Here is a 57671-nt window from a genome sequence, read left to right as displayed (position 1 = left end):
AGGTTCCGGATGATTTCCCAGAAAATATTTATATCACCTTTGATGTGGACGGTCTTGACCCGTCCGTAATCGCCGCGACAGGGACACCTGTGCCGGGAGGGTTAGGGTTTTATCAATCTCTGGATTTGGTGGAAAGCACCCTAAGAGGACGGCGCTGTGTCGGCATTGATATCACCGAACTTGCGCCAGTTGAAGGACAAACATCGAATGATTTTACGGCGGCGCTTATTTGCTACACCATTATGGCGATGGCCGCTAAAACGACACTCAAATCAACTTAATATTTTTTGGTCAGCCCATAACCTGCGCCGCGCACAGTGCGTATCATATCCGGCCTATCCGGACCGCCATCCGACCTTTTATTTAAGGCGCGACGCAGACGGCTCATATGCACATCGACCGTGCGTTCCTCGACATAAACCCCATGCCCCCAGACCAAATCAAGTAGCTGGTCACGACTAAACACCCTTTCCGGACGTTCAATTAGTATGCTCAGAAGCTTAAATTCACGTGCTCCAAGATGAATATTATCGCCGTTTCTCGTTACCCGCATGGTTTCAGGGTTCAATTCCAAGCCCTGAAACTCCAGCTTATCCTGCAACAATGTCGGGCGTGAACGTCTCAACAAAGCTTTGATACGCGATACCATTTCTCGTGGAGAAAATGGCTTAGTGATGTAATCATCAGCACCCGAGTCCAGCCCCAGCGCACGGTCACCTTCCTCACCACGCGCGCTGATCATAAGAATCGGCAACAGGCGCGTCTCTGGGCGACTGCGTAACTCACGGCAAACATCAATGCCAGAAGCTTCAGGTATCATCCAGTCAAGAATGATTAAATCCGGGTTGACTTCCTCAATAATGAGGAGGGCATCTTTACCATTATCCGCAAGCAAAGTGTCATAGCCTGCTTTTTCGATATTATATCTCAATAATTGCTGCTGTGCTGGCTCATCATCAACTATAAGGATTTTGGCTGGCATCTCTCTACCTAACTCAATACAATTGTACTCGATTTATCGGCTTTAGGCCGGTCCTGATCTGGCATTTCTCCGTGATGTAAAAAGTAAATTTGTTCTGCGATACCCGTAATATGATCACCGATGCGTTCAATATTTTTAGCAACAAAGAGCAGATGTGGGCCAATCTTCAACTGTTCCTGATCATCCGACATTTCTTCAATAAGACTTTGAAAGACAACCGTGTTGAGCTTATCCACCTCAACATCATACTCCATGACTTCTAGCGCTGTGACCGGGTCAACATCAACATAAGCATCCAGCGTCTTATTGAGCATTTTCAGAACCATAGATGTCATGGCTCTGATAGAAGGCAACATTTGCGTTTTTAGCGTGGTTTCCAATATCACCTTATTTCTTTTGGCTATGTTTTTAGCCAAATCACCAATACGCTCCAGTGTTGAAGCCACTTTCAAGGCGACAATCACATGCCGCAAATCTGCAGCACGCGGAGCACGCAACGCAATAATCTCAATGACTTTATCATTCAGCACTGCCTCGAGATTATCGAGTTCCTTATCACGTTTGATGATATCATCAAGACTCGACGGGTTTCGGGCAATAAGTGCTTCAGTAGAGGCAAAAAGTTGAGTCTCGGCCAAAGCCCCCATTCTGGCCATCATGTCGTTCAATGTCGCCAAATCCTCATCAAATGCCGTCACGATATGTTGTTTTTCTACCATTTAATAACTATCCAATCCGCCCTGATATATAAGCTTCTGTCTGCTCATTTTGTGGGCGCGTAAAAATCTCCTGTGTTTCACCATATTCGATGATATTCCCAAGATGAAAATACCCTGTCTTTTGCGATACGCGTGCCGCCTGTTGCATGGAGTGAGTCACGATAACAATCGTAAAGCGCCCCCTTAATTCATCAATAAGTTCTTCGATAATAGATGTCGCAATCGGATCGAGTGCTGAGCACGGTTCATCCATCAAAAGAATATCAGGATTAACCGCAATCGCTCTAGCAATACAAAGTCGCTGCTGCTGCCCACCTGAAAGCCCCAACGCTTTGTCATCTAAACGCTCTTTCACCTCACCCCATAGGCCGGCACGCTTTAGGCTTTTTTTGACAATCTGATCCATATCATCTTTGTTTTCCGTCAAACCATGGATACGCGGCCCATAGGCTACATTATCGTAAATTGATTTTGGAAAAGGGTTAGGCTTCTGAAAAACCATACCCACCCGCGCACGGAGTTCCACAACATCAATCTTAGGATCGTACACATCCATATTGTCAATCATCAACCGCCCACTCACGGTGCAATTATCAATGACGTCATTCATACGGTTGATACAGCGCAGAAATGTTGATTTTCCACAACCCGAGGGGCCAATCAGTGCGGTGACTTCATTCGGATAGATATCTAAATCAATGCCATGCAAGGCGCGCTTACCGTCATAATCAACGATGATGCCTGATGATTTGATTTTGGGAATTGAACTCGTCATATCACCATCTCTTTTCATATTTTTTTCTCAAATATATCGCTAAGGCATTCATAAACAGAAGAAATACCATCAGGCAAATAATACCGGCGGCTGTTTTAGCCTGAAAGGCACGTTCGGGGTTATTGGCCCACATATAAATCTGTGCCGGCAAAACCGTCGCCTTATCATCAATCCACATTGGTGTATCAACAATAAATGCCATCATACCAATCATCAAAAGCGGTGCCGTTTCACCTGCAGCCTGCGCCAGACCGATAATTGTTCCCGTCAAAATTCCTGGCATGGCAAGTGGCAACACATGATGAAAAATCACCTGTATAGGCGAAGCGCCAACCCCCAAAGCGGCCTCTCTAATAGAGGGTGGCACAGCAGCAAGCGCGGCACGTGTTGCAATGATAATGGTCGGAAGCGTCATGAGAGCCAGCACCATCCCCCCGACGAGTGGCGCTGAACGTGGGAGATGAAAGAAGTTAATAAACACCGCAAGGCCCAGCAAGCCGAACACAATGGATGGCACAGCAGCCAAATTATTGATATTCACCTCAATCAAATCCGTGAGGCGATTTTTTGTTGCGATTTCTTCCAGATAAATTGCCGCCATCACACCTAATGGAAAACTGAAAAGGAGTGTCACCAGCATGGTCAAAAGCGTACCGACAAAAGCGCTGCGTAAGCCCGCCATCTCAGCTTCCCTGCTATCACCCGATGTAAACAAGAACCAGGCAATGCGTCTATCAATCCGGCCGGCAGCCTCCAAATGGTCGATAAAAGACAATTCGCGGTCAGATATCACCCTATTTTCTTCGGGTTGAGATCTGTCAATCAGCCCCTTCAATAATAAATCAACATCATCAGATAACGGCAGAGCTACCGATACGGTCGAACCGATAATAGAAGGTTCATTGACTACCTTATCACGCAACGCATCACCAGCCCCGCCAGATAACAGATTCCCGATAGCGCGCTTGCCACGTCGGTCAGTCACATCCGGGAATTCGTTTCTGAGCGTTTTACGCACTATCCCGCGCCAATTCACTTTGCGTATGGCAGCGGCGTCTGCTATTTGGTTTGCGCTCAAGGTCGTTTCAGGAATGGTAATATCGAGCGTGACGTAATGATGCGTAAAGGCTGGAACAGACATATGTGTCAATCCACCAAGCAATATAAGCAATATACCAGCTGCAGAACAAATAGCTGCAAGCCCAAAAAATTTAAATCTTTTTTCAGCTTGATAGCGTTTTTTCAAACGCTTTGATTGTGCTGTTTGTGTCACCTGATCAGTCATATTGCTCCTTATATTTGCGAACAATATAGAGCGCCAAAACATTGAGCATCAGCGTTACAAAAAATAATACAAGCCCAAGCGCGAAAGCAGCAAGTGTTTTGGCGCTGTCAAATTCTTGGTCGCCCACCAACAACATCACAATCTGAACCGTTACCGTTGTAACCGACTCGAACGGATTGGCGGTTAAATTCGCTGCCACACCTGCGGCCATAACAACAATCATGGTCTCGCCAATGGCACGGGATATTGCAAGCAAGATAGCGCTCACAATGCCAGGCAAAGCGGCAGGGAGAATAACCTGTGTAATTGTCTCTGCTTGTGTCGCACCCAGCGCAGACGCGCCGTCGCGCAGACTTTGCGGTACGGAATTAATCACATCATCTGAGAGTGACGAGATAAAAGGAATAATCATAATTCCCATCACCAACCCGGCAGCCAGCGCCGACTCGGAAGATAAATCCAGCCCAAGGACACTCCCATTATTCCGTAAAAAAGGCGCGACAAACAAAGCGGCAAAAAAACCATAAACAACAGTTGGAATACCGGCGAGTAATTCAATCGCAGGTTTGGCAAAATTCCGTAAACGCTTCGACGCATATTCCGACAGATAAACCGCTGACATCAAGCCAATAGGGACAGCCAGCAACATGGCAATAAAAGTAATCATCAATGTGCCGGCAAAAAGCGGTATGGCACCGAAAGCCCCCGAGCCTCCGGCCTGGCCTTCACGAATAGCAATCTGCGGACTCCAATGCGTACCGAATAAAAAATCGCTAATCGGTATGGTATCAAAAAATCGGCTAGCCTCAAAAGCCAACGATAAAATAATGCCAATCGTGGTTAAAATCGCAACACCTGAAGCCAATTGCATCAGGCGTTTGATGATGACCTCAACCTTATCCCGCGCCGCAAACCGGGGAGAGATATATCGGGCTGAAAAGACAAAACCTGCAAGCGCCGTTGCGATTGTAACAACATAAAGAAATATATCAGCTCGGATTATTAACGCGCTATAATAGTCCAGCGCCTGTCGCACTTCCGGCTCAACAAATTCTGCTTGAAGCACACCGTCATAGAGGGCCTCCAGCTTAGAAATAAGAATACTGAGCATACGGGGATCTGTCTCACCGGTCAGTCTGGTAATTTCTGACACCAATAAGGAGGAGACAATCATTGGCGAAAAAACCAGCCAAGACAAGAGAATCACCAAGACTGGCAAAAGCACACTCATGGACATAAAGAGGCCGTGAAAAGAGGTGAGGGAGTGTTGTTTAACACTCCCTTCGGTTTGCCTTTGCGCGGACACAAGCATTAGCCCACGTATGCGCCGTCGACCATAAAAATTGGCAATCAGTGGTAACAGGAATATTAAAGCAAGAAATGCCCACCCAATAAGTTCCAAAATTATTACCTCTATTAAAACCCTGAATAGTGATACCCTTTTGAAAATCTCAATTCAGGACGATTTAACGCGATGAAGAAGTTTACAAATCCAGTTTTTTCAAGGTAAGGGCTTGCATCCGTATGGTTTCCCGCTCTCCTTCAAAGAGAGGTATGAGACCTTTATCAACGAGATAACCTTCCTCACCAAATGAGGCTTCACTCGTAAATTCCTCTACAAACTCTTGTATGCCTGGAACCGTGCCAATATGGGCAAGTTTCACATAAAAATAGAGGGAACGGGAAATATTATACTTGCCCTCGGCAATATTATCGAAAGTTGGCGCGACAGCGTCAATATTAGCGCCTTTAAGCTTATCTGCATTTTGCTCAAGGAAACTATAGCCAAAAACACCTACTGCATCAGGATTAGCGATTAATTTGTTAACCATCAAATTATCGTTTTCACCCGAGTCAATCCATGAGCCGTCTTCACGCACGGTATGAACAATGCGCTTCCATTGACTCTTATTTGATTTTTTAAGCGCATTGAGGGTCGGGAATGCTTTTGAACCACCTTGCATTGCCAGTTCCTGAAACGCATCACGTGTACCGGATGTCGGTGGTGGGCCGAGAATTTCGATTTTCTTGGCAGGCAGGGACTTATCAATGTCACTCCACATTTTATAAGGGTTATCCACCAGCGCACAATCGGTCTCACAACCCGGTGCAGGGACTTTAGCGGCGGTCGCCATAAAAATGTGCTTCAAACTCAGATTGAGTTTTGGGGCAGATTTGACATTTGCCACAACAATGCCGTCATAGCCGATAACCACCTCAGTCATATCAATACCTTTGGACTGGCAATTATCAAATTCACTTTTCTTGATGCGACGAGAAGCATTTGTCACATCCGGGTGTTCCAAACCGATACCGGCACAAAAAAGCTTTAAGCCGCCACCGGATCCAGTTGACTCGACGATAGGAGTTTTAAATTCTGTATTGCGGCCAAATTGCTCAGCAACCGTGGTTGAAAAAGGGAAGACTGTCGAAGAGCCGACAACAACAATTTGATCGCGCGCTGATGCAATAATCGTTGTTACGGAGAGGATGAATAATGAAAGAAAACTCTTGAGAATTATTTTTTTTAAATGTGGTTGAAACACTTTTACTTTGGGCATGTTTGCCTCCAATAGATTTGAGCATGAGAGTAGCAGTAATTTGCAACTAACCCCATTCATATTACAGAAATGTGACAAATTCACAAAAAGCATCGACGCATTACATATAACTGCAAAAATAGAGCAAAATCATGTGGATGCCCCCCCGATATACAGTCGTTTTAGTTCTTTTGATTTTTAAACTGATATGTCAGAAATCTACGCCCCTATAATCGGGAAATAAACTGTGAATACAGTCTCACCACCCCTTTCACTTGTGATTTGTAAACGGCCTCTATGACGGTTCACAATATGCTTCACAATTGCAAGCCCGAGTCCTGTACCACCCAGCTTACGAGTGCGGGCTTTATCTACACGGTAAAATCTTTCTGTTAGACGGGGCAGATGAATCTCATCAATACCCTCACCTGAATTAACGACACTTATCTGCACCATTTTTTTAGGCTCGTCAGTTTCAAGGATAAATTTAACCGTTGAGTTCTGATAACCATATTTAATTGCATTCTCCAGAAGATTATGGAGCACCTCACTCAACTCATCTTTCTTGCCCAAAACAATAGGATTAAGTTTTTGCGGCAAATTATTTATAAGCTCTATACGCATCCCGCATTGCGCTGCGCGATGCGTCATCAAATCGTAAACTTCCTTCACCACATCCGTCATCTGCACATCGTCATTGGGATGTAAATGCTCTTGCGACTCTACGCGGGACAAAGACAACAAACTATCAACTAGCCGCTGCATGCGTCCTGCTTCCTCTCGCATAATAGCAAGAAATTCAATACGGGCTTTAGGATCATCCGCAGCAGTTGTCTGTAGGGTTTCGATAAATCCGGTAAGAGTTGTGAGGGGGGAACGTAATTCATGGCTCACATTTGCGACAAATTCCGATCTGATTTTATCAAAACTGATACGCGCTGTGACATCATTCATGCGAACCAGACAATGATCATCTGGAAAAGGAGCAAATTTCACAACATATTCGTGCTGGACATCATCATAACGAAGGTAGGTAAGTGGACTCGTCTCACCAAATTCTTTAATATTATCAATCGCTTGATTTATATCGGGGTGGCGTAAATAATATTCAAGCGGCTGATTTATGATGCGTTCGCCCAGAGTGGAAAGTGACGATTGATTTGCCCGAACAACCTCTCCATTTGGGTCCACAAGAATGAGCCCGTCATCGATCAACAAATCAAAATTATCGAACAATGTGTGAGGGTCTGATTTCATTATCTAACCGGATGCCTATATTTGGTGCGTATTGATTACATAGTAACCATCTTACCATAAAGCGACAGGAAACTTTCAGTAAGACCAAAATAATCGACCAAATCAATCTTCATACCATTTTTTTGGTGGAGATTTACGTGTGGTTTTAGGCGGGCGCGGCGGTGTACGCCGTCCGGCATTCAACTCTTTGGTAGAGACAGAGGCTTGCTTTTTAGTTGCTGGTTTCTTTCTGGGAACCGGTGCTTTTTTTGGCGTCTCCACGCGTTCTGCAACATCACTCTTAAAGGGAATTTTCTCGCCGATAGATTTTATGATATCCGGATTAAAGAGCGTTTTATTGAGTGTCTCACGAACTGACGAAAGTGAGGCATTTACTGAAGCTGATATTTTTTTGGTTACCGGAACAGCTCTTACTTTTGGCTCTTCAGCATTTTGTCGAGCATCAACTTTTGTCGCTTTCGTTGCAATTTCTTCTGTCTTTAGTTCTTCGATAGGCGGCTCTTTCATTAATTTTTGGGGGGGCTGAGCCTCCTGCGCGGCGGCGCTGTTCGCCGCATTGATTTCACCAGCACCATCGGCCTGTGTCGGCTTATCAAGCGACGGTGTGACCAGGGCTGTGGCTTCAACATCGTTAATTGTCCGGGCTGCATTCTTGCGAATATTGCGTCGGATTTCGACAAATGTCATATGCACACCTCGGCTTAACACCAAAATCAGAATGCGCAAGCTATCCGCCAGCATGCCGATAATATCGAGTACCGTCTCAACAACAAAACGGAACAAATAGACCAATGCACGCGTCACATAAATAAAGCCATCGCCTGTTCGTGCGGCTATCTCTATAAGGCTTTGCCCAAAAGCCTTGAGCAAACTTGAGAACCGCAGGAACATCATGACAATCACTTTACCCGACCGGCTACGGCGTTGGGCTCTGATTTGTCTGTCTTCAGATAATACGAATGAAATAAACGCCAGAAATGTCCCCATTGTGGCGACAATAAGCGCTGTGGATCCAAACCAGAGTGTCGAAACAAATTTTACTTTTTCTTCAGGCAAATCTGCAACATCAAAACCTCGCGCCCGCGCGCGCGTAAAACTCTCGCTTCCAGTCGGTAGAAGCGAACTATCTTTAAAACACCATTCTTCCAGCGTGCCACAGACAATGGCAGTAAGCTGATAAACTTGAACTTTCTCAACTTTTTCGCGGTAAGCCTTACGAAGCTCATTGCTTTTTATAACCAGCTCGCTCTTTTTTTCCTGTAAAGCCGGTATCAACAGTGCCTGCGAGCCAGAGGTTTCGAGTGATGCCTGTTTTTGAACATTGATTTCGCCAATTTGTTTGTCAATTTGTGCATTAATTGCATCCAGCCTTTCGGCATAATCAGCTTTTGAGTTTGCAATCAAACGTTGAACTGTTTCGATTTGAGTGTTGCGCACCTGTGAAAGCCGTTCAGATTGGGATGCAATAATTTTACGTAAGCGATCCTGCTCTGTTGATAAACTCCGTTGTCTTGTTTCATAACCGGAAATAGCAACGCGTAGTTCTTCATCGCGTTGACTTTCAAGCTTGGCTATCGAAGCACTTAAATCGTCAATCTGACTGTTACTAGCAGTGTTAATCTCACGCACAATCTGTGACCGACCAAAAAAGAAGTCATCCGTGCTATCAATTTGCTCGCGCCTGTCCTCATTAATGCCTTCGATTTGAGCTTTAATTTCATCAATTTGCTGCTTGTAGCGGCTATTAATATTACTAACGGCATTTTGTCTAAGGCGCGTCACATCTTGAATGGCAGTACTCAATCGAGAAATTTCTTCTCTTAGAACCTCCCCAGCATTGCTCACATTTTGGGCCTGCAAGCTGTCAAGCCTTGCAGTTAATGTTGTAAGTGTTTCATCATGGTCGCGCGCGGCAGTATCTATTCGTCTCTTACGATCTGCTTCAAGATTTTCAATTGGTCCAGAAAATTGCTGACGGATTTGTTGAGGGGTCGCTGATGAGAAGCGATTAATATCACGATCAATGGTTTCTATGGCATCAAGAACTTCGTATCTTTCATTAACAAGCTGGCGGGTTTGCTGTGTGATATTTGTATTTTGCTGAATTAAGGCATTGAACATTGTTTCAAATGTTACAAAAGTCAGAGCTGTGAGACCGACAAGAAAGGCCAAAGTCATACCTAGCCGATTTGCAATACGTGAATGATAAAGACCAGATGCGAGATAAATTTTGGTCGGCTCGAGAATTGCAATCAAGACAAACGGTAATGCACCCAAAATTGCACGCGTGTGAGCCCCAAAATCTCTCTCCGCTTCAGGGATATTTACAAATTCGGAAATACCTATAGAGAAGGCTATGAAAAGTCCGATAATCGCAGCTACGATTTCAACAATCCACGCGGTGATATAAACCGTCCTACCAAGACTATAGGTAGAATTAATGTTTGGTGAAAACCCTAACTTATTTTCTCCAGGGCTTACTGAAGCCTCAGTTGGTTTTTTGTCGTTAGTGGACTTACGCGTGGCCATCGCAAAACTCCAAGTATATTTCTCAACGCAAAGAGCATTACATGGTTTAAATTACATAACAACAATATTTGAAATGAAATTTTCTTAACTTTTGATAAGTAAAAATAAAAAAACGTATAAACTTAATTTTACAAAATCTAACCTATGGGCAAAAAATGTCTGAAAAATTTGGATACTATAAACCTAGAAATATAACTTTTATATTAGAGTTTTTAAGAAAACTCGGCATAAGCAGAGGTACTATAAGACGTCAAATTCAAAAAATATGGGAACGTCTAGGTTATGAAGTTGTTGATGCGACAATCCATGGCATCAAATACCGTTTGAACATTAGCGAAAACACAACTGACGCAAAAATTCTAACAACCTCAAAATTTTATGATTTGAAAGAAATTGATGCTCTCGAATGTGAGGGCCATAAATCACAAAAAGATAAAGTTTTTATAGATATAGGCGCTAATACAGGGCATTACTCCTTGAGTCTGGCCAAACGCGGTTTCACTAAAATTATTGCTATTGAACCAAATCCGCCGACATTGGAACTCTTGAATTTCAATGTTTCAATTAATGATTTGGACGAAATAATCACCATCGTACCACTATGTATCGGTCAAGGAGATAAAGTGCCTTTTTATTGTGGTAGCGGACTGGGAACAGCAAGCGTAATTAGGGAGAACTCGGATAATACCCCGCCTATTTATGTAGAAACTGAAACTCTAATCAATATTTTAAACAATCAAAATATTATTAAAATAGACTCTATGAAAATTGATATCGAAGGCTTCGAAGATCAGGCTCTTTTTCCATTTTTTTGATGAAGCACCAGAGAAATTATGGCCTAGATGTATTGTTATCGAGCCAAACAGTAAGTCATGGAAAAGAGATATCTTAAAACATCTGGAAACTCTTGGTTATCAAAGAACAGGTAAAACAAGAGGTAATATTATTCTGACATTGAAGACTTAAGAGTTAAACTTTTGTAAAAGCTAAAAATCTCTTCGGCTGCAGATATTTCTTTCGCGTTACCGCCTAAAATTTCTCCAAAATTCATAAATTTTGATGGCACCACGTGACCGGAACCTTCCAATCGATATAGTGATACATCCCTTTGCCCAGAAAAAGAGATCTTAGAAACTTTAGTTTCGGGATTACCATCTATTTCAGGAAAATTTGTAATCGTTGGCTCTTGAAGGGACACATCAGCTAAACTTGCCCAGTAATTAAGCGTTTTTTGCGAAGACAAAACCTCGCCTCTACTTTTATTCCCCAAAACCTCTACTAGGCCACCCTCATAGGGATTAATGAGGTCCTCTGTGCCATTAAAAATAGTTATGTGCACAGGTAGTTCCGATTTAACGCAATCTAAATTTTCATCTACCGGCATATTTGCGGCAATTGGTGCAGCAATAAAAATACTTTCTGGCGCTTCCATTGCTAATCTGTAGACCATGTGTCCACCATTTGAAAAACCGGAAGCAATAACTTTTTGAGGATCAATATTAAAATCTGACTGAAGTTGACTGATTAACGCTTTAACAAAGCCAACGTCGTCAATATTTTCTAAATTGGCAGAATATGATGCACTTCGTCTGCAGTCATTCCAATGATTTTCATAACCGTCAGGATATGCAACTACAAACCCATACTCGTTAGCTAAGTAATCAAAGTCGAAACCAGACAGATTACGCATGTTTTCTCCGGTTCCTAATGAACCGTGAAAATAAATCACTAATGGTGGATTTTTGTTAATCTTACTTGGTTTATAAACGAGATATTTTCTATTAATGCCCTCATGCATTAAGCTTTTTTTAATAATCTCACCATCTTTTGGTGGGTCTCTCAAAGCATGAAAGTTTACTTGTCTGTAAGATAAATAAAGAAAAGTTAATAAAATTACTAAAGATGTAAAAATAACAATGAGGATATATTTTTTATAATTTTTCATTTTTAAAATTTCAGGATTTTCATCAGTTTCAAAACCAATATTCTGTCATTGTGTCTGATTAATCTACATCCCCATCAATATCAAAATCTTTGAAATCAGACTAGACACTCTATCATTACCCTCGCCGGTATTGATTTTACTTATGCCCTCATAATCAACGACTATGTCGTCATCGAAAGTTAAATTAAAAAATATATTATCAATTCTGTAATAAAGATTATGGCGCACCGGGGAAGATTCGAACTCCCGACCCCTTGATTCGTAGTCAAGTACTCTATCCAGCTGAGCTACCGGTGCTTTTTAGACCTACACAAGATCAAATTAATGATCTGTGTTTAAATGCTTACCAACAGCTTGGCAAGACATGAATAAACTTGGGGTCTTTATTTACCCCTCAATTGGGTTAAAGTATAATGTGAATTATCTGGTTAATTAAAATTTCTATGAATAAATCAATCAGCAAATTATCTTACTCACCACTTTTATGCCTTTTGGGTTTATTTTTAGCCTTAACTAGAACACATGCATATGCAGATAATATCGAACAGCCTGAACCTAAAAATTTTATCGTAGCAGCAGCACACCCACTTGCAGCAAAAGCAGGAATAGAAATTCTCAGTAATGGCGGCAGTGCAACTGATGCAGCAATTGCTATTCAAGCAGTTTTAGGACTTGTCGAGCCACAATCATCTGGCATTGCTGGCGGCGGGTTTATTCTTCATTACGATGCGTTAGCTGATGAATTAACCAGTTGGGACGGAAGAGAAACTGCGCCATCAGCCATAACACCAGAAATTTTTTCTAACCGCGCCGGGACACTTGAGGGTTTTGTAAAGGCTATGACCAGCACTGACGCAGTAGGAGTGCCTGGTATACCTGCATTATTGGAAACAGTTCATAAAAAGTATGGACGACTAAATTGGGCCAGCCTCTTTTTGCCTGCCATCAAACTGGCAACTGATGGTTTTAAAATTACTCCGAGGCTTCATTATCTGTTAAGTGCCGACCCATTCATACAAAACAGCCCCTCCGCGCGTTCAATTTATTTCATCCAGCCAGGTAACACAGATAAAATTTCATCTGATAACTTTACGAAACTGAAAGCCAAACCTATTGGCACACTTTTAAAGAACCCAGAATATGCTGAAACACTTATTAAGTTGGCTGAGAACGGTGCTAAAAGTTTTTATGCTGGTGAAAATAGCAAAAAAATCATTTCTGATTTGGCAGACTTAAACCCGAAGCAAAAACTTAGACAAAAGGACTTTTCTAACTATCAAGCTAAACAACGAGAAAATTTATGTTTACCTTATCGAGCTTACAAGGTCTGCAGTATGGGCCCACCAAGTTCCGGTGGTATAGCATTATTACAAATTCTTGGAGTGATTTCTCACTTCGATTTGTCAACACATGACATAGACGATGCAAGAGTAATACATCTCATTACCGAGTCTACACGCCTAGCTTTTGCAGATAGAGAAAAATATATCGGAGACCCAGATTTCATAAATGTACCTGTTACATCATTATTGGAGGCCTCTTATATAAAAAGTCGAAGCGAGCTTATTAATCCCGACAAATCACTTGAAAATATTACTCCTGGAGTGATTAAAAATTCTTCTTTTTTGACACCTTCCTTTAGTCCTGAACAACAATCAACAACACATTTTGTTGTTCGTGACGCGGAGGGTAATGTGGTTTCCATGACCTCATCCGTTGAGGCAGCTTTTGGATCACGCATTATGTCGGGGGGGATGTTCCTGAATAATCAATTAACAGATTTCTCATTTTCGCCAAAGAAAGATGGTATCGCGGTTGCAAATTCAGTCGCTCCTGGTAAACGCCCGCGATCATCAATGACACCAGTGATAATTTTTAATCAAGACGGGTCATTCTTTGCCGCCATTGGCTCACCGGGCGGTCCAAAAATTATTTCATATGTTGCCCAGACAGTTATTGCACTATTGGACTATGACCTATCAATGCAAGAAGCAATTAATTTACCGCGCCATGTGACCACAGGAAAAACCTTAGAACTAGAGGCGGATACAAGGGTTTCAGAATTAAAACCAAAAATGGAAGCCATGGGCCATAGGGTGATACTGAAAAGACAACATAGCGGCTTGCATGGTATCCGACTGCTCAGAGATAATTCTATAGAGATTTTAGATGGCGGGGCTGATCCACGAAGAGAAGGTAGAGTTTTATTACAATAAAATATCTATCCTTAGAGAGACTGTGTCTAACCAAAAAAGCTTAAAAATCTCACTAACCTTCTTGTGGCTTTTCCATGCAAAATTGGTGAATAAAATGAACCTGCGGCACGCTTCGATGCTTCACTTCTCGTTGGGTATGCAGAAATTAAACTGGCCATAGAGGATATGTTTAACTCTTCCTGCATGGCAAGTGTCCAAGGAGTAATCAAATCTCCTGCATTTTTCCCGGCTATGCCAGCGCCTAAAATCTTACCACGTCGAGAGACAATGATTTTCACAAGCCCTTCAATTTCGCGTTCGGCACGCGCCCTGTCATTATCATCGAAACTCCATTTAAGAGACCGTACACCCGTATAAATTTGACTGGCCTCAGATTCGGTGAGACCAACCTCAGCGATTTCAGGATTTGTATAAACCGCACGCGGCATAACGGATAAGTCGGCTTTCGCCGGAAGCCTGAAGAGTGTATTTCGGATAACGATACCCGCATGATAACCGGCAGCATGAGTTTGCTGCGTACCGCCAATCACATCGCCAATCGCAAACACTTTTTTATTTGTTGTCCGCAACCGACGGTCGACCTCAATGCCGTTTTCAGAAAATAAAACTCCAGCCTTATCCAAATCCAGGTCATCGAAATTCGGGCGCCGCCCTGTCGCAACTAGAACATGGGTGGCATCAATATCGCGAACACTCTTCCCATCAGCGATATGAATAACGGCACCGCCACGCCGCTGACTGATTTGAATAATATTTGTTTCTTCAACAACTCGGATGCCTTCTTTGCGGAGTTGCCCCGATACGACTTCGGCAAGTTCGTGATCGCTTTTTGGGAGAAGGCGTTTGGCCTCCAAAATTGTGACCTCGCTCCCCAATCTTCTGAGAGCTTGTGCCATTTCGACACCAAGGGGTCCACCTCCAATAATCACAATGTGGCGGGGCGCACGGGTAAGATCAAAAACAGTTTCATTGGTCAGATAATCAATATCTGCAAGTCCCGGAATATCCGGGAGAGCTGTGCTAGAACCGGTGGCAATAACCGTATAACGCGGCATGATTATTTTAGACCCGGCACGCACGCGCCGCGCATCCATAAATTTAGCTTTTGACTTAATGACAGTAACGCCTAACCCTTCAAACCGTTCGACGGAGTCATGCGGGGCAATGCCTTCAATCACATCATGTACATGGTTATGAACAGATCTAAAATTTATATCGAGACCATTCTGTTTAATCCCAAACTCTTTCCCGTCTTGCATGTTATTGGCTTTATGTGCAGCAGAAAGCAGAGCTTTAGATGGTACACAGCCATAATTAAGGCAATCCCCACCCATTTTTCCTTTTTCCACAAGCACAACACGCGCCCCCATTTGTGCCGCTCCCGCGGCAACCGATAAGCCGCCCGAACCTGCACCAATGACACATAAATCAAATTTCGATATGGCTTTCATAATCCGGCCTAACTGACTAACCCTTTACTTTATTCCACATAACTGGAAGTAAACTCAAAAACCCCAAACCACACAATGGCAAAAAAACCAACGGGCTAAAAATCACGGATGTATTCAGCGGTTCATCCGCGGATAAAACATAAGAAATACCATTCCCTAAACCGGCATAAACAAATGTCCCTGGCGCAATACCAATCAGTGTTGTCAAAGCATAAGTTCTGAATTTAACACCAATCAAGGCGGGGAGAAAATTGACCAAAAAGAACGGAAAGATTGGAATAAGCCTCATCGCCAGCAAATAGCTGGTCGAATGGCGGTTAAAACCTGCCTCAAATTGCTGTAAACGCGCACCGGCACGCGCAACCATCACCTCACGAAGCGCATAACGCGTCGCCAAGAAAAGAGTGCTGGCTCCGATTGTGGCCCCTATAATTGTCAGACTACCGCCAATCCAGATACCAAATAACCAGCCACCAGATATTGTCATAATTGCTCCGAAAGGCAGAGAAAACGCGGTGGAAAGTGCATAAAGCGCCAAAAAAACCAGTGCGGCCCGAACAGGCATATCAGCGATAAAACCCTTCACAATGTCTTGATGTGTTTGCAGAAACCGGTAATCAACATATCTGCCGAGATCAAAATAAATTGCGGCGATAAGTCCAAAAAGAAGCAAAAGCAGCGGAGACAATTTCTTTATTTTTTCCAAACCTGGAGATCCTCATGGTTTTTTTCACAAATATCAAGATGAAACACCTGCCTGTCCAGCTTTAAAACCCGTCTCACAAATAATTGATAAAACGAGAGACCCGCGTGAATTTAAATCTAAGCGAATTAAAACCGCTCAAAAGCAAGCCATTTATTGACTTTATTGAATATTTTGGTATATCCACGCTCTAATTCAGGTTTTTCTTGTAAGAAAACCCTTATATGCATTTTTCAGGAGACTGTGTCGTGAAAAGGACATTCCAACCATCCAATCTCGTGCGTAAACGCCGTCACGGTTTTCGCTCCAGAATGGCCACAAAAAATGGCAGGCTCGTCTTAAACCGCCGCCGTGCTAAAGGCAGAAAAGTTCTGTCGGCCTAGCTGGTCGTTCACATCTTGTCTCATGACTCAGTTGGAACGCTTGCGGATAAGGCCAGACTTTCTTGCCGCCGCTAAAGGTGAAAAAAAACCTATGCCCGGTCTGGTTTTGCAAGCACGAGACAATGCCAATCATAATCATATTCGATATGGGTTAACCGCCAGCAAAAAAGTCGGTAACGCTGTTGCGCGCAACCGTGTTCGTCGACGTTTGCGGGTCGCGGCAGAACAAATTTTACCCAATGCAGGTCGTCGTGGGTTTGATTATGTGCTAATTGGTCGTCAGGCAACGTTAGTCCGGTCATTTCGGGATTTGCTAAAAGACCTTGAAACCGCCCTCAAGCGCATCCATGATGCGCCGCAAGGTAATATTTCGTCAAAAAGTGATTAAAAAATAGGAGTAAGGTGTGGATCAGAAAAACGGTAATTTTTTATCAGCCATTTTTTTGTGCATGATTGTTCTCCTCGGGTGGCAATATTTTGTTGTTGAACCCAAACTCGCTGCCGAACGGGCAAGACAGGCAGAGTTACAAAAATTACAGGGCGGGGCAGATGGCTTTGAGTTACGCAAAGATGCTGACGTGGTTGCACCGGATGCAAATGGCTTGGGTGTTGGTACACTCAATGCACAACAAGGCGTAGCTTCAATCGACAAAGAATTTGCCGATAGCCCACGGTTGAGTATCCAAACACCTGAACTCTCAGGTAGCATAGCATTGATGGGGGCTCGGTTTGATGATATTGAACTGAATAATTTCCCGACATCTCTCGCGGAAAACGCACCCTCAATAAGATTGCTGGAACATGCAACTCTTGAAGATAATAATACCTGGCAGGCCAGCTATGGCTGGAACAGCGCTGACGGTAATCCGAACAATATGCCAAACAGCACAACATTATGGACTATTGAAAGCGGTACGATTTTAACGCCAGAGTCACCCGTTACGCTCAAATATGAAGCACCGAATGGACTGATATTCAGACAGCATATTTCCGTAGACGCGCATTACATGTTTACAGTCAAGCAATCAGTTGAAAATACCAGTGAGACAGCTTTTACCCTTTTTCCTTTCGGACGTATAACACGTCTTGGCGCGGTACCAGATGCACCAATTTTCGTCTTACATGAAGGTGGGATTGGCGTCTTTGGTGCAGAACACGGCTCGGAAGAGATTAGCTATGGCGACCTGAGAGAAGACCCTGCCTTTGACATGACAACAACAGGCGGCTGGCTTGGCCTAACAGACAAATACTGGGCCACGGCTCTCATCCCACCGCAGGATGAAGTTTTCAGAGGGCGATTAACCGGCAAGCAAAGCGCCAAGGGTGACGCCTATAATGCTCTTTATTCACTCGCCCCTAAACAGCTTGTATCAGGTGGGCAAATCGAAACAACGGGTCGCCTCTTCGCAGGAGCAAAACAGGTTAAGCTCATAGATAATTACAATGATCAGGACATTCTGAAGTTTGACCTGATGATTGATTGGGGGTGGTTCTACTTCCTGACCAAACCGATGTTTAAGTTACTTGCTTTATTTTATGATATTTTTGGTAATTACGGCGTCTCCATTTTAATTGTGACGATTCTGATTAAGCTGGTGTTTTTCCCGCTTGCCAATAAGTCCTATGTCACAATGGCAAAAATGAAAAAGCTTCAACCTGAAATGATGCGTATCCGCGATGTCTATGCAGATGATAAAATGCAACAACAACAGGAAATGATGAAACTCTATCGGGAAGAGAAACTAAACCCACTGGCGGGCTGTTTACCGATTTTGATACAAATTCCGGTCTTTTTCTCAATTTACAAGGTCTTGTTTGTCACCATTGATATGCGACATCAGCCTTTCTTTGGCTGGATTAAAGACCTTTCTGCGCCTGATCCAACCTCCCTGTTTAATCTTTTCGGGGTGATACCTTGGGATCCGCCTCAATTACTAATGATTGGTATCTGGCCAATTATTATGGGTCTGACCATGTTCATTCAGATGCAAATGAATCCGCCTGCACCCGACCCCATACAACGCCGTGTGTTTCAACTCATGCCAATTATGTTCACCTTTCTGCTGGCAAGTTTCCCGGCAGGTCTTGTCATTTATTGGGCATGGAACAATTTCCTCTCACTCCTTCAACAAGGTGTGATTATGAGCAGGCACGGCGCTAGCATCGAGTTGTTGCCAAATTTAGGTTTTGGCAAGAACAAAAAAAGCGAGGGCGATGATGCCGGATCAGGAACTCAATCCGGCTGAAGCCGATAGACTGGCTGCGGGTCGGTGGTTGTTTGCCCAACCGTGTAACTTCAAATTCGGCGTTGTTGACGTCAATGGTCTGCCGAATGATGATCTGACAGAAATAGCGTTTGCCGGACGTTCCAATGTCGGTAAATCCAGCCTGATAAATGCATTAACCGGACACAAGGCCCTGGCCCGCACCTCCTCCACGCCGGGACGTACGCAAGAGCTAAACTTCTTTGCGCTCGCCGAACGTAACGAAACGACCCAGGCACTATGGATGGTGGACATGCCCGGCTATGGTTATGCCAAGGAGTCAAAATCCAAAATCGCGGCATGGAATAAACTCCTTAGAAATTATTTGCGCGGACGGATGAATTTAAGGCGCGTCTTTGTTTTGATCGATGCACGTCACGGTATCAAATCAAACGATATGGATATTTTGAATTTACTGGACGAGGCAGCCGTGTCTTATCAGATTGTGTTAACCAAAGCAGATAAACCTAAAGAAGCAGCACTGGCTGCAACAATTGAGACAATGCAAAACGCGCTGGTCAAAAGGCCCGCCGCACATCCCGAGATGATTGCCACCTCTGCGGTCAAAGGCCATGGCATAAATTTGCTTCAAGCTGAGATTGCTGGGCTGGTTGATTTGTCCGCAATAGGGTATAAAGCCTAATCAATCAGGAAACGACGACATGGCACCCAGAAAGTCCACACAGAGCAAGACGACGCAGCGCAAGACGACGCAGCGCAAATCCACACCCTCAAAATCGGGAAAGCATGCTGCTTGGCTGGAGAAAGCGCATGTGCTGACAGAAGCCCTGCCATTTATGCAGCTCTATGATAAAAAAACCGTGGTCATTAAATATGGCGGACATGCCATGGGTGACCCTGAACTTTCCGCCGCTTTTGCCCGCGATGTTGTTCTGCTGAAACAGGCCGGTATTAACCCAGTCGTGGTGCATGGTGGTGGGCCTCAAATCGCTGAAATGCTGCAAAGGCTGGGCATGAAAAGTAAATTTGCCGGCGGCTTGAGAGTGACGGACGGAAAAACCATGGAAGTTGTCGAGATGGTGCTTGCAGGTTCTATTAATAAACAAATTGTCACGGCACTAAATCAGGCTGGCGGCAGAGCTATCGGCCTGTCAGGCAAAGATGGTAATTTGTTGGTCGCTAAAAAAACAAAAGCCAGAACCCGCGACCCGGACAGTAATATTGAAAAAGTGATTGATATTGGCTTTGCCGGAGAGCCTGAAAAGGTGAACCCTGAAGTCCTGCATGACCTCGCCAGATCTGATGCGATACCGGTGATTGCACCGGTTGCAACATCGCGGAATGGTCAGACCTTTAATGTTAACGCCGATACAGCCGCCGGGGCTATTGCCGCCGCCATTAAAGCAGAAAGATTGCTGATGTTGACCGATGTGGCCGGCGTGCTGGACAAAAAGGGGGCGTTGATTGAACACCTCAATTTACGCCAGGCCAATGCGCTTATCAAAAACGGTACCGCTATTGGTGGCATGATACCAAAGCTGGGCACGGCGATTACAGCACGGAAAAACGGCGTGGAAGCTGTTGCAATTCTTGATGGGCGGATTCCGCATGCCATTCTTCTGGAACTTTTCACTGCCCTTGGGGCCGGCACTCTTATTTCTTGAAGGCATAGCTGGGATGGTTTTCAGTGTAAAAAAACGTGGCCTGTGGCGCAGTTTAATTTTGACCAGTCGGGCACTCTTTGGTTGCTTGCTGGTAAATCTCTTGAGCTTAAATACAGCATCGGCAGAGACCGTCAAATTGTGCAACTACACCAGCTATGTGCTTGAAGCAGCCACTGCCGTGCAAGACGGCAATGCAAGCCAAAGCAAGGGTTGGGTAAGAATGTTCCCCGGCAAATGTGAAGCTGCACCACAAGCGCCTGCAAGCGGCACTGAATTATTTGTCTATGCAAGGTCTTTGAAAGTGCATGCAGGGGATGTTCAAAACTTCACTGGTGCTGAACGTTTTTGTATTCGCAATGATACAAATTTTGACATAAATGGCAGGCGTGAATGCCGAATGCGCGGCTATGTAGCTGCGGATTTCTCTCCGGCAGAATATTCAAGTAAGAAGAACAAGATTTTCTTTTCTGAGTCCTATAATTTTAACCGAAAACAGGCGCAAGTTGCGGGCGCGCAAAGATTACTATCCGATATTGGTTATGAAATTGGTGTAATTGACGGATTTGCCGGACGTCGCACACGGGACTCGCTAAAAGATTTTCAAAATAAGAATGACCTTAACCAGAGCAAAACAATCTCACAAAACCTTCTCGCCAAATTATTCGAAGCGGCAGAAGAAAAAAGCAAGACGCGTGGTCTCCAGCTTTGCAATGACACGCCTCATCTTGTCTGGTCGGCAATTGGGTTTGTCAGTAAAGATAATTTCACCACTCAGGGCTGGCTTAAAATCCCATCGGGTGAGTGTATTCGCGCCATTAATAAATCTCTTCTGGATCGATATTATTTTGTTTATGCGGAAGCAGTCGATATAAAAGGAAAGCCTTTATTACAAGCTGGCAAACCACTTATCTGGGGTGGAACGTTTAACCTATGTACCAAGCCGACACGCTTCACGATTGAGGGGCGGAACGAATGTGCCGAGAAAGGTTTCGACAAGACCGGGTTTATGAAGATTGACACCGGTAAAGAACAGAAATGGATCATGCGTTTTGAGTAATAAGTCTTCCCCTATGCCAGTTATAGGACCACAAACGGTCTATCTGTTTGACCTCGACAACACGCTCTACCCGCCTGAAAAAAATTTATTCGCTCATGTGGATGTGCGCATGACTGCATTTATTGAGGAAAAATTGGGGCTGACGCATGATGAGGCTTTTTTTATCCAGAAGAAATACTGGAGGGAATATGGCACAACTCTATCTGGCCTGATGCAATTCCACGGACTAGAACCGGACGAGTTTCTCGATTTTGTGCATGATATTGATGTCTCACCGCTTACGCCAGACCCTGAACTCTCCACCGCGCTCGCCAATCTCCCGGGGAAAAAATATATTTTCACCAATGGCACACAAAAACATGCCGAAAGAGTAAGCGACCGACTCGGGGTATTGCACCATTTTGATGATATTTTTGATATTCGTGCGGCTGACTATGTTCCAAAGCCCGACAAAAATGTCTACCACAAATTAATCGCCAATTATGACATCAACCCCGATAAAACCATTTTTTTCGAAGATATGGCGCGGAATTTATTACCGGCATATGAGCTTGGCATGACGACCGTATGGTTAAAACCAAAACTATCCGAGGATGCTCCACAACATGCCAAAATCGGGCATGAAGGCGCTGACGGCGGGCACATAAATTATGAGATTGATAATCTGGTGGATTTTCTGTCACTCATGAACGGAAAGTGATAAAACGTCACATGAATGGTAGCACGCTTGACTGAACCGAGAGGATGACTAGGTTCATTTTAAGTTTTTCAATATGAGATGGCGAATGGAGATGGCTATGGCTGAAGCTTACGAAGAAATCGAAAAAATTATCAATTCAGCTTTTGAGAACCCTGATGATATCTCACCCGACATGACGGGCGAGAAACGCGATGCAATTGAAGCGGCTATGTCTTTCCTAGATAATGGCACACTGCGCGTTGCCGAAAAGAATGAGGACGAATGGCACGTTAATCAATGGCTTAAAAAGGCTGTCTTGTTGTCATTTCGTCTAAATAATATGACAACCATTGCACATGGCCCCGGCACGGCAAGTTGGTGGGATAAAGTCCCGTCAAAATTTGATGGCTGGGGAGAAGAAGATTTTTCATCGGCAGGTTTCCGAGCCGTACCAAATTGTGTGGTCAGGCGCGGCGCTTATATTGCTCCAAATGTTGTTTTGATGCCCAGCTTTGTGAATCTTGGTGCCTATGTTGATGAAGGCACCATGGTTGATACATGGGCGACGGTTGGTTCTTGCGCTCAAATTGGTAAGAATGTCCATATCTCTGGTGGCGCAGGCATTGGTGGTGTACTGGAACCCTTACAAGCCAACCCGACAATTATTGAAGATAATTGCTTTATCGGGGCGCGCTCCGAAGTTGCGGAAGGCGTGATTGTCCGTGAGGGCGCGGTGCTGTCTATGGGTGTGTTTCTATCGGCATCAACTAAAATCGTTGACCGCGCCAGTGGTGACATTTCCTTTGGTGAAGTCCCCCCTTTCTCTGTGGTTGTCCCGGGCATGTTACCTGACGCTTCCGGTACGCCTGGCAAACCCGGTCTCGCTTGTGCCGTGATTGTGAAAACCGTGGATGCAGGTACGCGTGCAAAAACATCTATTAATGAATTGCTGAGGGACTGATGCAAATTGATCCGGTAAATTTTGCTGCCGAGTTGATACGCTGTCCGTCCGTAACGCCTGCAGATGCAGGGGCCTTAGATTTGCTTGAAAAAGTACTAACGGAAATCGGCTTCACTTGTACGCGCCTTCCATTTCAGGAACCTAATACCGCACGTGTGGATAATCTATATGCACGTCTTGGCGATGCGGCGCCTCATATCTGCTTTGCAGGCCATACAGATGTTGTGCCGGTTGGCGCAGCGGATAACTGGCAGAAAGATCCTTTTTCCGGTGAGATTTCCGATGACAAGTTATGGGGGCGCGGGGCGGCTGATATGAAAGGTGCAATAGCGGCTTTCGTTGCCGCCACGGCAGATTATCTTTCGCAAAATGGCAAACCTATAGGTTCTATAAGTTTGCTGATTACCGGCGATGAAGAAGGCCCTTCGGTCAATGGCACAATCAAAATGCTAGATTGGTTAAGCACCCAGCAAGAAGTCATTGATGATTGCATTGTCGGTGAGCCGACCAACCCCGAAACATTGGGCGAAATGATTAAAATCGGGCGTCGCGGCAGCGTGAACACAACTGTTACCATTGAAGGTATTCAAGGTCACGTCGCCTATCCGCATCGCGCGGCGAACCCTGTTCCGCATCTTGTCCAATTATTGGAGCGGTTAATCACGGCAAAACTTGATGACGGCACACCACATTTCCAGCCAAGCAATCTGGAACTGACGGGTTTTGATGTCGGCAATGCTGTAACCAATGTCATTCCCGCACTGGCACAAGCACGTTTTAATATCCGTTATAATGATATATGGAGCCGTGACACCATCACCGACTGGATTAACGAAAACCTCAACGCGGCTCATGACGCTTTAAATAATGCCATTGATGGTGAGAATAAATTTTCTTTGACTGTTGATATTAACCATTCCGGCGAGGCTTTTTTGACCCCGACCGGCACCTTGAGTGAGCTTGCTGTCAGTGCGGTAGAAAAAACGCTAGGCATGACACCCAAATTATCTACAAGTGGTGGCACATCTGATGCACGGTTTATTAAAGATCACGCGCGTGTGATTGAGTTTGGGCTTGTCGGCAAAACCATGCACAAGGTGGATGAGCACGTCAGAGTCAATGACATTCAATCTCTAACAAAAATTTATCAAGAAATTCTGTCCGGTTATTTTTCATAATCCACAGACATAAAATACAAACCATGCGCCGGTGCAACGGGCGCACAGGCTGCACGATCTTTGGCTTCTAGTGCAGCGGATAAATTATCTGCTGACCACTTGCCTTCCCCCACAAGCTTCAAAGAACCGACCATGGAGCGCACCTGATTGTGCAGAAAACTTCGCGCGACCGCCCGAATTCTAATCTCACCATCCTCTGCCACCACATCGAGACGGTCAAGCGAGCGCTCAGGCGAAGCAGCCTGACACTGAACCGAGCGGAAAGTTGTGAAATCATGTCGCCCGGTGAGCCGCCCTGACGCCTCCTGCATTGCCGCAACGTCCAATTCAACAGGTACCCACCACACCCTATCCACCAGGAGTGTCGGACGCACCCGTCGCGATAAGATGCGGTATTCATAATGGCGCCGAATGGCTGAAAAACGCGCATCAAACTCACTATCCACCAACTGGGCAGAAAGCACAGCCACCGGATGCGGTTTAAGATGAAAATTTAATGCCTTAAGGAGAGTTGATGCATCGGTGGATTTCTCTATATCCAAATGCGCAACCTGCCCCCGCGCATGAACGCCTGTATCTGTGCGGCCTGCACCGTTGACATTCACCTCTTCGCCGCAGAATTTAAAAACCGCCTCCGATAAAGCATCCTGCACTGCACCACCCCCGCGCTGGGTTTGCCACCCGCAAAACTTGGTTCCTTCATATTCAATTATGAGTTTAAATCTTTGCGTCATGACAAAAGCGTTCCAGGCTTCAAACTTTTGCCACGCTGAAATTCTTCACCTGTCATCGCTGATTTACCGGAACGTTGGAGGCGCACCAATTCCAGCGCACCACGACCACAGGCAATAATTGGTTTCCCGTTGCCGGAGTCCAAAACCTCTCCGCATTTGTATTTTGCTTCTGATGAACTCTCTATCGGGCGAACTGCAAGCACCTTGATACGGTCACCATCAGCGTCAAACCAAGCACCGGGAAAAGGTGATAACCCACGAATAAAACAATCAAGTTGACTTGCACTCTGCGACCAATTTATTCGGCTTTCCTGTTTGTTGATTTTCTGGGCATATGTTACACCCGCCGCGCTTTGTTGAATGGGCTGAAGGTTTTCATGTGCGCTGATTGCTTCAACTATAGCATCTGCCCCCAACCACATGAGCCGGTCATGCAAATCCGCTGCAGTGTCTGTATCATTAATGTCAAGTTCCTGCCGCAGCAAAACCGGGCCAGTATCAAGGCCAGCTTCCATTTGCATGATGCAGATTCCCGTTTTCATATCTCCAGCCATTATCGCCCTTTGTATCGGCGCGGCCCCGCGCCAGCGTGGCAGTAAGGACGCATGGATATTCCAACATCCTTTAACAGGTGCAGAAAGAACGCTTTCCGGCAAAATCAGACCATAAGCCACCACCACTGCCAAATCTGCTTGATGCGACGCAAACATGCTCACTGTTTCGGGTGTCTTAAAATTTTCAGGAGTAAAAACTGTCAACCCCAAAGCTTCAGCACATTCATGTACTGGCGTTAATTGCGCGCTCATGCCACGTCCTTTTTTGGCGGGCGGACGGGTATAGACGGCACAAATATCATGACCGGCCTCATGCAGGGCATTCAGGGATGGCACAGAAAAGTCTGGTGTTCCCATAAAAATCAAACGCATGACAGAACCTCCGCAAGTCTATGACAACTGCTTTTATAGGGGCTCAACAACATTAGTATCTTTAGACTGCTTACGAAGTTTTTTGACAATCATATCGCGTTTTAAACGTGATAAATGATCCAGAAAAACAACGCCGTTAAGATGATCCATTTCATGCTGGATACACGTCGCCAGCAAGCCGTCGCAATCAAGCTCCTGCGGTTGGCCTTGATAGTCGAGATAAGTAACTTTACAGGCTTTCGGACGTTCAACATCATCAAAAAAGCCTGGAACGGACAGACATCCCTCTTGATAATTATTCATCTCCTCAGACGTCCAGACAATCTCAGGATTCACAAAATATCTTATGGTTTCATCTTTGAGTTCTGAGAGGTCGTAACGGTCCGAGCTCTCGCCATCATCACCGGGATCACTGGGCGATAAATCCATCACAATGACACGCTTATTAACGCCGATCTGAATGGCAGCCAATCCAATGCCTTTGGCATCATGCATAGTTTCTACCATGTCATCCATGAGCAGCCGCAACGCGTCAGTTACAGCTTCAACAGGCTCGGATACTTGTTTCAGTCTAGGGTCCGGCACAGCTATTATAGGTCTTATTGTCATATATTTGAGATACGATGTGAGTCCACCGTCGTCAAGTCATGCTGAATGAAGCCAGGCTGTAAATCAACGAATCTGATAAAAAGTTCTCATGAGTATTATGTCAGTTACAATCTGTATTCTAGTAGTTTTTGCCGCCCTTTTGGGGGTGAGTATTGGCCTATTGATCAAACGCAAGGACAATACACCCGACCATCTTGACGCAATGCTGGCCGACATTAACCGCCAACAATCTGAAATGACCGGACGGCTAAACAGTTTTGCCGAAATGCAAGAGGCCGCCAAAGGGGAAATTAACCGAACGCTATCGGAACGGCTTGAGAGTGTATCAAAAAATGTCACCCACACATTACAAGAAAGCCGCGAGAAAACCTCCAAAACACTCGGTGAACTTGGTGAAAGGCTGTCTCTCATAGATCAGGCACAACAGCAGATAACGGCACTTTCAGGGCAGGTCGTTGAACTTCAGCATATTCTTGATAACAAGCAAGCACGCGGCGCGTTTGGCGAAGCTCAACTGGCCGATATTGTGATTGATGGTCTGCCGGAAAGCACCTATCTGTTTCAACACACACTTTCCAATGGCAAACGAGCTGACTGTCTCATTAACCTTCCGAACCCGCCCGGGCCTGTCGTGGTGGATAGTAAGTTCCCGCTTGAGGCTTATCAAAAATTTAAGCAAGCCGCCGACGAGGTTGAACAAAAAGCCGCGTTGCAACAATTTGGGCAGGATACGCTCAAACACGCTGAAGCGATACGAGATAAATATATTATCACTGGTGAGACCGCCGATGCCGCGCTGATGTTCCTGCCCTCAGAAAGTATTTTCTCCGAATTACATCTGCGCCGTGCCGATATCGTCGATAAATGCCGTTCCATGCGGGTTTATCCTGTTTCCCCTAATACAATGTCGCTCACACTCAACACGGTTCGCGCCATTATGCGTGATGTAAAAATGCGGGAACAAGCCAGCATTATTCAAAAAGAAGTGCAGGTCATGATTGAGGATGTTGTGCGCCTGAATGACCGTATTGCCAAATTGCGCAGTCATTTTGATCAAGCCAATAAAGATATCGAAATGATAGAAACCTCCGGCACAAAAATCTCACGACGGGGCGAGAAAATCACTGCACTGGAAGTTGAAGACTCAAAAACAGATAAAGAAAAAATCAGTGACACAACAAACGACTTGCTGTCATCACAACCAGACTAATCCTAAAATTCGGTTCTGGACTTCATGGCCTCCGCAAGTGTGCCGTCATCCAAATAATCCAGCTCCCCGCCAACAGGCACGCCATGAGCAAGACGCGAAACAGTAACGTCACTGCCTTTAAGCATATCCATAATATAATGCGCAGTGGATTGCCCCTCAACAGTTGCATTGGTCGCCAAAATAACTTCTTTTACCAAGCCCGTGTTGCAACGGGTTTTTAGACCAGCAAGGCTCAAATCTTCAGGCCCTACGCCATCCAATGCTGATAGAACGCCGCCCAGCACATGATATCTCCCCTTTGTCGCTTTGGCACGCTCCAGCGCCCAAAGGTCACCAACATCCTCGACAACACAAATAACGCTGTCATCTCGGCGCGGATCAGCACATATAGTACAAGGGTCTGTCGTATCTATCGCGCCGCATGTGCTGCACGTAACGATACTTTCTCTGGCAGTCTGAAGGGCATCCGCCAAAGGTAAAAGCAGACTTTCACGCTTACGCACTAAATGTAAAACCGCTCTACGAGCCGACCTTGGGCCAAGCCCGGGCATGCGTGACAACAAATTTATCAGGGTTTCAATTTCAGGACCAATCATTACCAATCAAGACCAAACGCTTAAGTCTTATCCTCATCATTAGGGAATTCATGACCTTCATGGTCGCCCTCTATATCTTGCGAAAGGGGCCCCGAAAGCTCATCCATATTGGTAACACTGACAATTTCAGCACCGGGAAATATTTCAAGCGCGGCTTGAACCAGCGGATTATCAGCCGCATTGTCTCTGCGTCGCGCGGCATCATCATGCGCTTCCTTATAAAGGGTTTCCGCACCCATATCTTGCGAGAGGCTGACTACCCATTGCAAGCCGGTCCATTCTTTCAACGCTCGTGAAAGTGGGCGGGAGATATCCTCTGCCCCCTCAGCAAGACGATATTCAATCACACCGGCTTTATGCTCGGAGGCGGGCTCAAAGCGCACAAGATGAACGCCCGTTTCCAAAACTGTTTTAAGTTTTATTTCACGCATTTGCCCGACCAGCGCGACCAGTTTTTTAAACGTATCAGGGCATGGCATGACCTGATGGGCATGAGGAGATTGGGCGGGATTAATTTGTGTTTCTGCTTGCGTCTCGGTTTGAGGTAAGCGCTCCGTCATGGGGCCACCGGATGCCTGCTGAGAAAGTTGAGCACCTGATACTGCAGTCGTATCAGCTTTATTTTGTGGCACGCTGGGCGGCTCAGTGGTTGTGGGTGTCACATTAGGTGACGGGGTTTCATTCTTGGCAGGCGTTGATTTTTGTATCTGCTTTAATAATTCTTCCGGCGTAGGTAAATCAGACATATGCGCAAGACGAATTAAAACCATTTCAGCTGCCGCCATCGGATCTGGTGCAGTCATAGCCTCTTTATGTCCTTTTAACAGAACTTGCCAACAACGCGACAAAACCTGAGTGGAAAGCGCGTCAGCAGTTTCCTTACTGCGATGGCGCAACGCTTCTGCCATAGTAATGTCATCTATTGCAGAGGGAACAAACTTCATGCGTGTCAACCGATAGGTGAGTTCCGCCAGGTCGGCAAGGATTACAATCGGGTCAGCACCCAGATTATATTGCATTTCGAACTCGCCAAGCGCCTCAGGCAATTTGCCCTGCATGACTAAATCAAACAAATCAAAAACTCTGCCGCGATCCGCAAGCCCGAGCATTTGTCGCATTGTATCTGCATCCGGCCCGTTCTCAGCATCACCTTCCGTACCATGAGCAAGCGCCCGATCCAGCAGCGATAACGCATCACGCGCCGATCCTTCCGCCGCACGCGCAATCAAAGCAAGGCTTTCATCCTGAAATGATGTCCCTTCTGCCGCGCAAACCTTATTGAGGAGTTGCAGTGTTTCCTCAATTGTCAAACGTCGCAGATCAAAACGCTGACAGCGTGACAAAACAGTAACCGGAACTTTTCGGATTTCGGTAGTCGCAAAAACAAATTTGACATGAGCAGGTGGCTCTTCCAGGGTCTTTAACAGGCCATTAAAAGCCTGAGTCGACAGCATATGCACCTCGTCAATGATAAAAACCTTATACCGCGCTGCGCTTGGGCGGTATCTGACATTCTCAATGATTTCGCGAATATCATCTATGCCCGTTGCAGAAGCTGCATCCATCTCAATCACATCGACATGACTGCCAGCCATAATATCCACACAATGAAACCCAGGTTCGGGCATGTCTACATTGGGAGCGTTTTCTTGTGCGGTTTTATAATTCAGTGCCCGCGCCAAAATACGCGCCGTGGTTGTTTTACCCACCCCGCGCACACCCGTCAGCATGAAGGCATGCGCAATCCGCCCAGTTTCAAAAGCATTGCGAAGCGTTTGCACCATCGCTTCCTGGCCGATCATATCGTCAAATATGCGCGGGCGATATTTGCGCGCCAAGACCTCATAGGCTTCTGATTTTAACGATACATTATTTTCTTCATCAGCTTCAGCAATCAGGCCGAAACCTGGCTCGGTATCAGGATCGGGTGCCATCGGCGTAATGTCTTCTTCTTGGTTTTGGTCGCTCATATCCGATAGCTTTTCTGTGATGGCTTTGATGAAAACTAAATAGAAGTTCTAAACTTAATAGGATTCACTTTTGGCATTACTTAAATTTTCACCCAGATATTTGCCAGAAGTTAAAGTGAGAGGCTGGACAGGCAACCCGCACCGGGCTCGTTAGGGCTGCTTCCTTCCGGACCTGACCCGGTTGGCGAGGGATGCGTCTGCCGCCAACCTCTCACAAATAACATATCATTTTTTCAAAACAGAGGACAAGGCTTGCCATGTGATAAGAGTGTTTTTAACCTGTCTAATCGTCGTAATTGTGGATAAGGTGTTTAAAGTTAATGATTAACCACACCCTCATATAGCCGTTCGTTAAGGCCTTCTCATTCAGGATTTTTGGAGTTCTCAATGCCCCTCACGCAAAGATTGAATATGTTTGCTAATAACCCGCTTGATCGTGCGGGTCATTTAAGAACAGATGAGGCATGGCTGGCCTCACAAATAGCTGCAAATGATGCCCTGTTTGTTCCTCTTTGGCGCGGAGATACCCTGGTATTGCCTGAAGCCGCCGCAGGACAGGGGCGAGATGTAGCCTGGCTCCCAAAAGCTGCAATTTCAGCTTTTCTCAATAATGACGTTATTTTTCTTGGACTGAACAGAAATAACGCGCCCCGCTTTGCTGTTGATATCAGCCTGCTCGAAGCTCCAGAGCAAACGGCTCCATTTGATGCGCTGTGCCGTGCGGGTGGTGTTTTTGAAAATTTGCGTACCCTAGCCATGGTCGGCGACATGCCTGCAACAGAACTGGCCATACTTGCGCAAGGCAAAGGGCTACTGGAGTGGCATGCCACGCATGGCTTTTGTTCCAAATGCGGTGCCAAAAGTGTCATCGCTGAAGGCGGCTATAAACGCACTTGTATCTCCTGTGAAGCAGACCATTTTCCAAGAACCGATCCGGTTGTCATCATGTTGCCTTATCTTGGCGATAAATGTCTGCTCGGAAGACAGGCTGGATGGCCGGAAAATCTGTTTTCCGCTTTAGCGGGCTTTATGGAACCCGGCGAAACAATTGAGGAAGCTGTCGCTCGTGAAACTATGGAAGAAGCCGGTGTCGCAATTAGTTCAGTGCACTATCATTCAACCCAGCCTTGGCCATTTCCAAGCTCGCTGATGATTGGTTGTTTAGCTGAAGCTGAAAACGAAACGATTTCAGTGGACGAGAAAGAACTGGCAGAAGCGCGTTGGTTTAGCGTTACAGAAATAAAAAACGCTTTCAACGGCACGGCAGAATTTGATATTCCACCTTCTCTGGCAATCGCCCATCACCTCATCAAAGCATTTGTGGAGATGAAGGGCTAAAAGCAATGTCACATTGTTTTGCGAAACTCAGCCGCCGGATAGACACCCAGAATATTAAGCTCCGAGCAAAAATAATTTAATTCGTCCAAAGCAAGCCTGACAGCTTCATCATCGGGATGGCCTTCAATATCCGCATAGAACTGGGTTGCCATGAAACTACCTTCAATTTGATAACTTTCCAGCTTAGTTATATTGACCCCATTTGTCGCAAAGCCCCCCAGCGCCTTGTAAAGCGCAGCAGGAACATTGCGGCATCGGAAGATGAAACTTGTAATAACATCACCGGAATTGGGTTCGGCATCATCTGGCTCGGGTGCCATGACCAAAAACCGTGTGGTATTATGCTTGGCATCCTCAATATTTTCTTTGAAAATTTGAAGCCCGTTGATCTCGGCTGCAAGCGGACTGGCAATAGCCGCCAGAGCAGGGTCATTCAGCTCGGCAATTTCACGCGCTGATCCAGCCGTATCTGCACTAACCACGGGCTCCAGATCTAATTCATTGATAATATGCCTGCATTGTCCCAATGCCATTTCATGGCTACGTACATGCGTCAGCCCGTCAACTGACGCGCCCGAAAGCCCCAAAAGGCAGTGACGTATGCGCATGAAATATTCTCCGATAATATAAAGATTATAACCCGGCAAAAGTCGGTGAATATCCGCAACACGTCCGGCAACAGTATTTTCAACAGGCAAGACAGCCAACGCAGCCAACCCGTTTTCCACAGCCTTAAATGCACCTTCAAAAGTCGTACAGGGTAATACATCTCTATCAGGGAAAATATCATTACAAGCGATATGGGAATTGGCACCCATTTCACCTTGAAAAGCGATTGGTTTATCTTTTTGTGTCATCATACACCTTTACGAGTAAACATTTCAGCGCAGTCACCACTGTTTAAATCATTGCTGAAATTATGCTTGTAGAATTTTACGGGCTTTCTCCAAATCCTCATGAGTATCAACACCCAAAGGAATAGTGTCAACGCAGGCCAGACGAATTGTCATACCGTCTTCAAGCGCCCTTAGTTGCTCTAGTTTTTCTCTCTTTTCCAGAGTTGATGGTGGTAAATTCACGAATTTCTCCAGCGCATCGCGTTGATAGCCGTAAATCCCGATATGATGATAATATGGGCCATCCCCTGACGGAGCCGCCGCACGGGTAAAATAAAGCCCCCGCCCAACTTTTTCTTGCTCAGTTGACGCTTCATCCCAACTCACAACAGCCTTAACAACATTCGGATTATCAATTTCTCTCGGGTCTTTGATTTCGGCCACAAGGCTGGCCATGTCCGAGCCATCCTGCAAAAGATCAGCGGTTTTTTTAACAAGTTCAGGTGCCAATGTCGGTAAATCGCCCTGCACATTAATAATATGCTCAAGCGTTATACCGTCTTGTTTCTCAATTTCTTGTATTGCCCTGAAAACGCGGTCGGAACCTGAGGGTAAATCAGGGTCAGTCAACACAACCCGTCCACCGACAGACTGCATCACATCAACAATCTCGGCATCACCTGCAGCGACAATGACTTGATCACCAGACCCGATAGCCGCCACAACACGTTCCCAAACATGCACAATCATCGGACGACCATGGATATCTGCCAGAGGTTTATTAGGTAATCGTGTTGCCGCCAATCTGGCGGGTATTGTGACGATTAACTTTTTATTTATTTCAGTCATCTGATAAATCCTCGGTGAGATCTTGCACTTCACTACATTGTGCGACGCTTCGCCGCAAGTTTTTAGCGCGGTAAAGAGGTATTAAATTTACATACTCTGGTCGGGAATTAAAGGTCTACAGAACGTCATGGATAGCTTCGAACTCAACAAAATTGCTGGCGCCGTTTTCTTCACACTATTGGTCTATCTTGGTGTGCAAAATTTGGGCGACATTCTGTTTCATGTCGAGACTGCCGATGCCAACGCCTACATTGTTGAAGGCTTAGAAGTAGATGCGGTTTCGTCATCAACAGCAACTGCCGAACCAGAAGTTGATATTCTGGCGCTGCTTCAAACTGCTTCAGTCGAGAAGGGCGCGAAGGTCGCTAAGAAATGTGTTTCTTGCCATGCCTTTGAAAAGGGTGGCGCAAACAAAATTGGCCCTGCACTTTGGGGCATTGTAGATCGTGACATAGCCAGTGTTGGTGGATTTGTCTATTCCGGTACACTCGACGAGATGGAGGGAAACTGGGATTATAACGCTCTGAACGGCTTCCTCGAAAACCCGAAAAAATATGCGGCTGGAACAAAAATGGCTTTTGCGGGTCTGAGAAAACCCCAAGACCGGGCAGCCATAATTGCCTATCTAAACGCTCAGAGCGACACGCCGACAGATTTTACAGCCGGATACACACCGCCTACTGCCGAGCCAGAAGTTACCCCAGTTGAAGAACCTGCCGCAGAAACTCAAATTGAAGCAATCCCCGAAGATGAAGATGAGTCCCAAATCGAGCCTATTGCTGATGCAACTGAGGATATGTTTTCAGATTTGGTCACGGAATCGCAAACAGAATAAATCTCTATACCTCTCTTGCTGATGGCTCTTTTTGGTCTTAGCTTGTTCTGATGTTTCTTTCTTCAAAAAAATTTCTTTTCGCCTTCAGCTTGCTCGTCATTGTCTTTCAGGCTGTCATGTTTCCTGCTTATGCTGACTCACCGCGTCACGCGCTTTCTCTTTTCGGCGACCCAAAATATAAACCGGATTTTGCTCATTTTGATTATGTTAATCCAAATGCACCCAAGCGAGGCGAAGTGCGCGAAGCAGCCTATGGCAGTTTTGACAGTTTTAACCCTTATATTCTCAAAGGCACCCCAGCACAGGGGCTTGGCCTAATATACGATACGCTGACAGCCTCCAGTTTAGATGAGCCCGGCACGCAATACGCCTTGCTCGCAAAATCAATATCGCATCCCGATGATTACGCCTCTGTGACATTCACTCTTGATGAGCGTGCGCGTTTTCATGACGGTGTCCCCGTCAAGGCAGCCGATGTTGTTTGGAGCTTCGAGACGCTGACTACCAACCACCCATTCTACCGTGCTTATTATGCCGATGTAGAGAGCGTTGAGGCCATCTCAGAAAACATCGTTAAATTTACTTTCCGAAAATCAGGCAATCGGGAATTACCACAAATCGTTGGGCAACTCGTTGTCTTGCCCAAGCATTATTGGACGGGTGAAGGTAAAGATATTCAAAAAACAACATTGGAACCGCCTATAGGCAGTGGGCCATATATTATCGACACATTCGAGACAGGCCGCTACGTCACATATCGCCGTAACCCCGATTACTGGGCAAAAAACTTAAACGTTTCTGTCGGCAAGTATAATTTCGCCCGCGTGCGCTATGATTATTTTGGCGATTTCACCGTTGCCTTTGAAGCTTTCAAAGCAGGGGAACTTCACTTCAGAAATGAGAATAACTCCAAAAACTGGGCAACCGGATATGATATCCCCGCTGTAAAAGATGGGAGAATGACCCTTGAAATGCCGGCCAATGGCTCCGTTCAGGGCATGCAAGGATTTATCTTCAACACCCGTAAAAATAAATTCAAAGACCTCAAACTGCGCCAGGCATTTAACCATGCCTATGATTTTGAATGGGCGAACAACACGCTTTTTTACGGGCAATATGTTCGCACCGGTAGTTATTTTGATAATTCCGAACTCGCAGCGACCGGTTTACCCTCAACAGAAGAGCTAGAATTGCTGACCCCTCTCAAAGATCAGCTTCCGGTTTCGGTGTTTACTCAAGAATATAAAAATCCTGAGAACCTTGACCCTAACGCCCTCAGGCAGAATTTGAGAAAAGCCAAAAAACTTCTCGAGGAAGCTGGTTGGAATGTCACGAATGGCAAACTCCAAAAAAATGGACAAATTCTTGAGGTTGAGTTTCTGCTCGTACAACCGGCATTTGAGCGCATCGTTGCGCCCTTCATCAGAAACCTGGAAAAACTCGGTATCACGGCAAACATTCGTACCATAGACCCGACCCAGTACCAAAACCGGGTCATGGATTATGATTTTGATATTATTGTGCATAGTTTCGGCCAATCCCTGTCACCCGGCAATGAACAGCGTAATTACTGGAGTGCCGAAAATGCAGATCGTCCGGGCGGACGCAATTTGATTGGCATTAAAAACCCTGCCATCGACAAGCTTGTTGAGCATATTATTTTTGCTCCTGATCGGGCAGCACAAATTACAGCTACCCGAGCGCTAGACCGTGTTCTTCTGGCGCATCATTTTGTTGTCCCGCATTGGCATATCCCAACTCATCGGCTGGCCTATTGGCACAATATCAGCAGACCCGGTAATCTGCCGCTTTACAGTCATGGCTTTCCAAACATCTGGTGGGCAAATGAAGACAATCAGCAATAAATTTTTAGGCATTTAAAGCGTTTTTATATTGGGATGATAAATTCTGATTTCATGGCATAATGGATGTGATGAATATGCTCTTTCATAGAGTCCACAGCTTGGAGGAAAAAGGATAATGGCTGCCTATATTTTGCGTCGCCTTGCTCTGATGATTCCAACCATTCTGGGTATTATGCTCATCAGCTTCACCATCATCCAATTTGCGCCGGGCGGGCCTGTAGAACGCATTATAGCCCAGCTCCAGGGGCATGATGTCGGCGCAACCGCAAGATTTGCAGGCGGGCAATCTGAAATGAACAATCTCTCCGGCGGTAATTTTGACGGGGGAAGTAAATATCGGGGCGCTCAAGGTCTGGATCCAGCTTTTATAGAAGAGCTAGAAAAACAATTCGGTTTTGACAAACCAGCGCATGAACGCTTCCTCATTATGATTGGTGATTATGCACAATTTGATTTTGGCAACAGTTTCTATCGAGATGTGCCGGTCGCCCAATTAATCGCTGAAAAGCTCCCTGTCTCCATCTCACTGGGGTTATGGACCACACTTATCACCTATCTCATCTCCATCCCGCTGGGCATCGCTAAGGCCCGCCGAAGTGGTAGCAGTTTTGATATTTGGACATCCGGCGTGATTATTGTTGGCTATGCTATTCCGGGTTTTTTATTTGCTGTTTTGCTCATTATCCTTTTTGCGGGGGGGAGTTATTTTGACTGGTTCCCCTTACGGGGTCTGACTTCTGATAATTTCGACAGCCTTTCCACCGGCGGTAAAATTCTTGATTATCTCTGGCATATTTCTCTACCTGTGCTTGCCATGACCATTGGCGCTTTCGCAACCACTACATTGCTAACCAAAAATTCATTTCTGGACGAAATTTCAAAACAATATGTCACCACCGCACGCGCCAAGGGGCTGAGTGAAGGAAAGGTGCTTTATCACCACGTTTTTCGTAATGCCATGCTAATCGTCGTAGCGGGTTTTCCGGGGGCTTTTGTCGGCGCATTCTTTACCGGTTCACTGCTTATTGAAACGATTTTCTCACTCGACGGGCTTGGACTCTTATCTTACGAGTCCATTATTAATCGCGACTATCCAGTTGTATTCGCAAATCTCTATATTTTTGGCCTAGTGGGTTTAATTATCACCCTGCTATCCGACCTGACTTATGTGCTGATGGATCCGCGCATTGACTTTGAAAGCCGCGAGACATGAGGAAACTTCAGCTAAATTTGTCTCCGATTAATCAACGGCGTTGGGAGAGTTTTAAAGCCAACCGCCGCGGCCTGTGGTCACTACGGATATTTCTGGTCATGTTTCTTGTGACCTTATGTGCCGAATTTATTGCCAATGATAAGCCGCTTATATTGCGTTATGACGGGTCGCTTTACGCACCGGTTTTCTTTAGCTACCCCGAAACCGCTTTTGGTGGAGATTTTGAAACCGAGGCTGATTACAGAGACCCCTATGTTAAAAAACTGATTGAAGATAAAGGGTGGATACTCTGGCCACCGATTAAATATTCCTACAACACAATCAATCTCGATCTTACTGTTTCCGCCCCTGCACCACCAAGTGGTGAAAACTGGCTGGGTACTGACGATCAAGGGCGGGATGTGCTGGCGCGGCTGATTTACGGTTTTAGAATTTCTGTCTTATTCGGCCTGTCACTCACCATATTTTCATCTCTTATTGGCATCGCAGCTGGCGCGGTTCAGGGCTATTTCGGGGGATGGACGGATTTGCTGTTCCAGCGGTTTATCGAAATATGGACCAGCGTCCCTTCTCTATATTTACTCATTATCATTGCCTCGGTCATAGAACCCGGTTTCTGGATACTTCTCGGCATATTATTGCTTTTTTCATGGGTATCACTGGTTGGTGTTGTCCGTGCTGAATTTCTGCGTGCCCGTAATTTTGAATATGTACTCGCCGCCCGCGCGCTGGGTGTCGGTACATTCACGCTCATGTATCGCCATCTTCTACCTAATGCAATGGTGGCAACACTGACTTTCCTCCCCTTCTTGCTTAACGCCTCTATCACGACACTAACATCTCTGGATTTTCTGGGTTTTGGCTTACCACCCGGATCACCATCTTTAGGAGAATTGCTGGCGCAGGGTAAGGCCAATCTACAAGCACCATGGCTTGGATTGACTGGTTTTTTCACCATCGCCTTTATGCTGTCTTTGTTGATATTTATTGGCGAAGCCGTCCGGGATGCCTTTGACCCGAGAAACACAATCGCATGACAGATTTACTCAAAATTGAAAATCTGACCATCGGTTTCCATAATCAGGGACAGGAAACCCGCGCCGTCTCAAATGTGTCTTTTTCAATAGCACCGGGTGAAACCGTTGGGCTGGTTGGCGAAAGCGGTTCGGGCAAATCCGTTTCAGCTCTATCTATTTTAAAACTTCTACCACCTTCTGCACGCATCAGTCAGGGGGTTATCAGTTTTGAGGGCAGAGATATTTCAGGTCTTGATACAACCGCCTTAAAAAACCTTCGCGGTAATGACATCGCCATGATTTTTCAAGAACCAATGACCTCACTGAACCCGTTACATAGTATTGAAAAACAAATCTCCGAATGTCTGGAAATTCATGGCGACAATCTAGACCCAAAAACAGGCCGCACCCAAATACGAACCCGCGTGCTGGATTTGCTGCATAAAGTTGGCATTCCAGAAGCTGAGAAACGGCTTTCTGCACTACCCCATGAACTCTCAGGCGGGCAACGCCAAAGGGTTATGATTGCTATAGCACTCGCCAATAATCCCAAATTGCTGATTGCAGATGAACCAACCACCGCGCTTGACGTAACAGTGCAAAAACAAATTCTCGCTTTACTGAAACAACTCCAGCAAGAAACCGGTATGGCCATGTTGCTGATTTCCCATGATCTCGGTGTGGTCAAACAAGTGGCTGACAAGGTATGTGTCATGAAAGATGGCGAAATTGTTGAAATAGGCCAACCCGAGCATATTTTCACGAAACCCGCGCACCCTTATACGAAAATGCTGGTTGAGGCCGAACCAAGCGGTCAACCCGACTTGATTGACGAAGAGGCGGCTGAGACTATTTTGGCCGCACAAAATATTAAAGTCTGGTTTCCCCGCACCAAAAACTGGTACGGCAAGCCACTGGATTATGTGAAAGCGGTGGACGGCATTGACCTCTCGCTTACTGCGGGGGAGACTCTGGGCATCGTCGGAGAAAGCGGCTCTGGAAAAACCACATTAGGGCGCGCTATCGTTAAGTTAACAGGATGTGACGGGCAGATTAATTTCAGAGGGCAAGACATCGACGCACTTAAAGGTACGCCTCTTAGAAATCTCCGCAAACATATGCAGATTGTTTTTCAAGACCCGTTCGGCGCACTATCACCAAGGATGTCAGTAAGCGACATTATTACTGAAGGTCTGGACTTGCATGAGCCTGAACTCAATCGCTATCAAAAAATCTTTAAAGTTCGAAAAACGCTCGAAGATGTCGGATTAGAACCCGACAGCGCAAATCGTTATCCGCACGAGTTTTCTGGTGGTCAACGCCAACGTATCGCTATTGCCCGCGCCATTATTCTTAACCCGCGCCTTGTGGTGCTTGATGAACCAACCAGCGCCCTCGATAGATCAGTTCAAGCTCAAATTGTAACTTTATTGCGGGACCTCCAACAACAAAGAGGGCTATCCTATATTTTCATCAGCCATGACTTGAAAGTCGTCCGCGCATTGTCACATCGCGTTATGGTCATGAAACAGGGTAAGGTTGTTGAAACCGGAACAACAAGCGATATTTTTGAAAACGCCAAAAAAGCCTATACGCGCGATCTTATCAGCGCGGCATTTGACCTCTAAACACCAATAGCTGATGAACCCGAAAGACGACGGATAGATGTTATCGGTCCGTCGGTTTTCTCAATGCGCTGACAGGCACTCTCAAAATCTTCAGATACAGTTTGCATAAAACTGGCATTGGCATGAAGAAGCTGATGCGGGCTTTGCAATATCCCAACATGACCTTTCCAGAACACCAAATCGCCGCGCTGGAAATCTTTTTTAATTTCTTGACCAAGCGTGGCTTCCTGCATGTAAGTGTCTCTCTGGCAAGCATATCCAGCTTGCATTAAAGAAAGCTGCACCAGCGCCGAGCAGTCCAAGCCAAGGCTTTCGCGTCCGCCCCATAAGTAAGGGGCGTGAAGAAACATCTCGGCAACCGCAACATAATCATCCGCATAATCACCTTCGGCAGAAATATGCGCACTGATAATCCAGCCCGTCGCTTCATCCTGCCCACCATCTTCAATATGAGAAAACCGTCCTTCATGTTTGGTTACATTTAAGCGCGCACCCATAGAAATGGCCATTACGGGACGGGATTTAATATCCGGCTCACGGTAAACAAAACTGCGTGGCACACGCACAATATGGTTGGTCTCATAATAAGGTTGTAGATCGCCTGACAGAACATAACCGACATAATCATCTATCAAAGATTGCCCCCAAGCCCAATTCCCACGTTTTTCATAAACACGAAAACCTTCGCCAAAAAGAAGTTGGGTATCCATCATGGCAGCATCTGCCGGACTCCGCCGCAGAGCTGTTACTGGCGCAGAAACACAATAAGGCTCGCCATCAACATATTTCGAAGCCTTCACTTCGCCCCTCAAATGCGATGCAGCGAGATCATCTCGCCATGGGCTTAAGCGTGGATCAGGTTTGCTGTCACCGCCCATACCTTTGCTCCAACATTCGGAAAAGCGCACGCATTCCTTGGGCTTCTCCACCAACAGGCCGCCCGGGGCTTGATTTAGGATTCCACGCATAAATATCGCAATGAATCCAATCGGTCTGTGCATCAACAAATCTGGACAAGAAAAGCGCTGCCGTTATGGCTCCCGCATGGGGTCCATTGCTGATATTTCTAACATCCGCAACACGACTAGACAGCCAATCATCATATCCGGCCCAGAGCGGAAGACGCCACATCGGATCACTTTCGGCATGCACCGCCGCTTCCAGATCATTCGCAAGCGCATCCTGACGTACAAAAAACGGGGCAACTTCAGGTCCTAAAGCAGTTCGCGCGGCGCCGGTCAATGTTGCCATATCGATAATTAAATCAGGTTGCTCACTCTCGGCCTCTGTCAGCATATCTGCCAGAACAAGCCGCCCTTCTGCATCCGTGTTACCAATTTCAACTGTCATGCCCTGCCTGCTTGGCAGAATATCACCCGGGCGGAAAGCTTCAGGGCCAATGGCATTTTCAACGGCCCCAATCAAGACGCGCAAATTAACATCGAGACCACATTGCATCACAGCCCTAGCAAGACCGAGAATATTTGCAGCACCGCCCATGTCTTTTTTCATGAGATCCATATAGGAGCCGGGTTTTAAGTTTAGTCCCCCGCTATCAAAACAAACGCCCTTGCCAACAAGCACAAGTTTTTTACCTTCGGGATTACCCCAGCGTATATCAATGAGCCTTGGCGCTTCATATGCCGCCCGTCCTACCGCATGTATCAGCGGATAGTTAGCTTCAACAAGTGCATCCCCGGCAATGACTTCGATTTCAGCATTGAATTTTTCAGCCAAATTACGTGCAGCCATTTCAAGTTCAATCGGCCCCATATCTGCCGCAGGGGTGTTGATAAGATCCCTGACCATAAAGACTGCCGCGCCTAAAGCCTGAATTCTATCCAATCGGCTATCTTTAGGTAGAACAAGTTGTGGCGCTTCAAAATCTGGTTTTTGGGGCAGATACGTGTCAAAGTGATAAGTACCAATCAACCACGCATGTGCTGCAAGTTCCATATCACCGTTATCAAGTTCATGGGCAAGTCTGTAAACGCCAGATGGCAAAGCTTTTGATAAAGCGCCGAGGGTAAAAATATCCACTTCTACGCCCTGCCCCAGCAAAACCGCCTCAACGCCACCAGATTTATCCGGCAGAAGCAGAATTTCACTGTGAGCAGCTTTGAAATGATTGGTTTCGACCCATGCAGCTTGTTTGCCGGCATGTTCCTCTAGCCAGCCCTTAAGGCTTTGCTTAGTTAAGAGATATATCGGACATGCCGGACGGCCTTTATCAACTATAAAAAGATTTTCCAAATCAAATCCGCCTTTATTAAGTGTTGCAAGATTGACCGACAATAACGGGCTACGTCAATAGACAGTTTGCTTGTCCATAGCGACATATTAATCTAACATAAGTTTACCGGGGGTCCGTGCAGATTTAAATTCTGGCCGGTGAGATGATACCCTTTGAACCTGTTTACGGGTAATGCCGCTGCAGGGAGTGTCTTTCTTAAGCGACCCGGCAATCTGCCTATTTAGGCTCATCGTAAGGAATTTAAAATGTCGGAAGCTCGCTCATCCAAAAACTCTGATTTTGCCGCTGAAAAAGCACTTGTTGATAAAGCCGCTATTGCGCATTTACCCAATAGCGAGAAGATATATATCACCGGCTCGCGCGCCGATATTCAGGTTCCTATGCGTAAAATTTCACAATCGGAGACGCCTACAGATATGGGCGGTGAAGAAAACCCCCCAATATTTGTTTATGACACATCCGGTCCATATACAGACCCAAATGCTAAAATCGATATACGTAAAGGGCTCGCTCCACTCCGCCAAAAATGGATAGAAGATCGTGAGGATACCGACTATTTAAGCGGGCCGACCTCAAAATATGGTCAGGAACGACTAGCAGATGAAAAACTTGCTGCTCTTCGTTTTGATCTAACGCGCCAACCGCGCAAGGCGAAACAAGGGCAAAATGTCACGCAAATGCACTATGCCCGAAAAGGCATCATAACGCCTGAGATGGAGTATATTGCCATCCGCGAAAACCAGAACCGCGCCGCTTATCTTGAGAGTTTGGCGGCGACTGGCGAGCGCGGGGCGCGCATGGCCAAAATGATGGCGCATCAACATCCCGGCGAAAGCTTTGATGCAGCTCTGCAAGACGAAATCACACCGGAATTTGTCCGTGATGAAGTCGCCAGAGGCCGCGCAATTATTCCGGCAAATATTAACCACCCAGAGAGTGAACCAATGATTATCGGTAGGAATTTTCTGGTAAAGATTAACGGTAATATTGGTAACTCCGCTGTCACCAGTTCCATTGGTGAAGAAGTTGATAAAATGACATGGGGTATTCGCTGGGGTGCTGACACAATTATGGATCTATCAACCGGAAAGCACATTCACGAAACCCGTGAATGGATTTTGCGCAACGCACCCGTACCTGTTGGCACAGTACCAATTTATCAGGCGCTTGAAAAAGTGGACGGGCGCGCTGAGGAACTGAACTGGGATATTTTCCGTGATACGCTTATTGAACAAGCCGAACAAGGCGTGGATTATTTCACCATCCATGCCGGTGTATTATTACGGTATGTCCCGCTAACAGCAGAGCGTATGACAGGCATTGTTTCCCGTGGCGGTTCCATAATGGCAAAATGGTGTCTTGCACATCATGAAGAGAGTTTTCTCTATACACATTTTGAAGAAATCTGCGAAATTATGAAAGCTTATGATGTGTCTTTCTCCCTTGGTGACGGTTTGCGCCCCGGCTCTATTTGGGACGCAAATGATGCCGCGCAACTAGGTGAATTGGAAACACTGGGCGAGTTAACCCAGATTGCATGGCAACATGATGTTCAGGTGATGATTGAAGGACCGGGGCATGTGCCTATGCAACTCATCAAAGAAAATATGGATAAGCAACTGGACTGGTGTGATGAAGCGCCATTTTACACACTCGGCCCATTAACAACGGATATCGCGCCCGGTTATGACCACATCACCTCTGCCATTGGTGCGGCTCAAATCGGTTGGTATGGCACAGCCATGCTGTGCTATGTCACACCAAAAGAACATCTGGGCCTGCCCAATAAACAGGATGTGAAAGATGGCATTATTACCTATAAGCTAGCGGCACATGCAGCTGATTTGGCCAAGGGTCATCCCGGGGCGCAAATCAGGGATAATGCTTTGTCAAAAGCCCGTTTCGAATTCCGCTGGGATGATCAATTTAACCTGTCGCTTGACCCGGATACGGCAAGATCTTTCCATGATGAAACTTTGCCGAAACAATCCATGAAAGTGGCACATTTCTGTTCCATGTGTGGTCCGCATTTCTGTTCTATGAAGATCACGCAAGATGTGCGCGATTATGCGGCGAAACTCAATATGTCTCCCGAAGACGCGCTCTCCGCGGGCATGCAGGAAAAATCGACAGAATTCAAGATTGGTGGCAGTCAGGTCTATAAGAAAATCTGATTGGTTTAATTAGCTTGAGTCATTTGACAACATCATATGGATTGACCGAATAACGATAACTTAAACGTTAAAATACTTTTGAAAATTTTTCTAATCTCAAAAAAAGGTTCATATCCACATGCGAACACTTGCTTTGTAAACTTCAAATTTTTCTCCAAATAAATCCTTCATAGCTCTTTCTTCAGGAAGAATTTGAAACAAGGTTATATAGGCCATAAAAATAAAAATAAGTGGCAGACCCAACCAGGCACCACTAAAAATGCTGGTCGCCAATAATATAAAGCACATTCCAAGATACATCGGATTACGAGTGACACTGAAAACACCAGCGGTAGCGAGGGATGTTGCCGCCTCTGGATTTAAAGGGTTAACAGTTGTTTGAAGTTTTTTGAACTCTCTTACTCCAAAGAACATAAACCCCAGTCCAATTAATAAAATTGCTAAAGAAATAAAATCTTGAAATGGAAAAGTATCTGCAGCTGCATAATTAGTGGACCAATAAATAAGTCCAATAAATATTAGCGTGACGATTGGTGGTGGAATTTTATGGTTTAAAAACATCAAACACCCTTTGAGGATAGGACTTAAAATAAATTGCTCTTAAATGAACCTAGAATGATATGGTGAGAGTGTAAAACCATTATCATTGCATATTAATTTTTATAGACTGGTGAAATAAGCATATACCAAATAGACGAAGCTTTTTTAGCAGGAATATTTCGCGTACCTATTTTCATATCTATATGGTCATAATTAGGATCAGGGCGATAAGTTCCAAATAATCTATCCCATAGGCTTAAATTAAAACCAAAATTTGTTAAAGCCTCATCGGTTTGATCGGAGTGATGTATTCTATGCATATCCGGTGTCACAATAAACCATCGCAATAAAATATCGATATTTCTTGGCATGCGAGCATTAGCATGTGTAAAAAGCGAAGAGGAACTCAATAAAATCTCAAACATAAGAACTGCGGCAGCAGAAGGGCCTAATAACAGCACTAAGATCAATTTATAGAACATAGAAAAAATTATTTCACCAGGATGAAATCTAACTCCTGTTGTGACATCAAAGCCAGTATCTGCGTGGTGTACTCGGTGAAAGCGCCAAAGAAAAGGTACTTTATGAAAAATCACGTGCTGAATATAAATAGCTAAATCTAGTAAAATTAGACTGATTAAAAAGATGGCAAACTCAGGTAAAGCTATCTGTTGCAAAATTCCAAAGCCCTTTGTCTCTAGTTGAAAAGCAAGTTCAATAGCAAGAATTGGCATTACAAGACGAAGTGCCAGCGAGTTAATTAGCATTAGCAAGAAATTCGTTAGTGTTCTATCTACACTAAATTCAGAGGATCTTTTCTTTGCTAGTAATTCCCATGAAAAAATTATTATAAAAGTACTAACAAATATTATTAGTCGGAATTGAGGTTCATAATGAAGGAAATAATCAAACATAACTCTTAATAGTTAGTATATCCCAATTTAGTTTCTAGTGATTAATCTAATTATTGCACACAAATTCCCAGCGGAATTTAATTATACTCTCACTCACTAGAACCATACCGTCACCAACTGGTTCCGGGCCGCCAACATTCATGTTGCCTTCATTAGTTTCATCCATATTTGTTATACGGTAGTTATTACGACCACAAAGCTGGGCCATTTTTTCTAGAGCGTCTAAACGTCGTTGGATAATAGTTCCTTCCAATCCCTCAACGAAACCGGCTTCGAAATTCTTTGCTATATCATTTTGATCAAGGAAATCTTTCTTAGCCGAAGCATTAGAACTACCCGATGCACAACCAGCCAGTAATGCCGCAGAAAAGGCAAGACAAAGGGGGAAACTTTTTAAAGACATCATGCATCACCTCATATTTAAATAAAAATCAATTGATTTAAATGATGATAACACTTGCAAAAAATATTCCCTATTTTTTTAAAAAAAATTTATTGTGAATAAAAAAATTTGATTAGGGAGTATGGCGGACAGAGAGGGATTCGAACCCTCGAGACGCGTTAACGCCTACACGCTTTCCAAGCGTGCGCCTTCAGCCACTCGGCCACCTGTCCCCAGAAGGTGCATTTATAGCTAGGGCTTTTGGAAAAACAACCCTAATCATCCATTTTTAATGCAGAGATAAACGCGTCCTGAGGGATGTCCACCTTACCGAATTGACGCATTTTCTTCTTACCCTCTTTCTGCTTATCCAGAAGCTTACGTTTACGTGTCGCGTCACCGCCATAACATTTAGCCGTCACATCTTTACGCAAAGCCGCAATCGTCTCACGCGCAATAATCTTGCCGCCAATCGCTGCCTGCACCGGAATTTTAAACAAATGCCGGGGGATGAGGTCTTTCAAACGTTCGCACATGGCACGCCCACGACTCTCTGCCCGCTCACGATGAACAATCGTTGACAGCGCATCAACAGGCTCTGCATTGACGAGAATGGACATCTTCACCAAATCGCCCTGCTCATAACCTGTCACACTATAGTCAAAACTGGCATAACCTTTGGTGGCAGATTTAAGTCTGTCGTAAAAATCGAAAACAACCTCATTTAGAGGCAAAGCATATTCCAGCATAGCGCGGCTACCGGCATAACTCATATTTAACTGCCGTCCGCGCCGGTCTTCACATAGCTTTAAAACCGCGCCCATATATTCATCCGGCACAAGAACTGACGCCTTAATCCAAGGCTCCTCAATATGTTCGATTTTCACAACATCCGGCATATCGGCAGGATTATGCATCTCAATCATCTCACCATCATTCATGTGCAAGTGATAAACCACAGATGGCGCAGTTGTAATCAGGTCAATGTCAAATTCGCGTTCAATACGTTCGCGGATTATCTCCAAATGCAGCAGACCAAGAAACCCGCACCGGAAACCAAACCCCAAAGCGGCACTGGTCTCCATTTCAAATTCAAAGCTCGCATCATTAAGGCGTAACTTCCCCATCGCATCGCGCAAATCTTCAAACTCACTGCTATCGACGGGAAATAAGCCACAAAATACCACCGGCTGGGATGGCTTAAAGCCCTCTAGTGGCACCTCACATGGCTGGCGATCATCCGTAACTGTATCCCCGACGCGGGTATCTGCAACTTCTTTAATGGCAGCGGTGAAAAAACCAATTTCGCCCGGACCGAGTTGGGCGACACTTTCCTGTTTCGGACGAAACACCCCCACGCGGTCTAATAAATAAGAAGCACCATTCGACATCATGCGGATTTTCTGGCCTTTTTTCATAACGCCATCAATAACCCGCACCAGCACCACAACCCCAAGATAAGGATCATACCAGCTATCCACCAGCATGGCTTTAAGCGCGGCGTCGGATGTTCCCTGAGGCGGCGGTAATTGTGTAACTATTGCTTCAAGGACCGTCTCAATGCCAATACCCGTCTTGGCAGAAATTTCTAAAGCGTTCTCAGTATCAAGCCCGATAACATCCTCAACCTGCTGCTTAACACGCGCCGGCTCAGCAGCAGGGAGGTCTATCTTGTTGAGCACAGGAACAATTTCATGATCAACCTCAATTGCCTGATAGACATTTGCAAGAGTCTGCGCTTCGACACCCTGGCTGGCATCCACTACGAGCAAAGAGCCTTCGCACGCCGCCAATGAGCGATTTACCTCGTAAGCAAAATCGACGTGACCGGGCGTATCAATTAGATTGAGGTGATACAACTCACCATCTGCGGCAGTATAATCAAGCCTAACAGTTTGCGCTTTAATCGTAATCCCGCGCTCGCGTTCCAATTCCATATTGTCCAACACCTGCTCCTGCATCTCACGATCAGACAACCCCCCCGTCACCTGTATGAGGCGGTCAGCAAGGGTTGATTTTCCATGATCAATGTGGGCAATAATGGAAAAGTTACGGATATTTTCTTGTTTGGTCATTTTCGGGTCACAATCTGTATCATTGGTGTGATATAGCACTGCGTCAGCGCACCGCCAATGCGTCAAATCATCAAATTCAAAGGGGTGTTGTTTCTGGATTATCGGCGGAGTTTCCCACCTGTTACCTTTTCTACAGCTTGAATAATTTTATCTGCAACCGCCTCAATTTCAGCATCGGTCAAGGTCGCTTCCATCGGACTAAGCGTAACTTCAATCGCAAGCGATTTCATGCCCTCTCCCAGCGCACTTCCACCTTCGGAGGCACCCATAAAAGCATCAAATAGAACGATATTTGAAATCAATTTTTTATCTGCACCTCTTGCTGCTTTAATGAGCTTATCGGCAGGTAAATCAGCGGCAACTTCAAATGCAAAATCACGACGCACAGCTTGGTAAGGTGACAAAGACAAAACGGGTTTGCTGCGCGAAGGTTTCTTCTTGGGCATTGGAATTGCCATTGGAAAAATTTCACAAACCATAACTGGCCTATTGAGATCAAAGTCTTTCAGCAACGCCGGATGCAATGCCCCGAAGCGTGCTAAGGGCGTTCGCGGGTCACGGCACACAATGCCTGACTGACCCGGATGATACCAGTCGGGCGTATCGCGCAAAACCTGCAGGGACTCAGCCTGAACACCATAAGCAGACAACAAGGTTAGTACATCAGCCTTAATATTAAAAAGATTAAGAGGTTCGGCCTTACCGGACCAGTCCCGCGGTTTCACATGACCATATCTGAGTGCGGCAACAACCGTTTCTTGCGCGCCTGGCGTAGCACCCGAGAAAACCTGCCCAACTTCAAACAAACCAAAATCCGACAGCCCGCGCGCGACATTACGTCCGGCGGCGTGCAACAAGCCAGGTAAAAGCGATGGGCGCATATTGGACAGTTCTGAAGAAATCGGATTGGCGAGTTTCAAATCTAGATGTCCACCAAATTTTAAAGCGTCCGTTTCGGCAATGAATGACCATGTAACGGCTTCCGTCAGACCAGAACCAGCCATAACCCGACGCGCTAATGCGGTGCGCGTTTGTTGTGGAGTTTGTATGGCCTGAGTGATATTTGCGTCACTTGATAATGGCACGCTCGGCACATTATCAAGACCATAAATGCGGGTGACTTCCTCAACAAGATCGGCGGAACCATGCACATCCGGACGCCAGCTTGGCGCTTTCACTTTCCATTTTTTATCATGACGGGTGACGTCAAAACCAAGTCGAAGAAGAATATCCTCAATATTGTCGTCAGTTAAATCAATTCCAGTTAGTGATTTCACGCGCCCAGGGTCAAACGCTATTTCTTGTTGCTTGTCCGGCACATCACCAGCTTTTATTAAAGATGACACCTCACCGCCGCAAAGTTGCGTGATCATCTGAACCGCCTGATCCAGACCAGACAAAACTGTTTGAGGATCAACCCCGCGCTCAAAACGGTAACGTGCATCGCTGTCTATACCGTGGCGGCGGCCTGTATTTGCAACGGCGACAGGCTCAAACCAGGCACTCTCAACCAAAACTTCAGTTGTAGCCTCACGCGCCCCGGACTCAAGCCCCCCCATAACACCACCGAAACCCAAAACGGATTTATCATCGGCAATGACGCAATCATTCTCATTAATCTCATAGCTTTCATCATCAAGCGCGGTGAATTTTTCACCTATCTGGCCTGCCCGCGCCATAACCGTACCGGAAAGATAGGTCACATCGTAAACATGTAAGGGGCGCCCACGATCAAAAGATATGTAGTTGGTAATATCAACAAGCGTATTAATCGGACGTTGCCCAATCGCCTGCAATCTGGCTGATAACCAATCTGGGGACACACCATTTTTCAGACCGCGTATAACGCGTCCGGCAAAGACAGGACAATCCGGCGTCGTGACGCTAATATTAATTTCGCTTTCAAAATCCGATTGGGCTGGCTGAACCGTATCGGCCTTGAGCGAACCCAGACCCGCCGCCGCAAGGTCACGGGCTATACCACGCACGCCGAGGCAATCAGGGCGATTAGGCGTAATAGCGATTTCAATCACCGGATCAATTGGAAATCCGTTATCCCCCAACGCTTCCGCCGCCGGCGTACCAACGACAGCAGTTTCTGGCAATTCAATAATGCCGTCGTGATCGTCAGACAGTTCCAACTCAGCCAGTGAACACATCATACCGCGACTTTCAACACCACGGATTTTAGCCTTTCCCAAAACCATGCCACTGGCAGGAATAACCGCGCCTTCATTAGCAAGAATACCTTTAAGGCCAGCATGGGCATTAGGCGCACCACAGACCAGCTTTTGTTCTCCCTGACCACTCTTAACCGTACAGATTTTCAACCGGTCAGCATCCGGATGTTGTTCAGTTGACACAATTTCTGCCACTTCAAAACCTACAAGTTTTGCGGAAGGATTGATGACTTCTTCAACCTCCAAACCGATGCGGTTCAAAGTATCGCAAATCATGTCCAGATTGGCGTCGGTTTCAAGGTGGTCATGTAACCAGTCGAGCGTGAACTTCATCTAGATCCCCTCATCAACTGAGAGGCCGCGTTGCAAAGTCGGCACATTCAAAGCGGAGAAACCATAATGACGAAGCCATCGTAAATCAGCATCGAAAAAGGCTCTGAGATCCGGCATACCATATTTCAGCATGGCAAGACGGTCTATACCCATACCAAAGGCAAAGCCCTGATAAACCTCGGGGTCAATGCCGACATTCGTTAAAACATTCGGATGTACCATGCCGCAACCTAGAATTTCCATCCAGTCCGTGCCTTCACCAATACGAATTTCATTGCCCGCCCTTGCACATTGCACGTCAACTTCCATGCTCGGTTCAGTAAAGGGGAAATAACTTGGGCGCAGTCTCAACCCAACGCCATCCACCTCGAAGAAAGCAGACAGGAAAGTCTCTAAAACCCATTTCAGATGACCGAGATGTGTATCTTTGTCGATAACCAGCCCCTCAACCTGATGAAACATAGGCGTGTGCGTTTGATCACTGTCACAGCGATATGTTCGTCCGGGTGCAATAAATCTGAATGGTGGCTCACCAGCTTCCATTGTGCGAATTTGAACAGGCGAGGTATGCGTCCGTAGCAGCAGCCTCTCACCATCTTCATTTTCTTCAAAATAGAATGTGTCGTGCATCTGGCGCGCAGGGTGCGACTCGGGAATATTAAGCGCTGTGAAATTATGGAAATCCGTTTCCACATCCGGCCCTTCGGCAACCGAAAAACCCATATCCGCAAAAATCGTGACGATTTCTTCCGTGACCTGGCTGATAGGATGAAGACGCCCATCCGACAAGGCCCTAGGTTGCACTGGAAGCGTGACATCCTCTGTTTCAGCCGCCAGTCGGATATTAAGCGCTTCTATCTCCAAAGAAGATTTACGATGATCCAAAGCTTGTGACAATGTCTGCTTTAAGCCATTTATAATCGGCCCTTGTTCTTGGCGCTCTTCAGCCGTCATGCCACCAAGACTTTTTAAAAGTTCGGAAACGCGACCTTTTTTTCCAAGCGCAGCAAGACGCACTTCCTCAAGCTCCGAAAGCGTGGAAGCGTTTTCTATAGCAGCCAAAAACTCTTTTTCGAGGCTGGCCGGATCTGTTGCTGGATCAGCCATAGCTTCTTTGTCGTTGCTTATTGCAACGCTCCGCGGGCTTTCTCAACCAGAGCTTCAAAAGCAACCGGCTCATGAACAGCCAGATCCGCAAGAACCTTACGATCAATTTCGACGCCGGATTTGGTCAGACCGTCAATCATACGCCCATAAGTCAGGCCGTGTTGACGCGCAGCAGCATTTATCCGCTGAATCCAGAGGCTACGAAAATTGCGCTTGCGGACACGTCTATCACGATAGGCATATTGCCCCGCCTTGGTAACAGCCTGCTTGGCAACTTTAATGGTATTTTTACGACGTCCATAATAACCTTTGGCTTTATCAAGGATTTTTTTATGACGTGCGTGGGAGGTAACTCCGCGTTTTACTCGTGACATATCAAACTCTCCTATCAGCCATATGGCATATATTTTTTAACGGTACGGGCGTCCGGTGAGGACAATGTATCCGTGCCGCGCAAATTACGGATTTGCTTATTGGAACGTTTAATCATGCCATGGCGCTTGCCTGCCTGACCGGCTTTAACTTTACCGGAGGCGGTGAGCTTAAAACGCTTTTTGGCACCACTCTTGGTTTTCATTTTGGGCATTTTGCTCTCCTAATATACGGCGACCACATGATATAACGACGTTATAAAGATATAGCCTTACCGGGTTTGCATTTCGGACAGACACGGCAGCCCTTCAGCCGGACCGTCCTGAATGACGTTTTATACCCGTCTGGCAAGAGATTGCAAGCCCCTGATGACCCCTTAAACTTCAGTAAAAGGAAGATGATTGATGAAAACGCGCATTATTGCTCATCGTGGCGGTGCAAGCTTATGGCCTGAAAACACGCTTATGGCATTCGATCAGGCTTTAAGGCTTGGATGCGACGGCATGGAGCTGGATTTACAACTTACAAAAGATGATGTGTTGGTTGTTCATCATGATGCCACTCTCCGCGCTGACTCGACTCGTCGGAACGGTGAGTGGTTACCTGAAGCTTTTCCACCCATGAAGCTCGAAGACCTGACATGCAAAGAATTGGCAAATTTTGAGGTAGGGGTTTGCCGCGACCATTCCGAAATTCGTCAAAAACACCCAGAACGCGGAGATTTTCAGGGTCTTCACGTCCCTAAATTTTCCGAAGTACTGGAAATGAATGCCACTTATGAGAAAACGCCCTTCTTAATGGCTGAAATCAAAACAGAAGGGGCGGCAACCTCCAATGCGGCCTGCCGCAACCGTACTGGCATATTTGCCCACCAGATTGTAGACATAAACCCGGAAAATATCGTTACTTTATGTTTTGATTGGCGGTGTCTGACACATTTGGCAAGCTTGCTGCCCGACACGCCGCTTGGTTTCACCACCCTGCCTGTTTCTCGCCAGGAGGATGCCGGAAAAGCAACGACTTTGATTAAGCGTCACATTGAAAAGATGAATGAGTTGGCAACAAAAGCAGGTACAAAATCACATCTGAACGCTTGGAATGCGTGGTATGGCGACATCACCGCCGAAACCGCCGCTTTCGCTCATAATCAAGGTCTGGCGATATATGCCTGGACTGTCAACACAGCTAACGAAATGAAACGGCTGCACGACCTTGGAGTAGACAGCATAATAACCGATCGTCCGGATATCGCTTTAAAAATAGGACAGTGGGCCAGTGAGGAAAATTAGCGCGGCGCAAGAACCATAACCATCTGACGGCCTTCCATTTTAGGGGCGGCTTCAACTTTAGCCTCTTCCTCAAAATGATCGCGTACGCGATTAAGCACTTCCATGCCAAGTTCATGGTGCATCATTTCACGTCCGCGAAAGCGCATTGTGACTTTGACCTTGTCGCCAGCAGTTAAAAACTTATTCACACTTCTCATTTTGACATCATAATCATGCGTGTCGATATTCGGACGCATTTTGATTTCTTTGATATCAACTGTCTTTTGCTTTTTTCTGGCTTCGCTGGCTTTTTTCTGGTTCTGATATTTCAGCTTGCCGTAATCAATTATCTTGCATACAGGTGGGGATGTATTCGGGGAAACTTCCACGAGATCAAGTCCAGACTCTTCAGCTACCGAAAGCGCATCTTCCAATGAAAGAACACCTCTTTTTTCACCAGCAGCATCAATCACCATAACTTCGGGGTGGGGAATCATATTGTTAACACGAGGTCCCTCTCGGGACGGAGGTGCCTGTAAAGGTCTGCGAACTATCTTTCAATCTCCTCTGATGTTTCAGCAAATATGTTTGAATGTTTAGGCGACCTGACAAGGAAGTCAAGCAGGATAAGATGTATTGTGCCACATAGGTCGGGGCAAAATGAAAAACCTCAGCCATGAATACCCACTTCTGTTTGCCGCTTGATGAGGTTGGTAAACGGCTTCAAACCGCCGCCATGAAATGCGGCGTAACATTGCAATTAAGCCAAACGGTCCCAGCCGTTCCAACCACCAGACCTCATCGGCAAGTGCCACATGATTTTTTTGCCGGGGTAAAGCCAATACGGTAACAGAATTTATGTTCGCATCATCCAAAAAGCGTGTGATGGTCGACTCTATCTCAGTATCAGGAAGGTCAAGAAGTATGACCAATACGCCCCCAGGCTCTTTAAGTATCCGACGCTTAGCAGATTGATTATGCGCCATGATAATCGCGAATAACTAACTGATATATTTGCAAAGTTTGCACGCACATTTTTTCGGTCGTAAAATTTTCCATAACCCACAGGCGTGCCGCCTGACCGATAGCGGATAACGCATCATGACTTAAACTTGTTACAGTTTGCAATTTGTCAGCGAGGGCATCCACATCACCTGACGGCACACGCCAGCCAGTCCGATTGGTATCGCTGTCATATAGCGCATCATCCTCTCTTACGGTTTCACGAAACCCACCTGCATCCGATACAATCACTGGCAAAGTTGCCGCTTGAGCTTCTACCGCCGTACGCCCAAAAGGTTCAGGGTCAAGAGACGGGAGAACAGCCAAATCGGCAACGGCATAAGCTAGTGGCATATTTGCAACATGCCCGGCAAAAACCAGCTTTTCACTCAACCCGGCCTCCAAAGCGCGTGCTTTCAACTCTTTCGCAAAGCGACTTTCTGCACCGGTTTTATCGGATGTATCCCCTGTCAGTATCAAACGAAAATTGCCGGGCAAACGCGCCACGGCATCCAATAAAACCATTTGTCCTTTCCAGCGTGTCAATCGTGCAGGGCACAGAATGACAAATTCGCCATCCTGCACACCCCATGCCGCACGTTGCTTTTTGATGTCAGCATCAGAAATATGCGCCGGGTCAAATCGGGCTGGATCACAGCCGCGCGGGATAATCGCAATTTTTTCAGATGCAATCTTGTGAACTGCTCTGATGCGCGCAGCAGTAAATTCAGAATTAGCAATCACCCGCACACCTCTGGTCATGACTGAGTTGTATAGAATTTTTAACTTCGGGTTATCATGCACTTTGCTGTGATAAGTCGCCAGATAAGGCTTACCAATTTTTTGCGCCGCCCATAAACTGGACCAAGCCGGAGCACGAGAACGAGCATGGAGAATATCGATATTCTGTTCCTCAGCAATCCGAGCCAACCGATTGATATTTTGATAAATAATAAAGGGGTTTTTGGATGCAACAGGCGCGTTAATTATCTCGCCCCCCGCCGCAATAATTGAATCTGATAACTTTCCGCCTTCACTGACAACGACCGACCTGCCTCCCGCCGCCGTAAGAGCTTTAGTAATTTCCAGCGTCGTTGCTTCAGCCCCGCCACCGTCAAGACGCGGAATAATTTGCAGGATATTTGGTGCTGTGCCAGTAATAGAAGTCATAACTTTCTATAACATGTATCATCGACCAGTGGACACGCTTTAAATGCCAGAAGATATGCCAAATCACAAAGATGATGATCTCGTAAATGATACGAGTGTCAAATTCCTTGACCGGGCAATTGCCGACCATCACGAAAACATCAAAAATTTTAGAACAGCTTACAGGCAACAAAAAGGGAGTAATCCGGGGCCGGGCGTCGTTTTTCTTACCGGCTTTAAATCCGATATGGATGGATCAAAAGCGGAAGCTCTTGCCGCATGGTGTGCATCTGAAAAACGAGACTTTTTACGCTTTGATTATTTTGGTCATGGTCGGTCAGAAGGTGATTTTATTGACGGCACGGTCTCGCTTTGGCGGGAAGATGTATTCTCTATCATTTCGGAACTTACCAACGGCCCACAGATTATCGTTGGCTCCAGTTTTGGGGGTTGGCTGTCTCTCATGGCAGCTTGCCAAAAACCACTCAATATCGCCGCGCTTGTTCTTATCGCACCGGCTGTGGATATGACAGATAAATTAATGAGATTGCGTTTCGATCAGACCATGTTGAAAGAGCTTGATAGCAAAGGCGTCTGTTACATGCCGTCAGATTATGATGATGAAGGCTATCCCATCACCAGCAACCTGATTGAGGATGGTGCAAAATATCTCATGCTTGAAAAAGGTATCGAATTTGAAGGTCCGGTGAGAATATTGCACGGACGCTTGGATGACTCAGTGCCTTGGTCTTTATCTCTCGAACTCGCCGGCGCTTTGGAAAGTAAGGATGTAGAGATTACTTTTGTCGAACAGGGTGACCACAGCCTTTCAGAGCCGGAAAACATTACCCTGCTAACGTCAACACTGTCGCGGCTATGCGACCAGATACAGCTATAAAACCTAATATGTCCCACTTTCCCAGAGCGCTGACAGGCCAGCGCGATAATCGGGGTATTCTAAAGATACACCGAGTTCCTCTTTAATTCTGTTATTACGGATACGCTTATTTTCTCCATAAAAGCTCCGTGCCATTGGGCTCAGTTCAGCCGTCGCAAAATCCTGCAATGCCGGGGGGGAAACACCCATGAGTTCGGCAGCATAGGTAACAACATCCTGTGGCGGCGCTGGTGTATCATCGCAAACACTATAGGCACGTCCGGCATTGGGGTTTGCCATTGAGGCTTCAAGGATACGCGTAATATCTGCCAAATGAATTCTAGAAAAAACCTGCCCCTGTTTCACAACGCGGCGTGCCGTTCCGTTTTGTAACGCACGTAGACTGTTACGCCCTGGGCCATAAATCCCCGCCAGCCTGAAATAATGCATCGGCAAACCAGTCGCCGCCCATTGCGCTTCCGCCGCAACCCGTCGCTGCCCACGTTCACTCAACAAGCCAGCAGGTGTTTCCTCATCAATCCATGCACCTTGATGATCACCATAGACACCGGTTGTAGAAAGATAGCCCACCCATTTTATTTGGTCTTGAAGAGCCGCCAATGCCGCCCCAGCAAAATTTAAAACCGGGTCACTGCCATCTTGTTCAGGCGGCACCGAAATCAAGATATGATCAGCTTTACCTAAATCAGTAACCGTTACTTTTTTTCCTGACAGCAAGACAGGGCGAATACCCGATGCTTCCAGCACAGCTGCTTTTTCTGATGTCCGGCAGGTTGCAGAAACCTGCCATCCTTGCTTTATCAATTTGGCAGACAAATAATCCGCACAATAGCCCAACCCGAAACAAAA

Annotated in this window: 54 protein-coding genes, 2 tRNA genes and 1 other RNA gene (2 of these 57 running past the window's edge); 22 read left to right on the top strand and 35 right to left on the bottom strand. The window is 45.9% G+C overall.

The annotated features are described in order from the left end of the window. Nucleotides 1–281: the 3' end of an agmatinase gene (gene speB, locus RS24_RS08520; RefSeq protein WP_021777802.1), read on the top strand. Its footprint begins 604 nt before the window's first position; the window shows 281 of its 885 coding nt (coding positions 605–885); its start codon lies off the left edge, out of view; the stop codon is at nucleotides 279–281. Here speB and phoB read toward each other — a convergent pair. From phoB to RS24_RS08480, 8 genes are all read right to left on the bottom strand, one after another. Then, nucleotides 278–982 carry a phosphate regulon transcriptional regulator PhoB gene (phoB, locus tag RS24_RS08515; RefSeq protein ID WP_021777801.1) on the bottom strand — a complete coding sequence of 235 codons (705 nt, stop codon included), beginning with the start codon at nucleotides 980–982 and terminating at the stop codon, nucleotides 278–280. The two genes, speB and phoB, sit on opposite strands and share 4 nt — an antisense overlap. 8 nt (nucleotides 983–990) lie before the next feature. Next, nucleotides 991–1701, bottom strand: coding sequence for a phosphate signaling complex protein PhoU (phoU, locus tag RS24_RS08510; RefSeq protein WP_021777800.1), 711 nt, complete (start codon nucleotides 1699–1701; stop codon nucleotides 991–993). 7 nt (nucleotides 1702–1708) lie between these two features. Then, on the bottom strand, nucleotides 1709–2494 hold the full coding sequence (gene pstB, locus RS24_RS08505; RefSeq protein WP_021777799.1) for a phosphate ABC transporter ATP-binding protein PstB: 786 nt from the start codon (nucleotides 2492–2494) through the stop codon (nucleotides 1709–1711). Continuing rightward, nucleotides 2478–3761, bottom strand: coding sequence for a phosphate ABC transporter permease PstA (gene pstA / locus RS24_RS08500; RefSeq protein WP_021777798.1), 1284 nt, complete (start codon nucleotides 3759–3761; stop codon nucleotides 2478–2480). Before pstA ends, pstB begins: the two co-directional genes overlap by 17 nt. Further along, nucleotides 3754–5163: a phosphate ABC transporter permease subunit PstC gene (gene pstC, locus RS24_RS08495; RefSeq protein WP_021777797.1), complete on the bottom strand. Its 1410-nt coding sequence runs from the start codon at nucleotides 5161–5163 to the stop codon at nucleotides 3754–3756. Before pstC ends, pstA begins: the two co-directional genes overlap by 8 nt. 82 nt (nucleotides 5164–5245) lie before the next feature. Then, nucleotides 5246–6322 carry a substrate-binding domain-containing protein gene (locus tag RS24_RS08490; protein WP_021777796.1) on the bottom strand — a complete coding sequence of 359 codons (1077 nt, stop codon included), beginning with the start codon at nucleotides 6320–6322 and terminating at the stop codon, nucleotides 5246–5248. A gap of 198 nt (nucleotides 6323–6520) precedes the next feature. Continuing rightward, a complete protein-coding gene (locus RS24_RS08485) occupies nucleotides 6521–7558 on the bottom strand; it encodes an ATP-binding protein (protein WP_021777795.1) in 1038 nt (345 codons plus the stop codon). A gap of 102 nt (nucleotides 7559–7660) precedes the next feature. Continuing rightward, the gene (locus RS24_RS08480; protein WP_021777794.1) at nucleotides 7661–10087 is read right to left on the bottom strand and encodes a coiled-coil domain-containing protein; all 2427 of its coding nucleotides are present in this window, start codon (nucleotides 10085–10087) and stop codon (nucleotides 7661–7663) included. Between the two features lie 155 nt (nucleotides 10088–10242). Between RS24_RS08480 and RS24_RS08475 the strand changes: the two genes are divergently transcribed. Then, complete coding sequence (locus RS24_RS08475) at nucleotides 10243–10902, top strand: FkbM family methyltransferase (RefSeq protein WP_021777793.1); 660 nt, start codon at nucleotides 10243–10245, stop codon at nucleotides 10900–10902. 128 nt (nucleotides 10903–11030) lie between these two features. Here RS24_RS08475 and RS24_RS08470 read toward each other — a convergent pair whose 3' ends face one another. Together RS24_RS08470 and RS24_RS08465 are read right to left on the bottom strand one after the other, a co-directional pair. After that, nucleotides 11031–12032, bottom strand: a complete 1002-nt coding sequence (locus RS24_RS08470; protein WP_021777792.1) for a CE1 family esterase — start codon at nucleotides 12030–12032, stop codon at nucleotides 11031–11033. Between the two features lie 220 nt (nucleotides 12033–12252). Further along, nucleotides 12253–12329, bottom strand: a tRNA-Arg gene (locus RS24_RS08465). A gap of 146 nt (nucleotides 12330–12475) precedes the next feature. Between RS24_RS08465 and ggt the strand changes: the two genes are divergently transcribed. Beyond that, nucleotides 12476–14248 carry a gamma-glutamyltransferase gene (gene ggt, locus RS24_RS08460; protein WP_021777791.1) on the top strand — a complete coding sequence of 591 codons (1773 nt, stop codon included), beginning with the start codon at nucleotides 12476–12478 and terminating at the stop codon, nucleotides 14246–14248. A gap of 26 nt (nucleotides 14249–14274) precedes the next feature. Here the strand turns inward: ggt and RS24_RS08455 are convergent, their stop codons facing one another. Both RS24_RS08455 and RS24_RS08450 read right to left on the bottom strand, forming a co-directional pair. Then, on the bottom strand, nucleotides 14275–15699 hold the full coding sequence (locus RS24_RS08455; RefSeq protein ID WP_021777790.1) for a dihydrolipoyl dehydrogenase family protein: 1425 nt from the start codon (nucleotides 15697–15699) through the stop codon (nucleotides 14275–14277). A gap of 16 nt (nucleotides 15700–15715) precedes the next feature. Next, nucleotides 15716–16387: a TVP38/TMEM64 family protein gene (locus RS24_RS08450; protein ID WP_131443763.1), complete on the bottom strand. Its 672-nt coding sequence runs from the start codon at nucleotides 16385–16387 to the stop codon at nucleotides 15716–15718. A gap of 263 nt (nucleotides 16388–16650) precedes the next feature. On the opposite strand from RS24_RS08450, the gene rpmH reads away from it, so the two are divergent. The 9 genes from rpmH (at nucleotide 16651) to dapE (ending at nucleotide 24549) form a co-directional block, all read left to right on the top strand. Further along, nucleotides 16651–16785 (top strand): 50S ribosomal protein L34, encoded by a 135-nt coding sequence (gene rpmH / locus RS24_RS09890; protein WP_008518676.1) that lies wholly within the window; start codon nucleotides 16651–16653, stop codon nucleotides 16783–16785. Between the two features lie 22 nt (nucleotides 16786–16807). Further along, on the top strand, nucleotides 16808–17173 hold the full coding sequence (rnpA, locus tag RS24_RS08445) for a ribonuclease P protein component (protein ID WP_021777788.1): 366 nt from the start codon (nucleotides 16808–16810) through the stop codon (nucleotides 17171–17173). A gap of 16 nt (nucleotides 17174–17189) precedes the next feature. Beyond that, nucleotides 17190–19031: a membrane protein insertase YidC gene (gene yidC, locus RS24_RS08440; protein ID WP_021777787.1), complete on the top strand. Its 1842-nt coding sequence runs from the start codon at nucleotides 17190–17192 to the stop codon at nucleotides 19029–19031. Continuing rightward, nucleotides 19003–19692 (top strand): ribosome biogenesis GTP-binding protein YihA/YsxC, encoded by a 690-nt coding sequence (yihA, locus tag RS24_RS08435; protein WP_021777786.1) that lies wholly within the window; start codon nucleotides 19003–19005, stop codon nucleotides 19690–19692. The genes yidC and yihA overlap by 29 nt, the downstream gene beginning before the upstream one ends. Nucleotides 19693–19711: 19 nt before the next feature. Next, nucleotides 19712–20674, top strand: coding sequence for an acetylglutamate kinase (gene argB / locus RS24_RS08430; RefSeq protein WP_021777785.1), 963 nt, complete (start codon nucleotides 19712–19714; stop codon nucleotides 20672–20674). Next, nucleotides 20619–21731 (top strand): DUF1036 domain-containing protein, encoded by a 1113-nt coding sequence (locus tag RS24_RS08425; RefSeq protein ID WP_021777784.1) that lies wholly within the window; start codon nucleotides 20619–20621, stop codon nucleotides 21729–21731. Before argB ends, RS24_RS08425 begins: the two co-directional genes overlap by 56 nt. Then, nucleotides 21724–22431, top strand: coding sequence for a pyrimidine 5'-nucleotidase (locus RS24_RS08420; RefSeq protein WP_051295615.1), 708 nt, complete (start codon nucleotides 21724–21726; stop codon nucleotides 22429–22431). Before RS24_RS08425 ends, RS24_RS08420 begins: the two co-directional genes overlap by 8 nt. A gap of 97 nt (nucleotides 22432–22528) precedes the next feature. Further along, entirely contained in the window at nucleotides 22529–23371 is an 843-nt protein-coding gene (gene dapD, locus RS24_RS08415) for a 2,3,4,5-tetrahydropyridine-2,6-dicarboxylate N-succinyltransferase (protein ID WP_021777782.1), read from the top strand. Beyond that, nucleotides 23371–24549 (top strand): succinyl-diaminopimelate desuccinylase, encoded by a 1179-nt coding sequence (gene dapE / locus RS24_RS08410; protein WP_021777781.1) that lies wholly within the window; start codon nucleotides 23371–23373, stop codon nucleotides 24547–24549. Before dapD ends, dapE begins: the two co-directional genes overlap by 1 nt. On the opposite strand, the gene truA is transcribed toward dapE, so the two are convergent. From truA to def, 3 genes are read right to left on the bottom strand one after another with little or no spacing between them, the layout of a single operon-like run. Next, entirely contained in the window at nucleotides 24537–25283 is a 747-nt protein-coding gene (gene truA / locus RS24_RS08405) for a tRNA pseudouridine(38-40) synthase TruA (protein WP_021777780.1), read from the bottom strand. The genes dapE and truA overlap by 13 nt on opposite strands. Beyond that, entirely contained in the window at nucleotides 25280–26209 is a 930-nt protein-coding gene (gene fmt, locus RS24_RS08400) for a methionyl-tRNA formyltransferase (RefSeq protein ID WP_021777779.1), read from the bottom strand. Before fmt ends, truA begins: the two co-directional genes overlap by 4 nt. Nucleotides 26210–26242: 33 nt before the next feature. Further along, on the bottom strand, nucleotides 26243–26818 hold the full coding sequence (gene def, locus RS24_RS08395; protein ID WP_021777778.1) for a peptide deformylase: 576 nt from the start codon (nucleotides 26816–26818) through the stop codon (nucleotides 26243–26245). A 97-nt stretch (nucleotides 26819–26915) separates the two neighbouring features. Here def and RS24_RS08390 point away from each other — a divergent pair, with 97 nt between their 5' ends. Next, entirely contained in the window at nucleotides 26916–28028 is a 1113-nt protein-coding gene (locus tag RS24_RS08390) for a DNA recombination protein RmuC (RefSeq protein WP_038300811.1), read from the top strand. 2 nt (nucleotides 28029–28030) lie between these two features. Here RS24_RS08390 and recR read toward each other — a convergent pair whose 3' ends face one another. The 3 genes from recR to ffs all read right to left on the bottom strand — a co-directional run bounded on the left by recR (nucleotide 28031) and on the right by ffs (nucleotide 30806). Then, nucleotides 28031–28624: a recombination mediator RecR gene (recR, locus tag RS24_RS08385; protein ID WP_021777776.1), complete on the bottom strand. Its 594-nt coding sequence runs from the start codon at nucleotides 28622–28624 to the stop codon at nucleotides 28031–28033. A 20-nt stretch (nucleotides 28625–28644) separates the two neighbouring features. After that, nucleotides 28645–30594, bottom strand: a complete 1950-nt coding sequence (locus RS24_RS08380; RefSeq protein WP_021777775.1) for a DNA polymerase III subunit gamma/tau — start codon at nucleotides 30592–30594, stop codon at nucleotides 28645–28647. Between the two features lie 115 nt (nucleotides 30595–30709). Further along, nucleotides 30710–30806: signal recognition particle sRNA small type (gene ffs, locus RS24_RS09885), an RNA gene on the bottom strand. A 175-nt stretch (nucleotides 30807–30981) separates the two neighbouring features. Between ffs and nudC the strand changes: the two genes are divergently transcribed. After that, nucleotides 30982–31932: an NAD(+) diphosphatase gene (gene nudC / locus RS24_RS08375; protein ID WP_021777774.1), complete on the top strand. Its 951-nt coding sequence runs from the start codon at nucleotides 30982–30984 to the stop codon at nucleotides 31930–31932. Nucleotides 31933–31940: 8 nt separating this feature from the next. Here nudC and RS24_RS08370 read toward each other — a convergent pair whose 3' ends face one another. Together RS24_RS08370 and RS24_RS08365 are read right to left on the bottom strand one after the other, a co-directional pair. Then, a complete protein-coding gene (locus RS24_RS08370) occupies nucleotides 31941–32789 on the bottom strand; it encodes a prephenate dehydratase (RefSeq protein ID WP_021777773.1) in 849 nt (282 codons plus the stop codon). 60 nt (nucleotides 32790–32849) lie between these two features. Then, on the bottom strand, nucleotides 32850–33617 hold the full coding sequence (locus RS24_RS08365; protein WP_021777772.1) for a 3-deoxy-manno-octulosonate cytidylyltransferase: 768 nt from the start codon (nucleotides 33615–33617) through the stop codon (nucleotides 32850–32852). 127 nt (nucleotides 33618–33744) lie between these two features. Between RS24_RS08365 and RS24_RS08360 the strand changes: the two genes are divergently transcribed. The 5 genes from RS24_RS08360 (at nucleotide 33745) to RS24_RS08340 (ending at nucleotide 40174) form a co-directional block, all read left to right on the top strand. Then, on the top strand, nucleotides 33745–34452 hold the full coding sequence (locus RS24_RS08360) for a c-type cytochrome (RefSeq protein WP_021777771.1): 708 nt from the start codon (nucleotides 33745–33747) through the stop codon (nucleotides 34450–34452). A gap of 50 nt (nucleotides 34453–34502) precedes the next feature. Next, the gene (locus RS24_RS08355; protein ID WP_038300810.1) at nucleotides 34503–36317 is read left to right on the top strand and encodes an extracellular solute-binding protein; all 1815 of its coding nucleotides are present in this window, start codon (nucleotides 34503–34505) and stop codon (nucleotides 36315–36317) included. A 115-nt stretch (nucleotides 36318–36432) separates the two neighbouring features. Then, a complete protein-coding gene (locus RS24_RS08350) occupies nucleotides 36433–37530 on the top strand; it encodes a microcin C ABC transporter permease YejB (protein ID WP_021777769.1) in 1098 nt (365 codons plus the stop codon). Then, entirely contained in the window at nucleotides 37527–38567 is a 1041-nt protein-coding gene (locus RS24_RS08345) for an ABC transporter permease (RefSeq protein WP_021777768.1), read from the top strand. The genes RS24_RS08350 and RS24_RS08345 overlap by 4 nt, the downstream gene beginning before the upstream one ends. After that, nucleotides 38564–40174, top strand: coding sequence for an ABC transporter ATP-binding protein (locus tag RS24_RS08340; protein ID WP_021777767.1), 1611 nt, complete (start codon nucleotides 38564–38566; stop codon nucleotides 40172–40174). The genes RS24_RS08345 and RS24_RS08340 overlap by 4 nt, the downstream gene beginning before the upstream one ends. Here the strand turns inward: RS24_RS08340 and RS24_RS08335 are convergent. Then, nucleotides 40171–41052 (bottom strand): C40 family peptidase, encoded by an 882-nt coding sequence (locus RS24_RS08335; protein ID WP_021777766.1) that lies wholly within the window; start codon nucleotides 41050–41052, stop codon nucleotides 40171–40173. The genes RS24_RS08340 and RS24_RS08335 overlap by 4 nt on opposite strands. Further along, complete coding sequence (locus RS24_RS08330; protein WP_021777765.1) at nucleotides 41042–42469, bottom strand: leucyl aminopeptidase family protein; 1428 nt, start codon at nucleotides 42467–42469, stop codon at nucleotides 41042–41044. Before RS24_RS08330 ends, RS24_RS08335 begins: the two co-directional genes overlap by 11 nt. Nucleotides 42470–42673: 204 nt before the next feature. Between RS24_RS08330 and thiC the strand changes: the two genes are divergently transcribed. Then, complete coding sequence (thiC, locus tag RS24_RS08325) at nucleotides 42674–44602, top strand: phosphomethylpyrimidine synthase ThiC (protein WP_021777764.1); 1929 nt, start codon at nucleotides 42674–42676, stop codon at nucleotides 44600–44602. Between the two features lie 108 nt (nucleotides 44603–44710). Here the strand turns inward: thiC and RS24_RS08320 are convergent, their stop codons facing one another. The 9 genes from RS24_RS08320 to rpmI all read right to left on the bottom strand — a co-directional run bounded on the left by RS24_RS08320 (nucleotide 44711) and on the right by rpmI (nucleotide 52719). Then, the gene (locus tag RS24_RS08320; protein ID WP_021777763.1) at nucleotides 44711–45163 is read right to left on the bottom strand and encodes a methyltransferase family protein; all 453 of its coding nucleotides are present in this window, start codon (nucleotides 45161–45163) and stop codon (nucleotides 44711–44713) included. 92 nt (nucleotides 45164–45255) lie between these two features. Next, a complete protein-coding gene (locus tag RS24_RS08315) occupies nucleotides 45256–46056 on the bottom strand; it encodes a sterol desaturase family protein (RefSeq protein ID WP_021777762.1) in 801 nt (266 codons plus the stop codon). Nucleotides 46057–46102: 46 nt separating this feature from the next. Continuing rightward, nucleotides 46103–46462, bottom strand: a complete 360-nt coding sequence (locus RS24_RS08310) for a hypothetical protein (protein WP_038300808.1) — start codon at nucleotides 46460–46462, stop codon at nucleotides 46103–46105. Nucleotides 46463–46581: 119 nt separating this feature from the next. Then, nucleotides 46582–46671, bottom strand: a tRNA-Ser gene (locus RS24_RS08305). Between the two features lie 42 nt (nucleotides 46672–46713). Beyond that, nucleotides 46714–48513 (bottom strand): translation elongation factor 4, encoded by a 1800-nt coding sequence (gene lepA, locus RS24_RS08300; protein WP_021777760.1) that lies wholly within the window; start codon nucleotides 48511–48513, stop codon nucleotides 46714–46716. Between the two features lie 98 nt (nucleotides 48514–48611). Beyond that, nucleotides 48612–51026 carry a phenylalanine--tRNA ligase subunit beta gene (pheT, locus tag RS24_RS08295; RefSeq protein ID WP_021777759.1) on the bottom strand — a complete coding sequence of 805 codons (2415 nt, stop codon included), beginning with the start codon at nucleotides 51024–51026 and terminating at the stop codon, nucleotides 48612–48614. Next, the gene (gene pheS / locus RS24_RS08290; protein WP_021777758.1) at nucleotides 51027–52133 is read right to left on the bottom strand and encodes a phenylalanine--tRNA ligase subunit alpha; all 1107 of its coding nucleotides are present in this window, start codon (nucleotides 52131–52133) and stop codon (nucleotides 51027–51029) included. 17 nt (nucleotides 52134–52150) lie between these two features. Further along, entirely contained in the window at nucleotides 52151–52507 is a 357-nt protein-coding gene (rplT, locus tag RS24_RS08285) for a 50S ribosomal protein L20 (RefSeq protein ID WP_021777757.1), read from the bottom strand. A 14-nt stretch (nucleotides 52508–52521) separates the two neighbouring features. Continuing rightward, nucleotides 52522–52719, bottom strand: coding sequence for a 50S ribosomal protein L35 (rpmI, locus tag RS24_RS08280; protein ID WP_008518754.1), 198 nt, complete (start codon nucleotides 52717–52719; stop codon nucleotides 52522–52524). Between the two features lie 190 nt (nucleotides 52720–52909). Here rpmI and RS24_RS08275 point away from each other — a divergent pair, with 190 nt between their 5' ends. After that, a complete protein-coding gene (locus RS24_RS08275) occupies nucleotides 52910–53794 on the top strand; it encodes a glycerophosphodiester phosphodiesterase (RefSeq protein WP_021777756.1) in 885 nt (294 codons plus the stop codon). Here the strand turns inward: RS24_RS08275 and infC are convergent. From infC to RS24_RS08260, 3 genes are all read right to left on the bottom strand, one after another. After that, complete coding sequence (infC, locus tag RS24_RS08270; protein WP_038300807.1) at nucleotides 53791–54327, bottom strand: translation initiation factor IF-3; 537 nt, start codon at nucleotides 54325–54327, stop codon at nucleotides 53791–53793. The genes RS24_RS08275 and infC overlap by 4 nt on opposite strands. 63 nt (nucleotides 54328–54390) lie before the next feature. Next, nucleotides 54391–54759 (bottom strand): hypothetical protein, encoded by a 369-nt coding sequence (locus tag RS24_RS08265; RefSeq protein ID WP_021777754.1) that lies wholly within the window; start codon nucleotides 54757–54759, stop codon nucleotides 54391–54393. Next, a complete protein-coding gene (locus RS24_RS08260; RefSeq protein ID WP_021777753.1) occupies nucleotides 54749–55945 on the bottom strand; it encodes a glycosyltransferase family 4 protein in 1197 nt (398 codons plus the stop codon). The genes RS24_RS08265 and RS24_RS08260 overlap by 11 nt, the downstream gene beginning before the upstream one ends. 43 nt (nucleotides 55946–55988) lie before the next feature. Here RS24_RS08260 and RS24_RS08255 point away from each other — a divergent pair, with 43 nt between their 5' ends. Further along, complete coding sequence (locus RS24_RS08255) at nucleotides 55989–56822, top strand: alpha/beta hydrolase (RefSeq protein WP_021777752.1); 834 nt, start codon at nucleotides 55989–55991, stop codon at nucleotides 56820–56822. A gap of 3 nt (nucleotides 56823–56825) precedes the next feature. Here RS24_RS08255 and RS24_RS08250 read toward each other — a convergent pair whose 3' ends face one another. Continuing rightward, nucleotides 56826–57671, bottom strand: partial view of an SDR family oxidoreductase gene (locus RS24_RS08250; RefSeq protein WP_021777751.1) — the 3' portion only. 9 nt of this gene lie beyond the right edge of the window; 846 of the gene's 855 nt are visible here — the last part of the coding sequence; the start codon falls outside the window, past its right edge; its stop codon occupies nucleotides 56826–56828.

Source organism: Candidatus Micropelagos thuwalensis, from assembly GCF_000469155.1.
GTDB classification, from domain to species: domain Bacteria; phylum Pseudomonadota; class Alphaproteobacteria; order RS24; family RS24; genus Micropelagius; species Micropelagius thuwalensis.
The sequence above is the reverse complement of the archived record's forward strand: the minus strand, read 5'-3'. Positions and strand labels throughout refer to the sequence as shown.

What these genes read in the sequence shown, in the direction of transcription:
- RS24_RS08350 (WP_021777769.1), top strand. Translation starts at nt 36,433, where the DNA reads ATGGCTGCCTATATTTTGCGTCGCCTTGCTCTGATGATTCCAACCATT.
- RS24_RS08475 (WP_021777793.1), top strand. Translation starts at nt 10,243, where the DNA reads ATGTCTGAAAAATTTGGATACTATAAACCTAGAAATATAACTTTTATA.
- RS24_RS08480 (WP_021777794.1), bottom strand. Translation starts at nt 10,087, where the DNA reads ATGGCCACGCGTAAGTCCACTAACGACAAAAAACCAACTGAGGCTTCA.
- RS24_RS08360 (WP_021777771.1), top strand. Translation starts at nt 33,745, where the DNA reads ATGGATAGCTTCGAACTCAACAAAATTGCTGGCGCCGTTTTCTTCACA.
- RS24_RS08365 (WP_021777772.1), bottom strand. Translation starts at nt 33,617, where the DNA reads ATGACTGAAATAAATAAAAAGTTAATCGTCACAATACCCGCCAGATTG.
- nudC (WP_021777774.1), top strand. Translation starts at nt 30,982, where the DNA reads ATGCCCCTCACGCAAAGATTGAATATGTTTGCTAATAACCCGCTTGAT.
- dapD (WP_021777782.1), top strand. Translation starts at nt 22,529, where the DNA reads ATGGCTGAAGCTTACGAAGAAATCGAAAAAATTATCAATTCAGCTTTT.
- fmt (WP_021777779.1), bottom strand. Translation starts at nt 26,209, where the DNA reads ATGCGTTTGATTTTTATGGGAACACCAGACTTTTCTGTGCCATCCCTG.
- pheT (WP_021777759.1), bottom strand. Translation starts at nt 51,026, where the DNA reads ATGAAGTTCACGCTCGACTGGTTACATGACCACCTTGAAACCGACGCC.
- RS24_RS08255 (WP_021777752.1), top strand. Translation starts at nt 55,989, where the DNA reads ATGCCAGAAGATATGCCAAATCACAAAGATGATGATCTCGTAAATGAT.
- yihA (WP_021777786.1), top strand. Translation starts at nt 19,003, where the DNA reads ATGCCGGATCAGGAACTCAATCCGGCTGAAGCCGATAGACTGGCTGCG.
- def (WP_021777778.1), bottom strand. Translation starts at nt 26,818, where the DNA reads ATGACAATAAGACCTATAATAGCTGTGCCGGACCCTAGACTGAAACAA.
- pstA (WP_021777798.1), bottom strand. Translation starts at nt 3,761, where the DNA reads ATGACTGATCAGGTGACACAAACAGCACAATCAAAGCGTTTGAAAAAA.
- thiC (WP_021777764.1), top strand. Translation starts at nt 42,674, where the DNA reads ATGTCGGAAGCTCGCTCATCCAAAAACTCTGATTTTGCCGCTGAAAAA.
- RS24_RS08390 (WP_038300811.1), top strand. Translation starts at nt 26,916, where the DNA reads ATGTCAGTTACAATCTGTATTCTAGTAGTTTTTGCCGCCCTTTTGGGG.
- RS24_RS08260 (WP_021777753.1), bottom strand. Translation starts at nt 55,945, where the DNA reads ATGACTTCTATTACTGGCACAGCACCAAATATCCTGCAAATTATTCCG.
- recR (WP_021777776.1), bottom strand. Translation starts at nt 28,624, where the DNA reads ATGATTGGTCCTGAAATTGAAACCCTGATAAATTTGTTGTCACGCATG.
- RS24_RS08470 (WP_021777792.1), bottom strand. Translation starts at nt 12,032, where the DNA reads ATGAAAAATTATAAAAAATATATCCTCATTGTTATTTTTACATCTTTA.
- RS24_RS08335 (WP_021777766.1), bottom strand. Translation starts at nt 41,052, where the DNA reads ATGGGCGGTGACAGCAAACCTGATCCACGCTTAAGCCCATGGCGAGAT.
- RS24_RS08340 (WP_021777767.1), top strand. Translation starts at nt 38,564, where the DNA reads ATGACAGATTTACTCAAAATTGAAAATCTGACCATCGGTTTCCATAAT.
- phoB (WP_021777801.1), bottom strand. Translation starts at nt 982, where the DNA reads ATGCCAGCCAAAATCCTTATAGTTGATGATGAGCCAGCACAGCAGCAA.
- pstB (WP_021777799.1), bottom strand. Translation starts at nt 2,494, where the DNA reads ATGAAAAGAGATGGTGATATGACGAGTTCAATTCCCAAAATCAAATCA.
- rplT (WP_021777757.1), bottom strand. Translation starts at nt 52,507, where the DNA reads ATGTCACGAGTAAAACGCGGAGTTACCTCCCACGCACGTCATAAAAAA.
- RS24_RS08345 (WP_021777768.1), top strand. Translation starts at nt 37,527, where the DNA reads ATGAGGAAACTTCAGCTAAATTTGTCTCCGATTAATCAACGGCGTTGG.
- pheS (WP_021777758.1), bottom strand. Translation starts at nt 52,133, where the DNA reads ATGGCTGATCCAGCAACAGATCCGGCCAGCCTCGAAAAAGAGTTTTTG.
- rnpA (WP_021777788.1), top strand. Translation starts at nt 16,808, where the DNA reads ATGACTCAGTTGGAACGCTTGCGGATAAGGCCAGACTTTCTTGCCGCC.
- dapE (WP_021777781.1), top strand. Translation starts at nt 23,371, where the DNA reads ATGCAAATTGATCCGGTAAATTTTGCTGCCGAGTTGATACGCTGTCCG.
- RS24_RS08370 (WP_021777773.1), bottom strand. Translation starts at nt 32,789, where the DNA reads ATGACACAAAAAGATAAACCAATCGCTTTTCAAGGTGAAATGGGTGCC.
- RS24_RS08490 (WP_021777796.1), bottom strand. Translation starts at nt 6,322, where the DNA reads ATGCCCAAAGTAAAAGTGTTTCAACCACATTTAAAAAAAATAATTCTC.
- lepA (WP_021777760.1), bottom strand. Translation starts at nt 48,513, where the DNA reads ATGACCAAACAAGAAAATATCCGTAACTTTTCCATTATTGCCCACATT.
- RS24_RS08265 (WP_021777754.1), bottom strand. Translation starts at nt 54,759, where the DNA reads ATGGCGCATAATCAATCTGCTAAGCGTCGGATACTTAAAGAGCCTGGG.
- RS24_RS08275 (WP_021777756.1), top strand. Translation starts at nt 52,910, where the DNA reads ATGAAAACGCGCATTATTGCTCATCGTGGCGGTGCAAGCTTATGGCCT.
- RS24_RS08485 (WP_021777795.1), bottom strand. Translation starts at nt 7,558, where the DNA reads ATGAAATCAGACCCTCACACATTGTTCGATAATTTTGATTTGTTGATC.
- RS24_RS08380 (WP_021777775.1), bottom strand. Translation starts at nt 30,594, where the DNA reads ATGAGCGACCAAAACCAAGAAGAAGACATTACGCCGATGGCACCCGAT.
- RS24_RS08320 (WP_021777763.1), bottom strand. Translation starts at nt 45,163, where the DNA reads ATGTTTTTAAACCATAAAATTCCACCACCAATCGTCACGCTAATATTT.
- RS24_RS08355 (WP_038300810.1), top strand. Translation starts at nt 34,503, where the DNA reads ATGTTTCTTTCTTCAAAAAAATTTCTTTTCGCCTTCAGCTTGCTCGTC.
- ggt (WP_021777791.1), top strand. Translation starts at nt 12,476, where the DNA reads ATGAATAAATCAATCAGCAAATTATCTTACTCACCACTTTTATGCCTT.
- argB (WP_021777785.1), top strand. Translation starts at nt 19,712, where the DNA reads ATGGCACCCAGAAAGTCCACACAGAGCAAGACGACGCAGCGCAAGACG.
- RS24_RS08425 (WP_021777784.1), top strand. Translation starts at nt 20,619, where the DNA reads ATGCCATTCTTCTGGAACTTTTCACTGCCCTTGGGGCCGGCACTCTTA.
- truA (WP_021777780.1), bottom strand. Translation starts at nt 25,283, where the DNA reads ATGACGCAAAGATTTAAACTCATAATTGAATATGAAGGAACCAAGTTT.
- RS24_RS08310 (WP_038300808.1), bottom strand. Translation starts at nt 46,462, where the DNA reads ATGATGTCTTTAAAAAGTTTCCCCCTTTGTCTTGCCTTTTCTGCGGCA.
- rpmI (WP_008518754.1), bottom strand. Translation starts at nt 52,719, where the DNA reads ATGCCCAAAATGAAAACCAAGAGTGGTGCCAAAAAGCGTTTTAAGCTC.
- phoU (WP_021777800.1), bottom strand. Translation starts at nt 1,701, where the DNA reads ATGGTAGAAAAACAACATATCGTGACGGCATTTGATGAGGATTTGGCG.
- RS24_RS08455 (WP_021777790.1), bottom strand. Translation starts at nt 15,699, where the DNA reads ATGAAAGCCATATCGAAATTTGATTTATGTGTCATTGGTGCAGGTTCG.
- RS24_RS08315 (WP_021777762.1), bottom strand. Translation starts at nt 46,056, where the DNA reads ATGTTTGATTATTTCCTTCATTATGAACCTCAATTCCGACTAATAATA.